Below are 55,852 nucleotides of genomic sequence, written 5' to 3'. Positions count from 1 at the left end.
GCAGGGCAACGACATGCAGCCCCGCCCGGGCGACGCGATCGAGTGTCGCGGCGGCGACGTCGTGCGGTTGCGCGGACAGGCTGCAGCAATGGCCGACGACCACGCGGCGCGAAAAGCCGCTCGCCAGCACCGCCTCGGCGATCGTCGCCAGGCCGTCGGCCCGCACGTCGAGCGTTTCGTCAACATGGAAATCGACGTCGAGACCGTGTTTGCCGGCCTGGTCGAACAGCCGCCCGAGACGCTCGGCGTCCGCCATCGCCGGCGGAACGAACATGCCCAGCACGCCGCCGAGACGCGCAATCTGCGCGCAGCGCTCGGAAAAACCCGGCGCGTCGACCCGTTCCAGCGCCATCAGCGCCACCGCCTGAAGCTCGAGCCGGTCGCGGAATTCCTCGCGCAGGGCAACGAAGACCCGCCAGGCCGGGCTTTCCTGCGGCAAGTCGGGTGTATCGAGATGCGTGCGCAGGGCGACCGTGCCATTGGCGTAAGCGCGCTCCAGGGAGCGGCGCATGCGCGCGCGCAGATCGTCTTCGGTCCGGTTCGGCGCGTCGGCGACCGACAGACGCACGGCGTCGAGCAGGCCGCCTTCGGGCAGGCCGGTGCGATGCACCGTATAGGCCTTGTCGAGGTGGACATGCATGTCGACGAAGCCCGGCAGCACCAACGTGCCGGCCGCGTCGATCGAGACATGTTCTTGCCTCTCCGGCGCTACCGCAAACCTGCCGTCGCGTATATAAAGGTCGGTCGTGGCCAGACCCGAGGCCGGATCGGCATCGCGCAGGGCGAGACCGTCGCAGACCGCGACCGGCACACGCGCGTTCACAAGGGCGAACGCACCGGCTGGCGGGACCGAGGCGGCGCTCACGCCGGACCCGTCATGCGCGGCAAATCGTGACGGGCGACTTCCTCGATCAGGCGCGCATAACGCCCGGCTGCGTGCTCGACGATACGCGCACCGATCTCCGGCGTCGCGGCGGCGGCGTCGCCGGCCGCCCCGTCGGCATGCAGATCCTCGATCGACCAGCCGGCCGAGACCGGCCCCATCAGCCGCAGCACCTCGTTGGAGGCGGCGACCTCGGCCGAGGCGGGCACGAAATGGCGCGCCTTGCTCATATCCACCAGCGCGGGCCGGAAATGGAGCATCGCCGCGGTTTCGACCAGCCCGCCGTGAATGCCTTCCTGGGCCTCGCGCGGCGAGACGACACCCTCGGGAAAGCCCATGCTGACCCAGCCGGCGGCGACGCAGAACAGGCCCAGTTCAACCCGCAGGCGCCGGATGACGATCTGCAGCACCGGCACGTTGCCGCCATGGGCGTTGAGGAACACGATGCGCCTGAGGCCGGCGCGCGCGATGCTGCGGCCGATCTGGGTCAGGACTGCGATCAGCGTTTCGGCGTCGAGACTGACGGTGCCTTCATAACCCAGATGTTCGTCCGACTTGCCGTAGGCGACTACCGGCAGCACCAGCGCCTGCGCGTCGCCGACCCGCGACGCGGTTTCGCGCGCCATCTCCTCGGCCAGAACGGCATCCGTCGACAGCGGCAGGTGAGGGCCGTGCTGCTCGATTGCGCCGACCGGCACGATCGCGACCGCATCGGCAAGCGCCGCGTCGCGAAACGCCGTGTGGTTCAGGTCCGCCCAAAAGTTGAAAGGCATCAAACTCTCGATTATCGAACTTATGTTCGCAAATAGTACAGAACGGACAATGAGCGTCAAGCCAAAAATCATCACCCGGTGACGTCTTCCCCCATTCACCTATGGTACCGACGACGGGCGCCGCGCCCAGCTTGACATCGGGCGTCAGGTCACGATTTATGATATTAGAACATTTGTTCTATTATCGACCAAAACGATCAGGAGTCCGCTATTGATCAGTCCCGTCTTGTTGACTCCCGCAACATTCGCCCCGTTCGGTCGGGTTCTTCAGCCGGGATTGGGGGCGGTAAAGAGGATTCGCGACGGCGCGGTGCGGCTGTCGCAAAATCCCGATTTCCTGGATCGCGACGCCGACGCCGTCGACCTGGCGCTCGACTTTTACGACGTGGCCCCGCACGGCGCGCAGCTCGACGCGGTCCAGGCCGAGCGCCATCCGCATTCTGCCCAGCTTTTCGTGCCGCTCGCCGAGGCGCGCTATCTGGTGGTGGTGTGGCCGATGCATCCTGACGCGCACGCGCGCGCCTTTGTCGGCGGCCCGGGCCAGGCGGTGATCTACAAGCCCGGCATCTGGCATCACGGCATCGTCGCCATCGAACGCCAGACGCCGTTCGCCTCGCTGTTGTGGCGCACCAGGACCGGCAACGACACGGAATTCTTCGCGCTGCCAAAGCCGGTCGTCATCGATCTCGAGGGGCCGGTGCAATGAGCATCCTGACCGCCGATATCGGGGCGCGCTTCGTCGATATCGCGCTGTCGGTCGACGGGACCTTGCATGCCCAAAAACATCCGATCGGCACGCACGAACCGGCCGCAGCCCTGTTGCAGGCGATCGACGCCGTGCTGGCCCAGCGGAACATCGCCGTACGCGATCTTTCGCAGGTACGGATCGGATCGACCGGAGCTGTCAACGCGCTGATGGCGCGTACCGGTCCCCGGATCGGCCTGATCGTCACCCGCGGTTTCGCCGACACTTTGGCGCTCGCGCGCCAGAACCGCGTCGACCTCTACGATCCGGTCGCCCGCTCCGCCGGGCCGACCTTCCTGGTGGCGCGCGACGACATCGTGGAGATCGACGGACGCATCGCCGCCGACGGCGGGGAGGTCGAGGCGCTCGATCCGGACGGTCTGGCGCGGACGGCCGCGCATTTTCGCGAGTGCGGTATCGCCAGCATCGCCGTCTGCCTGCTGTTTGCCCATGTCGCGCCGGGTCACGAACGCCGCTGCCGCGACGTCCTGGCCGCAGAGCTGCCGGCGGCCGACATCGTTTTGTCGCACGAGATCGACCCGCAGCCGCGCGAATATGAGCGCATGGTCTCGACCTGCGTCGAGGCCTGGCTGCGGCCCGGCGAGACGGCGCTGATGACCGGCCTCGCCGACGGTCTTCAGGCACGCGGCTTTGCCGGCGCGATCCGCTTCGCCGATGCCGGCGGCGCCCTCGTGGCTCAGGATCAGGCGCGGCGGCGGGTCTCCTCACTGCTCGGCAACGGTCCGGCAGCGGCGATCCGGCTTGCGGCCGCGACCGCGCGCGGCGAGGGCAAAAATCCGGCGATCGCGCTCGATATCGGGTCCACCAGCACCGATTTCGCCCTGACCGACGCGCAGGGCCCGGCCCTGGTCGACGAGGCGCCGTTTTGCGGCGTGCCGCTGCGCCAGAAAATGGTGGATATGGAAAGCATGACCATGGGCGGCGACAGCCGTTTCGAGACCGGGCAGGGCGCCACGGCCGCCCTCAGCGACGCGGTGGCGGCGTATTTCTTCGCCGCGCGCGCCGACGCCCCCGGTCTGCCGCAGGCCGCCGCCAGGACCGTCATCGACCAGGCCGAAACCGAGATCGCGGCACGTATCATCCGCCATGCCGTGCGCCGCAATGTCGATCCCGCCGGGGCCGCGCTGGTGGCGATGGGCGGGCTCGGCGGCGTCCTGGCCTGCGGCATCGCCGAAAAGCTCGGCATGGCGACGGTGATCGTGCCGGCAGCGCCGGCGGCCGCCGGCGCGCTCGGGCTGCTGTTGAGCGCGCCGGCGCTGTCGGCCGAGACCCGCATCGCCGCGCCGGTGCCAGACCTGTCCGACGCGTCACTGGCAAGAACCGCGCGCGCCCTGGCCGAGACGCTCGCCGCGCAGGATAAGACCGCGCCGAAAGATGCGCCGGCCGCGCTCTATGCGATCCGCGCCGCCGCAAACGGGCACATGCACGGCTTTTCGCTCCGGCTCGGGAACCGGCCGCCCACCGTGGCGGCGATCCGCACCGCGATCGACACGCATTACCGCGCGCGCTACGGCGTCGCCTGTCCCGGCGAGGGATACGTGTTTTCATTGAGCGCCAGGCTCGAACACACCGCCTCGACGACGCTGCCAGCACTGAGCGGCGGCGCGGCGCAGGCGGGCAAGACACGGTCCGGCGTCGTCGCCACGCCCTGCGGCGACATGGTGGTGCGCGACGGCTGGTCCATCGCGCGCGCGTGCGACACGCATTTTCTCCTGACGCGGAGCCCGCACCATGGATGATTCCCGCCTGCCGATCCTGCAGATGCGCCTCGACGGAATCGCCCAGGCGATGCAGGACACGCTGTTTCGCTGCGCCGTGTCGCCGGTGGTGCGCGAGGGCAACGACGCGGCCGCCGCGCTGATGGCCGCCGACGGCGAATTGCTGGCGCTGTCGGATGCTATTCCGCTGCTGCTCGGCGCGCTGCAGGGCTCGGTCGAGGCGATCCTGGCGCACTATCCGGCCACGGCGATGCGGCCGGGCGAGCTCTATGTCATGAACGATCCCTATAGCGGCGGCACCCATTTGCCCGACATCACCGTGGTGATGCCGGTTTTCGCCGGCCCGACGCTGATCGGCCTCGCCGCAACCATCCTGCACCATCAGGACGTGGGCGGCATCCGCGCCGGCTCAGTTCCGCCCGACGCGGTGGAAATCTTCCAGGAAGGCTTGCGCCTACCGCCGATGCGGCTGGGGCAGGGCGGCGCCGTCGACCCGGCGATCAGGCGGCTGATCGAGGCCAATTCGCGCGCGCCGGCAACAGTGCTCGGCGATATCGGCGCGCAGATCGCGGCCGCCAACCGCGCCGCCGAGGCGCTGGGCACGCTGGCAAGCGAACGGGGCACGGACGGTTTTCTGGCCGCAACGGCCGCCTGTCGCGACCGGGCCGAAGCACAAATCAGAGCGGTGATCGACGCCCTGCCGCCGGGGCCGTTTTTCGGCCTCGACGGTCTCGACCCGACGCCGGGCCTGCCGGAGATCGACGTGCGCGCCAGGCTGACATGCGCCGACGGGCATTTCGACGTCGACTTCACCGGCACCACGCCGCAAGTGGCCGCGCCGATCAATTGCGTGCGCTCCGGGCCGCTGGCGGCCGTGTTCTACGCCCTGCTCAGCCTCGCCGGTCCGGCGCTGCTGCGCAATGGCGGCGTGCTGCGCGCCATCCGCCTGACCCTGCCGGAGGGCTGCATCATCAACGCCCGCCCGCCCGCCGCCGTCAACGCGCGCATGGGGGTGGTGCGCGCCACCACCTCAGCCGTGCTGCAGGCCGTCGCCCAGGCCGCACCCGACCGGATGCCGGCGGCCAATTCGGGCATGTCCTACGTGCTCGCCTTTTCCGGCCGCAACGGCGACGGCACACCCTTCCTGGTCACCGAGATCATCGCCGGCGGGGCCGGCGGCGGACCGCACGACGATGGCGCGCCCGGCATCTCGACCGATGTCGGCAACGCCATGAACATGCCCGCCGAGGCGCTGGAGGGTATGATCCCGGTGCGGCTCGTCCGCGCGCAGATCCGCCAGGGCTCGGGCGGCGCCGGCCGATTTCGCGGCGGCGACGGCATTTGCCGCGTCTACGAGGCACTGGCAGACGCGGTCGCCGTGTCGCTGCGCGGCGAGCGCTTCCGCCGCGTGCCCGAGGGCTTGCGGGGCGGCAGCGCGCCGGCGCACGCGCGGGCGCGGATCGTGCGCGCCGACGGAAAGCAGGAAGCGCTCTCGTCGCGCTCGGCGGTGACGCTCGACAAGGGCGACCGGCTGATCGTAGAAAGCTGCGGCGGCGCCGGTTACGGCGCGGCGGAGGGCGCGTGATGGCCGCCGCACGCGGTGGACGCTTTCCGGACCGGTTTGCCTTTGGGCAAAAAAAGCCGATAAGGCGACGGCTGGGATTCGCAATTCCGCGCATTCGCCGCAGGACAGGTCGAGAGGCGCTCGGTGCTGAACGAGAACGACAAGGAAATATCGCTCACCTTCGCCAAGGGCCTGTCGGTGGTGCTGGCCTTCGAGGGCAAGGACCGATCCTTGTCGATGACCGAGATCGCCAAGAAGGTGAACCTCAACCGTGCCGTGACCCGGCGGCTGGTGCGCACGCTCGAACAGCTCGGCTACGTCTCCTACGACCGCGGACGCTACGAACTGACGCCGCGCATCCTGCGGCTCGCGCAAGGCTTCATCGAGGGCCGGGGCATCTCGCAGCTCATCCAGCCGATCTTGCGGCAGGCCTCGCACGATATCGGCGAATCGGTCTCCTTCGCCATGCTCGACGACCAGGACGCGGTCTATGTCGCGCATTCCTTCGTGCCGAGCAAATTCACCTTGAACATGGTGACCGTGGGCAGTCGCGCACCGCTCTTGCCGACCGCCGTCGGCCGGGCGATCCTGGCCTTCCTGGACGACGCCAAGAAGGAGGAGATCATCTCTTCCGAGCAGTTCAAGGCCTATACGGAAAAGACCGAGACCAATCACGACCGGTTTCTGGAACTTTTGACCGCCGTCAAGCAAAGGCGGTTCTCGTTCGCCGAAAGCGAATATGTCGAAGGTGTCAGTTCGCTGGCCGTACCGGTCTTCGGCTCCAATTTCCGCATCATCGGCGCAGTGTCGATCATCTTTCCGAGCGGCACCTATACGGAGGCCGAGATCGAGCCGGACCTGGTCAACAAGCTCAAGCGCTGCGCCGCCGATATCGGCGCCACGTTCTGAGCGCGGCCGCCATGGGGAGCGCTCCTCCGGCGCGGGCGGCCTGACATGTCCGATCGCCGCACACGCCTTTTCAAGGGCCTCGACCTCGCCGCGCGCCTGAACGCGGAAAGCCGGGCGCTGGCCGCCGGCTTGAAGACACCGCCCGTTTGCCTGGTGCTGGCCGACCGCGAAAATGCCGGCGCGCGCGCCTACAGCGACCGGCAGGCGGCCACCGCCGCGCAGGCCGGCATCGCCATGCGCATCGCCGCCTATGCCGGCACGCCCAGTGCCATTCACGCACAGATCGACGCCATCGCCGCCGACCCAGACATCGACGCCGCGGCGATGCTTTTGCCGCTGCCGCCGGGCTGCGATCCGGTCGAGGCCGCGCTGCGGCTGGGACAAGAAAAGGACGTCGACGGCCTGCATCCCCTCAGCGCCGGCCGGCTTGCCGCCGGCCTGCCGGCGCGGCCGCCGGCGACGGCGATGGCGTGCCTTTTGTGCGCGCAGGAGATTTTCGGCGCGCTGCGCGGCCTCGACGTGACGATCGTCGGCGCCTCGCGCATCGTCGGGCGCCCGCTCGCCACGTTGCTTCTCGACGCCGAGGCAACCGTCACGCTGTGCCACGTCGCCACGCGCGACCTCGCCGCCCACACGCGCCAGGCCGATCTGGTGGTGAGCGCGGCCGGCGTACCGGGGCTGATCGGCGCCGGCCATCTCAAAGCGGGCGCGGCCGTGCTTGACGTCGCCGTGACCGCCACGCCGGACGGTCTGCGCGGCGACGTCGATCTCGCCGCCGTCGACGGCCATGCCGGTCTCGTCTCGCACGTGCCGGACGGGGTCGGCCCGGTCACCACCGCCTGCCTGTTCCGCAACGTCGTGGAAGCCGCGCGCGCACGGCACCGGCGGGCGGCACAAGCCACGCGAACGGCTCACTGACGCATCGAAGGCTCTCCATGCAGACAGACCACAACGCCGACATCGCCCTCAAGAAAACGATCCGCCAGACCTGCCTTGCCCGGCGGGACGCGCTGGCGCCAAGCTGGCGCGCCGACATCTCCGCCCGGCTGGGCAGCGCCGACGGTCCGGCGATCGCGCTCGATCCGGGGACCGTGGTCGCCGGCTTTCATCCGATCCGTTCCGAGCTCGACATCCGCCCCCTGTTGGCGCGGCTGGCCGGGCAGGGCGCGCAATTATGCCTGCCAGCAATCGTCGACGCCCACACGATCCTGTTTCGGCGCTGGACGCCGGGCGCGCCCCTGGTGGAGATGGCGCTCGGCACGGTCGGCCCCGGCAACCAGGCCGAAACGCTCGACCCCGACATCATCCTGATGCCGCTGTCGGCCTTCGACCGGTATGGCGGCCGCATCGGTTATGGCGGCGGGTTCTACGACCGGGCGATCGCGGCCCTGCGGACGCGCGGCCTGTCGCCGCGCCTGATCGGCGTCGCTTTCGACTGCCAGCAGGCAGACCGCGTGCCGACCGAGCCGCACGATGTCAGGCTCGACGAAATCCTGACCGAATCGGGTCTGCGCCGCCTGCCATATTGAAGCGGAATGCCGTCGGGACCGGCACCGAAAAAGCCCGCGCCGGCTTTTTGCCATCGGCGCGGGCCCAAGGGCCGGTTCGCTGGAGCCGGTCTACTTTTCACGCAATCGCAGGCCGGCTCCAAATTATCGTTTTGACGCGTTCATCATGACCGGCGCGCGGCCACGGCCTCGATCTCGACGGTGAATTCCTCGCGCGTGAAACCCGAAACGATCATCAGCGTCGAGGCCGGGGCGGGATTGGAAAACAGCCGGTCGCGGACCGCCATATAGGGTTTCATGTGCTCGCGGCCGGTCACGTAGGCATTGATGCGGATGATGTCGGAAAGCTCCATGCCGCCCTCGGCCAGAATCGCGCCGATATTGGCGAAACACAATTCGGCCTGGGCCTGCGTGTCGGCCGGAACCTGCCCGTTCGGCCCGATTCCCAACTGTCCCGAACAGAAGATCAAACGGCTGCCGGCCGCGACCTCGACGCCATGGCTGTAGGCGGCGAACGGCGCGCTGATCGTCTTGGGCAGAAGGAAATTAAGCGAAGAATTTGAATTCATTGCAGGATACCTTTCAGGTTGGAATTCCGCATCTTGGTGTCGCGCCACAGATCGCGAAAAACACCCCGTGAGGCGGCAGACTTGGACTGCCAGCTTGCTTGACAGCCCGATCCAATACTCTTACAAATATGTGGTCGATAAAAGACGAAATGTTCGTTAATCGAACTATCCACATCTTCCTCGCCCGATCCGACCGCCAGACGGCATGCTCGGACAGGGTGCCGGGCTCAAGCTGGACATTGGCCGCATGGACGAAAAGGTAAAGATCGTTTTTCAATCGGTCGACGGCGATCGCAGGATCGAGGTTTCGGCGCCGGCCGGAACCAGCGTGATGGAAGCGGCGATCATGAACAATGTCGGCGGCATCGAGGCCGAATGCGGCGGCGCGTGCGTGTGCGCGACCTGCCACGTCTATTGCGACCTCGTCGCGCCCGACAGTCTGCCCGAACAACAGCTCGACGAGGACGACATGCTCGACATGGCGGCGGCCGAACGTCGTCCGACGAGCCGTCTGTCGTGCCAGATCAAGCTCAGCCGCGAACTCGATGGCGCCGTCTTCATCCTCCCGGAGGCGCAGGTTTGAGCAAAACAGCGATCATTGTCGGCGCCTCGCATGGCGGCGTGCAGGCGGCGGCGGCGTTGCGCCAGGGCGGCTGGGACGGTGCGATCCGTCTGTTTTCGGCCGAGGACGCGCTGCCCTATCACCGCCCGCCGCTGTCCAAGGCGTTTCTGGCCGGCGAAAAGACCGAGGACCAGATCCTGCTGCGCGGCGAAGCCTTTTACCGGGACTCCGACATCGAGCTTCACCGCGGCGAGCCCGTTCTACGCCTCGACGCGACCAAACGCGAGATCGAGACCGGCAATGCGCGTTACGGATACGATACGCTGATCCTGGCGACGGGGTCGCGCGCACGCCGGCTCGGTGTGGACGGGGCGGAACTCGACGGCATCGTCACCCTGCGCTCGCTCGACGACGCGCGCCGTATCCGCCCCGCGCTCGAACAAGCCGGTTCGCTGGCGATCGTCGGCGGCGGTTTCATCGGTCTCGAAATCGCATCCACGGCCGCCAAGGCCGGCAAGAAAACCACCGTCATCGAGGCGCAGGATCGGCTTCTGGCCCGCGCCCTGCCGCCCGTCCTTTCGGATTTCCTGCGCGACTATCATCGCGACAAGGGCGTCGCCTTTCGCTTCGGCGCCGCGGTCGCCGCCTTCAAGGGCGCGCGGGGCAGGGCGCAGGCGGTCATGCTTGCCGACGGCGAGCGCGTCAATGCCGATCTGATCGTGGTCGGCGTCGGCGGCGAGGCGAATGTCGACCTGGCGCGCCAGGCCGGGCTCAAGATCGATGCCGGCGGCCTGCATGTCGACGACGAGGGCCGCACCAGCGATCCCCATATCTACGCCATCGGCGACGTGGCGGCGGCGCACAATCCGCACGCCGGCGCGCGGTTGCGGCTGGAATCGGTCCAGAACGCCGTCGACCAGGCCCGGATGGTAGCGGCCGGCATCTGCGGCGCCGCGGCACCGGCCGCGCCCGTGCCCTGGTTCTGGACCGATCAGTACGACCTCAAGGTCCAGATGGCCGGGCTGAGCCGTCCGGGTACGACGCGGCTGATGCGCGGCAATCCCGGTGACGGCGCCTTCACGCTGCTGGAGCTCGACGGCGACAGGCTCATCGCCGCGCATTCGGTCAACCGGGCCGCCGACCACATGGCCGCCCGCAAACTGATCGCGGCCGGCACGCCGCTTGCCGTCGACCAGGCGCGCGACACCACGACCGCCCTTGCCAAGGCGGTCGCGCGCACCGACGCTTAATCGGATCGACAATTCCCAGGAGGAGACTGCGCCATGATGAGTCAGGAACAAAACGATCTCTTGACCCGGGTCGGACGAGGGACCGGCGCGGGCTCCGTGCTGCGGCTTTATTGGCAGCCGGCCGCGCTTTCCGACGAGTTGATGACAGCGCGCCCGGTGGTACCGGTGCGGCTTCTGGGCGAGGATCTCGTCCTGTTCCGCGACCTCGAGGGCAAGCTCGGCCTGATCGACCGCCACTGCCCGCATCGCGGCGCCGACATGCTTTACGGCCGGCTCGAGGACGGCGGCCTGCGCTGCGCCTTCCACGGCTGGAACTTCGACCGTTCGGGCCAGTGCATCGAACAGCCCGGCGAGCCCGAGGGCAGCCAGATGCACAAGAATATCCGCATCCGCTCCTACCCGGTGGTGGAAAAGAACGGCATCGTGTTCGCCTATATGGGGCCCGGCGATCCGCCGCCGTTCCCGGCGCTGGACTGTTTCGCCGCGCCGGACACCCACGTCTTCGCCTTCAAGGGGCTTTGGGAGTGCAATTGGCTGCAGGCCATGGAAGTCGGCATCGATCCCGCCCACGCCTCCTTCCTGCACCGGTTCCTGCAGGACGAGGATCCAGCCGATTCCTACGGCAAGCAGTTCCGCGACAAGGCCGGCGAGACCGACATTCCCATGACCCGGCTGCTGCGCGAATATCCGCGCCCCGACATCAAGGTCGAGGAAACCGATTACGGCATGCGGCTGATCTCGCTGCGCCACATGGAGGACGGGCGCACCCATGTGCGCGTGACCAACCAGATCTTCCCCGAGGCGATCTGCATTCCCATGTCGAACGAGATGACGATTACCCAGTGGCACGTGCCGGTCGACGACGAGACCTGCTACTGGTATTCGATGTTCACCAGTTTCGGTCGACCCGTCGACAAGACGCTGATGCGCGAACAGCGCCTCAAGGAGCACCGTCTGCCTGACTATGCGCCGAAAAAGAACCGGACCAACAATTACGGCTACAATCCCGACGAGCAGCGCGACGTGACCTATACGGGCATGGGGCTCGACATCAACGTACACGACCAGTGGGCGGTGGAATCGATGGGGCGTATCCAGGACCGCACCGAGGAACATCTCGGCCGCACCGATGTCGGCATCATGAAATACCGGCGCATGCTGCGCGCCGCGATCGACAACGTCAAGAACGGCCAGATCGAGGCGCTGCCGATGCGCGGCGATCCGGCAGGCACCGAGGCCATTCGCGGGCCGATCTCGATCGACGCGATCGCCCAGACCGAGGGCTGGGAGGAGAGCTGGACCCGCAGCGACAGCGCCCGGCGCGCCGGCTGTTCCTGGAACGCGGCTCTGTGAGCCGAAAGGCCCGGCGCGGTCGCGACGCCTTGTCGAGGGGGAAAACGCATGTCGACATCTGATGCCGCCGGTCTGGGCGGCGGTTTCACCGGCCGTCATGGCCTTCTCGGCGACGACGCGCTGCGCCGGGCGAACGAGATCCTCGGCTCGCTGGAGGCGCGCGGGCTGGAAACCGTGCGCTTGGTCTTTGCCGACCAGCACGGCGTGCTGCGCGGCAAGACCGTGGTGGCCTCGGCGCTGAAATCGGCGTTCCGCGAGGGCATGGCGATCACCTCGACCCTGTTGCTGAAGGACACCTCCCACCGCACCGTGTTTTCGGTGTGGGAGAAAGAGGCCGGCCACGGCGTCGGCGCGCTGACGGGGGCGGGCGACGTGATGCTGGTTCCCGATCCGGCGACCTTCCGCGTCCTGCCCTGGTCGCCGCATTCGGGCTGGATCCTGTGCGACGTCTATTTCAAGGACGGCACCGCCTTCCCGTTCGGCTCGCGCACGATATTGCGCAACGCCGTCGACCGGCTCGCCAAAGCCGGCATGGCGATGGTGTGCGGGCTGGAGGTCGAGTTCTACGTCTTCAAGATCGACCAGCCGCGGCTCAACCACGGCGACGGCGGCATGCCGGCGACGCCGCCGGAGACCAGCCTGCTGTCGCACGGCTATCAATATCTGACCGAGGCGCGCTACGACGCGCTCGAGACCGTGATGGACGAGTTGCGCCGCGCCTGCCAGGCGCTCGGCCTGCCGGTGCGCTCGATGGAGGCCGAGTTCGGTCCCAGCCAGTGCGAGTTCACCTTCGAGCCCGCCGGTCCGATGGATCACGCCGACGCCATGATGCTGTTCCGCTCGACGGTCAAGCAGGTCTGCGCGCGCCAGGGACTGCACGCAACCTTCATGTGCCGGCCCAAGGTCGACAACGGCATGGCCAGCGGCTGGCACCTGCATCAGTCCGTGGTCGATACCGGCTCGGGCAAAAATCTGTTCGTGCCGAACCCCGACGGCAGCCTGTCGACGGCCGCCAACGGCTGGATCGCCGGCCTGCTCGACCATGCGGTCGAGAGCTGCCTTTTGACCACGCCGACGGTCAATGGCTACAAGCGCTACCAAGCCTATCAGCTCGCGCCCGACCGCATCCAGTGGGGTCGCGACAACAAGGGCGCGATGATCCGCGCGCTGATGGCGCCGGGAGACCGGGCGAGCCGGGTGGAAAACCGCATCGCCGAGCCGGCCGCCAATCCCTATTTCTACTTCGCCTCGCAGATCCTCGGCGGGCTCGACGGCATCGAGCGCAAGCTCGTGGCGCCGCCGGCGGTCGAAAAACCCTACGACAACACCGCGACCGCGCTGCCCAAAAGCCTGATTGCGGCGATCGAGGCGTTCGAAAAGGCCGGTTTCTACCGCGATGCCATCGGCACCGATTTCGTCGACTATCTCGCCCACATCAAACGGGCCGAGTGGGACCGCTATCTGATGACCGTGTCGGAGTGGGAGCAGCGCGAGTATTTTTCGCTGTTCTGACGCTCGCTATCGCAAAAGGACCGCCCGACCATGCCGCATTTCGTCATCGAACATTCGGCCGATCTCGATCGCGACGACGCGATCGACCGGGCGATCGAGCTGTGCCACGAGGCCGGCGCGCAATCGGGCGTGATGAACCCGAACGACATCAAGGCGAGGGCGCTCTCCTATCGGCGCTTCCGCTTCGCCGGCGGGATAGAGAGTTTCATCCACGTCACCGTGTCGCTGCTGGAAGGACGCACCGACGCGCAAAAGGAGGCGCTTGCCGTGCTGCTGCGCGACAAGCTGTCGGCGCGGTTTGCCGATGTCGAAAGCATCAGCATCGACGTGCGCGACATGAACTCGCTCGCCTATAAAAAACATCTGCGCCAGACCGGATAGGCAGAAACGCCTCAGCGCAGCATCAGCAGCCGGCACGGATCGCCGGCGGCGGCGGCCGGCGCGAACGGTTCGCGCACGATCAGCGCGCCGGCCGCCGCCAGCACCCTGAGCATCGACGAATCCTGAACCGACGCCGCGCTGGCTATCAGCCTGTCGCCGTCCTTGCGGATGTCGGCGCGCAGGAAATCCTGGCGCAGGTCGTTTTTGGGCAATGCCGAACCGAGCACGCCGTCGCGGTAGAGATTTTCGACCGGCCTGCCGGCGAGGCGGGCAATCAGCGGCATCAGGAAGACCAGCGAACAGATCAGGCTTGCAACCGGATTGCCCGGCAGGCCGAGCACGTGCCGGCCGCCAAGCTGGCCGGCCATAAGCGGCTTGCCGGGCCGCATGGCGATTTTCCAGAAATCGATCTTCGCCCCGTGCGTTAGCAGCGATTTCTGCACCAGATCGTGATCGCCGACCGAGGCGCCGCCGATGGTGACGACGATGTCGGCACCGGCCTGGAGCGCGCGCTCGAGCGCCTGGGCGATCGCCGCCTCGCGGTCGGGCGCTATGCCCAGATCGAGCACGTCGGCGCCGCCGGTGCGCGCCAGCGCGGCCACGCCGTAGAGGTTGGAGGCGATGATCTGACCCGGCCCGACCGTGCTGCCGGGCGGCAGCAATTCGTCGCCCGTGGCCAAGATCGCCACCAGCGGCCGCTTGACCACGGCAAGCCTTGCATGGTTGGCCGAGGCGGCCAGCGACAGCGCCGCCGCGTCGAGCAGCCGTCCGTCGTCCAGCAAAGGCGCGCCGGCCTCGAAATCGAGCCCCTTGCGACGAATGTTCTTGCCCGGCGCCACCGGCTCGACCGCTTCCACCTCGCCGTCGGCGGCGGGGCGGGTGTTTTCCTGGATCAGAACGGTGTCGGCGCCGTCGGGCACCACGCCGCCGGTGAAGATGCGCACCGCCTCGCCGGGGCCGAGCGTGCCCGCGAACGGCTCGCCCGCCGGTGCCTGGCCGATCACCCGCAGGCGTGCCGGCGGGTTCGCGACGTCGGCGGCACGAACCGCGTAGCCGTCCATGGCCGAAGCGTCGAAGGGCGGCTGGGTGCGCAGCGCAGCGAGCGGCGCGGCAAGCACGCGACCGGCGCAGTCGGCGATCGGCAACGTTTCGGCCTCGAGCCGCCCGGCTCCGGCAAGCAGCCGGGCCAGCGCGTCATCGACCGGCATCAGAGCCATGGCTCAGCCTTCGCTGCCGGCGCGCCAGGCGCCAGACTTGCCGCCGGTCTTCTCGATGAGGCGGATGCCGGTGATGGTCATGCCGCGATCGATCGCCTTGGCCATGTCGTAGATTGTCAGGCAGGCGACCGACACCGCCGTCAGCGCCTCCATCTCCACACCGGTGCGGCCGGTGAGTTTGGCCGTCGCGCGCACGACGAGACCCGGCAGCCCTTCGTCGGGCTCGATCTCGACCGTCACCTTGGACAGAAGCAGCGCATGGCAGAGCGGGATCAGCTCATGCGCGCGCTTGGCCGCCATGATGCCGGCGATCCGCGCCGTGCCGAGCACGTCGCCCTTCTTGGCATCGCCGGCTCGGATCGTGGCCAGCGTCGAGGCCTGCATGGCGACCCGGCCTTCGGCGACCGCCAGCCGCTCGGTCTCGGCCTTGTCGCCGACATCGACCATATGCGCCTCGCCCGAGGCGCCGATATGGGTGAGGGGACCGGGCGCGCTCATAGCGCCGCGTCTCCCGTCGCCGGAGCAGGCCCTGGCTGCGGCGCGCCGGTCAACAGCGCCCGCGTCGCCGCCGCCACGTCGTCCTGGCGCATCAGGCTTTCCCCGACCAGGAAGGTGCGGATGCCGCAGGCGGCGAGACGCATGCAGTCGGCATGGGAAAAAATACCGCTCTCGCCGACGAGCATGCGGTCGTCCGGCACCAGCCCGGCCAGCCGCTCCGAGGTCTCGAGACTGACGGAAAAACTTCTCAGGTCGCGATTGTTGATGCCGATCAGCGGCGAGGCGAGTTTCAGAGCGCGCTCGGTCTCCGCCTCGTCGTGCACCTCCACCAGCACGTCCATGCCGTGCAACAACGCGGTTTCCTCCAGCGCGGCCGCCTCGTCGTCGCTGACACTGGCCATGATGATCAGGATCGCATCGGCGCCCCAGGCGCGCGCCTCGTGCACCTGGTAGGGTTCGAACAGAAAATCCTTGCGCAGGGCGGGCAGGCCGGTCGCCGCGCGCGCTTGCGTGAGAAAAGCCGGCGCGCCCTGGAAGGAGGGGGTGTCGGTGAGCACCGACAGGCAGGCCGCGCCGCCCTTTTCATAGGCGCGCGCCAGCGCCGGCGGGTCGAAATCCGGCCGGATCAGACCGCGCGAGGGACTTGCCTTCTTGATCTCGGCGATCAGCGCGAAACCGCCCTCGGCGTGCTTGCGCCCCAGCGCGGCGACAAAACCGCGCGGCGGTTCGGCATCGCGCGCCCTGGCGACGATCTCCGCCGGCGGCAAGGCTGCCTTGGCGCGGGCGATCTCCTCGCGCTTATAGGCCTCGATCTTTTTGAGAATGTCGACCATCGCCGTCAGCCGGCCGCGCGGTTCGAGACCGCCACAAGCCGCTCCAATGTCTGCCGCGCCTTGCCGCTGTCGATCGCCTCGGCTGCGCGCGCCACACCGTCACGCAGCGTATCGGCGATGCCGGCCACGACCAGCGCGGCGGCCGCGTTGATAAGCACGATGTCGCGATAGGCCGTCTTTTCGCCGTCGAGCACCAGACGCAACGCCATGGCGTTGTGCTCGGCGTCGCCGCCCTTCAGCTGCTTGAAATCGACCCGCGCCAGTCCGACATCTTCCGGCGCGACAGTGAAGGTCGAGATCGCCCCGTCCTTGAGCGCGGCAACCTTGGTCTCGCCGGCCGTGGTGATTTCGTCGAGACCGTCGCCATGCACCACCCAGGCCGCCTGCGAACCGAGCGCCTTGAGCACCTCGGCCACCGGCTCGACCCATTGCGGCGAGAACACGCCGACCATCTGGCGCTTTACCCCGGCCGGGTTGGACAACGGACCCAGAAGATTGAAGATCGTGCGCGTGCCCAGCTCCACCCGCGCCGGGCCGACATGCTTCATCGCGGCATGGTGTTTCGGCGCGAACATGAAACCAATGCCGGCCTCGCGAATACAGGCAGCGATCTCGGCCGCCCCGATATCGATATCGATTCCGAGCGCGGCCAGCGTGTCGGCCGCGCCCGAACGCGAAGACAGCGCGCGATTGCCGTGCTTGGCGACCGGCACCCCGGCCGCAGCCACCACCAGCGCCGCGCATGTGGAGATGTTATAGGAGCCGGAGGCGTCGCCGCCTGTGCCGACGATGTCGATCGCATCATCCGGCGCCGAAACGGGAAGCATTTTTGCACGCATCGTGGCGACCGCGCCGGAAATTTCCGGAACGGTTTCCCCACGCACCCTCATCGCCATCAAGAAACCGCCCATCTGGGCCGGCGTGGCATCGCCCGACATGACGATGTCGAAAGCCGCGCGCGCCTCCTCGAAGGTCAGGGCCGCCCCGCCGGCGACCTTGGCGATATAGGTCTTGAAGTCACTCATCGCCAGCGCTCAAAAACTTAGAGCCTGTTGGATCGCGGCCTGGTTGACCGTGACCCCGTACTCGTCGCGCAGCTTGGTCACCAACTGGTCGAGCAGGTCGTCGGCAAGGCCGGTGCGGAAGTTCTCGCGGTTTTCCGGCGGCACCGATTCGGCGCTGGCGCCGGCCGGCTCGAAGACTTCCACAACCTTGAAAAGGATCTGCGCATCGCCGGTCGGCGCGGCGACCGTCCCGACCCCGCCGGGGGCGACGCCGTAGACCGCGGCGACACCGGCAGCGCCGAAATCGGCGTCTTCGGCGCCGCGACGCAACCCGCGCTTGGTCTGCTTTTCCAGCGCAAGCTCGCCGGCGATCTCGTCGAGAGAGGCACCGTCCGCGATGCGCTTTTCCAGTTCCTTGGCCCGGGTGGAGAGCCGGTCGTCGCGTTCGGCCGCGCGCCAGTCGGCCACCACCTCGTCGCGCACCTCGTCCAGAGAACGCTCGCGGCGCGGCGTGATCGTGTCGACCTCGTAGAACACGAACCCGCTCGCCCCCAGCGAAAGCGGCGGGTTCTCCACGCCGGCCTCGGTCTCGAACGCCTCGCGCAGCATGTCGCGCGACTGCGGCAGATCGTTGACGACCGTTCCGTCCGGCGTCCGGCCCGTGCGGTCGATGGCCTCGACCGTCACCATTTTCAGGCCAAGCTTTTCGGCCGCTTCGGCCATGGTCGCACCCGAAGCGCGCGCATCCTCGTAGCCGTCGTGAACGTCGAACAAAACGTCTCCGGCTTCGGCGAGCGCCAGTTCCATGCGGATCTTGTCGGCGACCTCCTCGAAGGGCTGGACCTTTTCCTCCTCGATCTCGGTCACCCGCAGGATCACCGGCCCGAACGCGCCTTCGACGATGCCGCTGATTTCGTTTTCGGCAAGTCCGAAAGCCGCCTCCGCGACCGCCGGATCGGCGACACGCGACTTTTCCAGCGTTCCGAGCTGCACGTCGAGCATCGATTTGCCTTCCGCCGCCACCGTCTCCTCGAAGGTGGCGCCGCCGCGAATCCGGTCGAGCGCGATCTGCGCGGCCTCGGTATTGGCGAACACTACCTGCTCGATGGTGCGCCGTTCCGGCGTGGTGTAGGAGGCGATGTTGGTCTCGTAGTCTTGGCGCACCTGGTCGTCGGCGATCGCGCGCGGGTCGGCGATGTCTTCCGGCTCCAGCTTCACATAGGTGAGCTTGCGGTATTCCGGCGCCTCGTAGCGGATCTTGTTGTCCTCGAACCAGGCCGCCAGCACGTCGTCGGACGGATCCTCGATCGGCTCGACCAGGGCCGGGGGCAGCACGATCATGTCGACGGTGCGATCCTCGCCCTGATAGAGCGCCACCGCCTTCAAGAACGTGTCGGGCACGCTCATGCCGTCGGAAACCGCCTCCACGATCTGCTGGCGGATGGCGACCTGCTCGCGATTGCGGATATAATCCTCCGGCCGCATGCCGATCTGCTGCAGCACGAATTCGAACTGGCGTCGGTCAAAAGTCCCGTCGGGACCGCGAAAAGCCGGATCCTCGGCCGTCAGCAGCGCCAGCCGGTCCTGGGAGAGGCCGAGCCCCATCTCGCGCGCCTGTTCGTCGAGCACCGCACCCGCCACGAGCTGGGCCAGCACCTGGGCGTCGACACCGAGCGCGATCGCCTGTTCGCGCGTGATGCGCGAGCCGAAACGCTGCGACAGCACGGAAAGCTGTCGGTCGTAGGCAAGCCGGTAGTCGAGCGCCGACACGGTGGTCTCGCCGGCGGTGACCACCGTGGAGGACGGTCCGCCGGCGATCTGGCCGGAAATGCCCCAGACCGCGAAACTCAGAACGAGCAGCAGAAGCAGGAGCTTCGCAATCCAGGTGCCGGCGGCTTTTCGCAGAGAATCGAGCATGACTTTTCCAGAATTCGTCGCACCGCCGCGGCGGCGCCTTCCTGAGGCGAAGCAAATAACGCCCTTCGCCACCAGTGTCGATTGCTTTATGGCCGCAATTTGCTAGGGAAACCGCTCGTTTGGTGACGTGTGAAGGATAAGCGCCCATGACCGATGGAATCCGCCCGCTCGTGGCAGGCAATTGGAAGATGCACGGCACCGGCGCCGCGCTCGGCGAATTGCGGGCGATCGGCAACGGGTTCCTGCACGGGCTGGACGCCGACGTTGAGGCCCTGGTCTGCGTGCCGGCGACCCTGCTGTCGCGCGCTCACGAAATCGTGTCGCGCACGCCGGTGACTGTCGGCGGCCAGGACTGCCACGCCAAGGCGAGCGGCGCCCACACCGGCGACATCGCCGCCGAAATGCTCAAGGACGCCGGCGCCTCGCATGTCATTGTCGGCCATTCCGAGCGCCGCACCGACCATGGCGAAACCGATTCGCAAGTCGCCGACAAAACCGAAGCCGCCTGGCTCGCCGGCCTGGTCGCGATCGTGTGCATCGGCGAAACCCGAGCCGAGCGCGAGGCGGGTCAGACCCTCGACGTCTTGTCGCGGCAGATCGTCAATTCGGTGCCGGAGGGCGCCAAGCCGTCGAACACGGTCGTGGCCTACGAGCCGGTCTGGGCGATCGGCACCGGGCTGACGCCATCCGTTGCCGACATCGCCGAGGCCCACGCCCATATTCGTCGCCAGCTTGCCGACCATATCGGCGCGGACGCCGCGCGCATGCGCCTTCTTTACGGCGGCTCGGTCAAGCCGGCCAACGCGGCCGAATTGCTGTCGATCGACAATGTCGACGGGGCGCTGGTCGGCGGAGCAAGCCTCAAGGCCTCCGACTTCCTGGCGATCGCGGAAGCCTATCAATCGTTTTGAACGCCCGGCCGGCATTCTGCGGGGCCGATCGTTGAACGCCGCGGCGCCAGGGTCCATATGGCTGACAGAGCCATTAGGCCCGAAAGGCTTGGAATGGCCGCAAAAGGCGTGTAAGGAGCCGCGTCCCCGGGGCGACCTGGCTCAAAACCTGCGGAACTGATTCATGGAAACCGTCCTTATCGTCATTCACCTGATGGTCGTGCTCGCGCTGGTGGGGCTCGTCCTCATGCAGCGCTCGGAGGGCGGCGGTCTGGGAATCGGCGGCGGCTCCGGCTTCATGACCGCGCGCGGGGCGGCGAATGCGCTGACCAGGGCGACCGGCATCCTGGCGGCCGCCTTCTTCGCGACGTCCCTGGCACTGACCGTGCTGGCCCGTTACACAGAACAGCCGATCGACATTCTCGACCGCCTGCCGCCGCAGTCGGGCGAGCAGGATGGCGGCAACGGCAGCGGCGCCGGCGTCCTCGACCAGCTCGGCGGCGATGACGCGCCCGCCCCGCCGGCCGATGCCGGCACGGCCCAACCCGCCGCACCGGCGGTCCCCGACGCCGAATAGGCCCGAGAGACGCCGTGATCGCGGGCGACGCGCGCTAAGCCGCACGACGCCCGCCGGTCCCAGTCGTGAAATCCCGTTGAAAACCCCGCTCGGTGTTCGACAGGCGCGCGCTTGAGCGTCCACCCGGCTTGGCGTTATGATCGAAACATCGGGCGATCCGCATGTCGCGGAGCCGCGCGATGATCGGTACGGATCGCCAACGGGGTCGAATCATGATCGCGAAACGTTTTCTTGTGGCAGCATGCGGCGCGTTGCTGGGTCTTGCCGTTGTCGGCAGCGCCAGTGCGGAATCCAATTTCCGTCCGGAACAGTGGGAGAAGCTGGCAAAGCCGGCGCAACCGGCCAAGCCGCGCCAGCGCGCGGCGTCGACCAGCCAAAAAAATCTCGTCGCCAAGCAGCGCAAGGCCGACAGGAACGACGCCCGGACCGCCTCGGCCTCGGAAGTGGCGAAGACCGGCAACAACGGCGAATTGCGCAGTCACGGCGACGGCAAGGGCAAGCTGTTCGGTTCGCTGTTCGGTGACGACAGCAGCCTGTTGCCGCAGACCCGGGCCCTCGACGCGGTGCTGGAAAAGCAGCAGAACGGCCGCAAATTCAAGGTAAAATCCGATTTCGAGCCGCAAATCGTCGCATATTCCGGTTACAAACGCGGCACAATCGTCATCGATACGTCGAAACGCTATCTCTATCTGGTCGAATCGGGCAGCATCGCGCGCCGCTATGCGATCGCGGTCGGGCGCGAGGGACTGGAATTCAAGGGCAGGGCCACGATCGGCGACAAACAGGAATGGCCGCGCTGGATCCCCACCCAGGCCATGCAGAAACGCGAGCCCAAGAAATACGGCCAATACAAGGACGGCATGCCCGGCGGCCCCAACAACCCGCTCGGCGCGCGCGCGCTTTATCTCTATGACGGCAAGAAGGATACCCATGTGCGCATCCACGGCACCAACCAGCCGCAGACCGTGGGCACCAATTCCTCAAACGGCTGTTTCCGCATGATCAACGACCATGTGATGGATCTGTACCGCCGGGTCGGGATCGGTGCACAGGTCGTCGTTCTTTAAAATCAGAGACTTGATTGGAATTTCCCAAAAGGCTCCGCCGCAGCGGGGCCTTTTGGCGCGAACGGGCTGAGGAAAATCGGGACAAGGCGCTTTTTCCGCTGGCGGAATCGCAATCCGAACGTTAAGCCCTGACTCCCATGGCGCGATATGTATTCATCACTGGCGGCGTGGTTTCTTCCCTCGGAAAAGGCATCGCCGCGGCGGCTCTGGGAGCCCTTCTGCAGGCACGCGGTTACCGCGTGCGCATCCGCAAACTCGATCCCTATCTGAACGTCGATCCCGGCACGATGTCGCCTTACCAGCACGGCGAGGTGTTCGTGACCGATGACGGGGCGGAGACCGATCTCGATCTGGGCCACTACGAACGCTTCACCGGGCGCTCGGCCAACCAGCAGGACAACATCACCACCGGCCGCATCTACAAGAACATCATCGAGAAGGAACGGCGCGGCGACTATCTCGGCGCGACTGTGCAGGTGATCCCGCACGTCACCGACGAGATCAAGAATTTCGTGCTGGAGGGCAACGACGACTACGATTTCGTCATTTGCGAGATCGGCGGCACGGTCGGCGATATCGAGGCGATGCCGTTTCTGGAGGCGATCCGCCAGCTCGGCAACGACCTTCCGCGCGGCGGGGCGATCTATATTCACCTGACGCTGATGCCGTGGATTCCGGCCGCCGGCGAGCTGAAGACCAAACCGACCCAGCACTCGGTCAAGGAGCTGCGCTCGATCGGCATCGCGCCCGATATCCTGCTGGTGCGCGCCGACCGCCAGATCCCGAAGGAAGAGCGCCGCAAGCTGTCGCTGTTTTGCAACGTGCGCGAAACCGCCGTGATCCAGGCGCTCGACGTCAAGCATATTTACGACGTGCCGATGGCCTATCACCACGAAGGACTCGACAGCGAGGTTCTGGCCGCGTTCGGCATCGACCCGGCGCCGAAACCGCGCATGAAGCCGTGGCAGGACGTGTCGGAACTGATCCACAATCCCGAGGGCGAAGTCACAATCGCGATCGTGGGCAAATATACCGGCCTGAAGGACGCCTACAAGTCGCTGACCGAGGCCTTGTCGCATGGCGGCATGGCCAACAAGGTGCGCGTCAAGCTCGACTGGATCGAGAGCGAGGTCTTCGAGCGCGAAGATCCCGCGCCGTTCCTAGAGAAGGTTCACGGCATCCTGGTGCCGGGCGGCTTCGGCGAACGCGGCGCGGAAGGCAAGATCCTTGCGGCGAAATTCGCCCGCGAGCGCAAGGTCCCCTATTTCGGCATTTGCTTCGGCATGCAGATGGCTTGCATCGAGGCCGCGCGCTCGCTCGCCGGCATCGACGAGGCATCGTCGAGCGAATTCGGTCCGACCAGCGAACCGGTGGTCGGGCTGATGACCGAATGGCTGAAGGGCAATCTGCTCGAAAAGCGCCAGTCGGCCGGCGATCTCGGCGGCACGATGCGGCTAGGCGCCTATAAAGCCACGCTTTCGGCCGGAACCCGGATCGCCGGGATCTACGGCGACACCGAGATTTCCGAGCGCCACCGCCATCGCTACGAGGTCAATATCGACTATCGCGAACGGCTGGAGGCGCACGGGCTCGTGTTCTCGGGCATGTCCCCGGACGGCGTCTTGCCCGAAACGGTCGAATATCCCGACCATCCCTGGTTCATCGGCGTGCAGTACCATCCCGAGCTCAAGTCGCGCCCGCTGGAGCCGCATCCGCTGTTTGCCTCCTTCATCGGCGCCGCGGTGGAGCAAAGCCGGCTGGTCTAGCCCGGTCCGGACGCGGCTTCATCCGACATCGTCCGGTTTGCCCCGGCGCGGCATTCGCGGCACAATGCTACGGGGCGAGAAATCGCGGTGTGGGGGAATGAAGCCGTGAGCGACAGCTATCGGGAAGTGACGCGAACCTCGTGGTTCGGGCGTATCGGCAATTCGATCGGCGGTGTCGTCTTCGGCCTGCTGTTGATCCTCGCCATGATCGTCGGCCTGTTCTGGAACGAGGGCAGGGCGGTCCAGACCGCCCGTTCGCTGGCCGAAGGCGCCGGTATCGTCGTATCGGTCGAGGCCGGCACGGTTTCGCCGGCCAACGAGGGCAGGCTGGTTCACGTCACCGGCCGCGTGACGGCCGAGGAGGAACCGGCCGATCTCGCCTTCGGCATCAGCGGAGCCGGCATCCGCCTCGAACGCAGCGTCGAGATGTATCAATGGCGGCAGAACGCCAGTTCGGAGACGAAAAAGAAACTCGGCGGCGGCGAAGAGACCGTCACCACCTACACGTACGAGCGCGGCTGGTCAGCGCAAGCCATCGATTCGGGCGGCTTCAAGAAGCCCGAGGGCCACCAGAATCCGGCCATGCGCTATCGCAGCGAGGATTTTCAGATTGCCGCCGCCAAGCTCGGCGCCTTCGATCTCGACGCCCAGGTCTTGGGCCGCATCGGTGGCGGCCAGGACGTGCCGATCACGCCCGGCCTGATGCCCTCGATCACGCGCGCCTTCACCGGCAGCGAGCCGCTGTCGATCGCCGATGGCCGCCTCTATCTGGGCGAAGACCCCGCCGCACCGCAAATCGGCGACTACCGCGTCGGTTATCGGCTGGTGCCGCTCGGCGCCGTCAGTCTCGTCGCGCGCCAGAGCGGATCGGGCTTTTCGCCATACCAGACCCAGGCCGGCGACCGGCTGTTGATGGTCGAAACCGGCACGGTCGCTCCGGAGCAAATGTTCGCCGACGCCGTCACCGGCAACACGGTCCTGACCTGGGTGCTGCGGATCGGCGGCCTGGTTCTGCTGATGGTCGGCTTTTCCCTGATCATGCGCCCGCTCGGCGTGATCGCGGACGTGATTCCCTTTCTCGGCAATCTGGTGCGCATGGGCACCTCGGCAGTGGCGTTCGTGCTCGCCGTGCTGATCGGCTTCGCGACGATCGCGATCGCCTGGTTCTGGTACCGGCCATTGCTCTCGCTGGTGCTGATCGTGATCGCGGTGGCGCTCGCCTGGGCCTTCGGGCGCGCCGGCAAGAAAAAGGCGGCCGCCGAACAGGCCTCGGCTTAGGCACGTTCCGGGCCAAGCGGCGGCCGGTTCGCCGTTCGCAAACGCGTTGGGACAAAGAAGCCGATCCGAGGTTCCGTGAAAAGCAGTCCGGCTCTGGAGCCAATCCCGATTACGGGCGCGCGATTGCGATGCGGCCCTGGCCGCGCCGCGAGCGTGCTTTCGGCAGATAGGCCTCGATCAACTCGGCCATGTGGGCGTTGCGCGCGCGCGCGGTCTTTTCGCCCATCACCACGGCGACGACACGCCGGCCGTCCCGGTCGACGGATGTCGCCAGGTTAAAGCCCGAGGCGCGCGTATAACCGGTCTTGATGCCGTCGGCGCCGCGCACCGTTTCCAAAACCTTGTTGTGGCCGCGGATGGTCTTGCCGCGATAGGCGAAGCTGGTCAGCGAGAAATAGGGGTAATAGGCGGGGAAACGCCTCCTGAGCGACATGCCGAGCTTGGCCATGTCGCGCGCGGTGGTGCGCTGGCGCGAATCCGGCAGGCCGGACGCGTTGCGGAACACCGTGCCGACCATGCCGAGCTGGCGCGCCTTGGCCGTCATCATCGCAGCGAAACGCTCCTCGGTTCCGCCCAGAAACTCCGCCACCGCGGTGGCGACGTCATTGGCCGATTTGGTCGCCAGCGCCCTTATCGCGATGTCGGCCGGCACCGGCTGACCGGCCTTGAGGCCGAGCTTGGAGGGCGGCCGGCTGGCGGCATAGGCCGACACCGGGATCGGCGTGTCGCGGCTCACGCGGCCCTGTTCCATCGCCTCGAACAAGAGATAAAGCGTCATCATCTTGGTCAGCGAGGCCGGGTAGCGGGCGGAATCGGCATTGCGCGCGAAAAGCACGCGCCCGTCCTGCGCATCGACCACGATCGCGGCATATTTCGGCGACGAGGAGGAGGTCGAGCTCGGCACCGCCGTGCGCAGCGTTTCCGACGTCGAACAGGCCGTAACCAGCAGCACCAGGCACAGGCTGAAAACGCCCCTGCCAAGTGCGGTCAGGATTTTTGCGTCCTTGTACCCACCGCGACCCGGCTGCCACGCCACGGCCTTGCGCCATTCACCCCACGATCCGACCATATACCCACGCCCATCTTCTTCCCCAATCCCGGCGGACCATGCCACGCCAGGCTTTCCCAAGGCTATTCACATCACATGCGATTGCAACCGCGACGCCGGCAAATCTGGAGCCCGTCCATGCGCTGAGGGAACGAATGCGGTCATTGCCGGAGATCGTGCGGACGCAGTCGCCAGACGCGGCAAGCCGGCCGGGACCGACTTGCACCGCGCGCCCAGTTGAGGCAGATGGGCGCTATGTCCGCTCCCTCATCCGCGCTATCGCTCGATCACCTGGTGCTGCCGACGGCCGATCTGGAGACCGCCAGCGCCCGCCTCTGCGCCCTGGGCTTCACCGTCGCGCCGCAAGGCACCCATCCGTTCGGCACGGTGAACCGCTGCGTCTATTTTTCGGATGGTTGTTTTCTGGAGCCGCTCGCCATCGGCGATCGGGACCGGTGCACCGCCGCGATCGCCGACGGCAATGTGTTCGTGGCCCGCGACGAGGCCTTTCGGCGCGCACGCGGCCAGGAGGGATTTTCCGCCATCGTGTTCGCCACGGCGGATGCCGAGGCCGACCACGCGCGCTACGTCTCGGGCGGCATGTCGCCGGGAAAACCGCTTTTCTTCACCCGCCCCTTCCTCGACGCCGACGGCAAGGCGGGCGAGGCGAGTTTCAGGCTCGCCTTCGCCACCATCGCCGGGCTCGCCGAGCCGTTCTTTTTCGCCTGTCAGCGTATCGGCGTCCCGGCCGTCGACCGCACGGCGCTGGAAGCCCATGAAAACGGCGCTCGCGGCCTGGCCGGCGCGGTCGTGGTCGCCGACGACACGGTCTCGGTCCGCGATGCGATCGCCAGGATCGCCAAGGTCGGCAACGGCACGGAGCCTGACGCGGAGGCGGCCGCGCTGGTACTGGCGAACGCCGCGATCGACGTGATGCGGCCGGACGCCTATCGCCGACGCTTCGGCGCGGAGCCCGACTGCGGACGTGCCGGTTTTGCGCTGATACGCGTGGCGGTCGACGCCATCGACGTCGTCCGCGCGCTTCTGACAAGTCGCGGCATCGCCAATCGCCTCGTCGGCGCCGGCCTGTTTGTGCCACGCGCGGCTGGGCAGGGCGCCGACATTCTTTTTGAAGCCGGGCTGCGCGAAGCCGGCTCCACCGAGACCGGAACAGCATCATGACGCCCAATCGAAGAATCACCCTCGACAGCGGCGCCGTCTTCGCCAACGACGCGCCGCTGGCGCTGATTGCCGGTCCCTGCCAGCTCGAAAGCCGGCAACACGCCTTCGACATGGCCGGCGCACTCAAGGAACTGACCGCCGGGCTCGGGCTCGGCTTCGTCTACAAGACCAGCTTCGACAAGGCCAACCGGACCGCGCTGACCAGCACGCGGGGCGCGGGCCTCGACGCCGCCCTGCCGATCTTCGCCGACCTGCGCTCGGAACTCGGCATCGCGGTTCTGACCGATGTCCACACCGCCGAACAGTGCGCGCCGGTGGCCGAGGTGGTGGACGTGCTGCAAATCCCGGCCTTCTTGTGCCGTCAGACCGATCTCCTGGTCGCGGCCGCGCAAACCGGTAAGATCGTCAACGTCAAGAAAGGCCAGTTTCTCGCCCCCTGGGACATGAAGAACGTCGTCTCCAAGGTCACGGGCTCGGGCAATCCCAACGTGCTGGTGACCGAGCGCGGGGCATCCTTCGGCTACAACACGCTGGTCTCCGACATGCGCGCCCTGCCGATCATGGCCGAGACCGGCGCTCCGGTGATTTTCGATGCCACCCATTCGGTCCAGCAGCCGGGCGGGCAGGGCGCCACCTCCGGCGGCGAGCGGCGTTTCGTGGCGACGCTGGCGCGCGCGGCGGTTGCCGTCGGCGTGGCGGGGGTGTTCATCGAGACCCACCAGGACCCCGACAACTCGACCTCGTCGGACGGGCCCAACATGGTGCCGCTGAAGGACATGCCGGCACTGCTGGAGCAGCTGATCGCGCTCGACCGGATCGCCAAGGGCTGACCCTCCCGCGCGCCGGTTTCAAAACGGACCCGTCGCACGAACTCTAAGGTTTTGTCGGCAAAGCCGATTTTGGCGAAACCCGGTTCCGCCACCCTGTCCGATACTCTAGACTCGCCCCGGTTCATTCAAGGAGGCATCCATGTCAGTCGCACGCGTCACCGAAATCACCGCATCGTCCGAAAAGAGCTTCGACGACGCCGTCGAAAAGGGCATCGCGCGCGCGGTCAAGACGCTGAAACACGTCACCGGCGCCTGGATCCAGGAACAAAAAGTCACCGTGGAGGACGGCAAGATCGCCGCCTATCGGGTCAACATGAAAGTGACCTTCATCCTCAAGGACTGAGGCCGCGGCACGCCGGGCGGCCACAAGCCGCCGCCCGGCGTGCGCACTCGCGGACACACACGGGCAGGGCACCGCCGCGCCCGCAACAGGCAAGCGCGGCCGGCGGGATCAGTTCTGCAGGGCCTCGATCTGGCCCGCGAACCAGGCGACGTCGTTCTGCCACACCGACCAGTCCGGGTGTTTTTTCACCAGTTCGGACATGATGCGGTGGCCTTCGCGCAAATGCTCGATCGCCTTGGACGGTTCGCTTTCGGCCCGGTAGATCAGCGAGAATTTCGCGTGGCTGACCGCCACGTCGCGCTGCCAGTCGGGATTGGCCGGGTCTGAATTGGCGAGTTCCTCGATGATGGCCGCGCGGGCCTGATATTCGGCCATGGCGTCGGCATATTTCTCTTGCTCGTAATAGACGTCGCCGATCTTTTCGTGCGCGATCGCAACGTCGCGTTTCCAGGTCACGTTAAGCGGATCGGACGCGGCCAGCTTTTGCCGGATTTCCAGGCTGTCGCGCTGATGGGCCAGCGCCTGATCCATTTTCTTCTGCGCTATCAGCACCTTGCCGATCTTTTCATGCGACAGCGACAGATCCCGCAGCCAGGCCCGGTTCTGCTCGTCCATGGCCACCAGGCGCTCGGCCACCTCCATGCGCTTGCGATAGCTTTCCAGCGACGCGTCGAGATCGCCCAGCGAGAACTGCGCATCGCCGATCTTCTCGTCGGCAATCGCCAAGTCGCGCAGCCAGATGGTGTTTTGCGGATCGGTATCGATCAATCCGACCGTCGTCTTGCGGCTGTCGTTCAGCGTCTCAAGCGCCTCGTCATATTTTCCCTGCTGCAGCATGATGTCGGCGAGCCGGCCGAGCGCCACGGTCACGTCGCGCTGCCAAATCGCGTTGCGGTCGTTCGAGTCGGCCAGCTCCTTGATGATGGCGTGCGCGCGTTCCAGCTTTTCGCGGGCAGGGGAGAGACGCCCGAGATAGATCTCGGCGTCGGCGACGTACCAAAGCCCGGCATAGAGGTCGAAGCGCCAGCCGGCGTTCTGCGGATCCTTTTCGACCAGTTCCTCGCGAATCACCAGGCTCGCCTTGTGCGCCTCCAGCGCGCCCTCGAGATCGCCGGTGGCCGCGCGAATGCGGCCGATCCGCTCATGCGCGGTCGACAGGTCGCGTTTCCAGGTGACGTTGAGCGGGTCCTTTTCGGCGAGCTCGCGCGCCATTTCCGCACGCTGGCTATAGGCATTGAGGGCGCCGGCCAGATTGCCCTGGGCAACCAGCACGTCGCCGATCTTTTCGTGCGACAGCGACCAGTCGCGTTTCCACACAAGATTGTCCGGGTAGGCGCGCGACAGCGAGGAAATGATCTTCTCGGCAGTCGAGAACGCCCGCAGCGCCGCCGCCAGATTGCCCTGCGAGACCCGAATGTCGCCGATCCGGTTGAACACCACCGAATAGTCGCGTCGCCAGACCGCGTTGTCGGGATCGCTGGCGACCATTTCCAGCAGGATGTCGCGCGAGCGCTCCAGCTTTTCGATCGCGCTGGAAAGCCGGCCCATGCTGACCTCGACATCGGCGACGTTCCACAGCGAGCCGTTGACGTCGAAGCGCCAGTTCATGTTGTTCGGATCGCCGGCGGCCAGGTCCTCGCGGATCGACAGCGCCCGGCCGAACGCTTCCAGCGCCTCGACCGAATATCCCTGGGCAAACAGCACCGAGCCGATCCGCGTTGCGGAATAGGCGAGGTCGCTTTGCCACTCGGTGTTGTTGGCGTTGCTCGCCGCCAGCCGGTTGACCGGCTTGGCGCCGGCATTGTAGGCGGCGAGCGCACTGGCCAAATTGCCCTGTTTTTTCAACACGTCGCCGACCTTGCCCCACGCCACGCCCAGATCGCGCTGGAACAGCGTGTTGCCGGGCTCGAGATCGGCGATCTGCACGGCGGCGTCAAGACGCCGTTCAAACGCTTCCAGGGCCCCGCCAAGGTCGCCCATGTTCAACAGAACATTGCCGATCCGTTCATAGGCGACCGAATGGTTGCGGATCGCATGCGGGTCGTCCGGGTTCTTGTCGACATAGTCCTGCGAGATCGCCGCGGCGGCCTTGTAGAAATCGAGCGCCCGGTCGAGGCGGCCCTGCGCCTTGGTGATGTCGCCCTGGCCGAAGGCCGCCCAGATCCGGTTGCTGATCTGGCCGTCGTCGCGTGCCCGCGTGCTGGCTTCGCGGAAGGCGCGCAAGGCCTGCGCCGTCGAGCCGGAATCGCGCGACGTATAGGCGAAGTTCATCCAGGTCTGGATATCTTCGGGCTGGAGCTCGGCCGCCTGGCCGAAATAGCGCGCCGCCTTGCCGACATCCTTGGGCCAGGCCAGCGAGGCGATATGGCGCGCCGCCTCGGCGGCTTCCACCCGCTGTGCGGTTTCGATCTCGGCCGCGGCGCGCGCCTGGGTCGCCTTGGTTTCCAAAACCTCGGTGAACAATTCCTCCGCCGCCGTCTCATTGCCCTCGCGCAACAGGGCGAGCGCACGCTCGGCACGGTTGTCGTTGCGCTCGATCAGCGCCTTGCCGGCCTTGGAAATACCATCGAGGATGCGCTGGCGCTCCTCCTGGGTAAGGTCCTGCTGGCCGTCGAGGCCGGCGCTGCGGACATAGGCCGCGCCGATTTCAGCCAGTTCCTGGTTGCGCGCGTTTTCCTGGCGCAGCTTCTCGACCTCGACGCGCAGCGCCACGGCCTGGGGATCGCTGCTACACGCATCACCGGCCAGGCAGGCTTCTGGCGCCCCACCGCGAATCAGGATTTCCGGAATCTGGGTGAAATTCGCCGCCGTGGTCCGTTCGATCACCCGCTTGGAGACCCGGTCGAGCATCTGGGCGAACGGCGCGGTCGGCTCGTTTTCCATCCAGTGGAACAAAGCTTCGGCAAACGGCGAATGCGCACCGGGCACGCCGTCCTGGGCGAGCTGGCCGGCCCGCGTCGACGTGATCAGCAGGAAGCGCGAGGCGCTGTCGGGCACCGCGAAACTGTCGAAGGAGAGGGGACGCGCGCCGCGATCGACGCATTGCTGTGCTTTGAACGGATCGTTGCGGCAGGCGTCCAGAATGACGATTTTCTGGTCCGCCCCCTCCATTGCTTCCAAGACGTCGTCCAGAAGCACTTCGCGCCGCGCCTTCCAGGTGCCGCAGGACAGTTCCATGTCGGTCGGCGCGAGCACGTTGCCCTCGGCCGTCTGCATGCCGTGGCCGGCATAAAACACCAGCGCCACGGAGGCACCGTCGGCCATATATTCGAAATCCTCGAGCGCATCCTGAAGCGCACCGCGATCGAGATCGAAACAGCCCGGCTTCTGGCCGTCGCAACTCATCACGTCGAAACCGTTGCTCATCAACGTCCCGGCAAGACGCGTGGCGTCGCCCACTGGATTGTTGAGCGCCGTCATGTTCTCATAGGCGTTGTTGCCGATGATCAACGCGACCCGCTCCGCCGCGGTCGCCATCGCGACAGGCAGAAACACAGTTGCGGCCGCGATCATGCCGAGCGCCTTAACGCATCGTCGCATTGCCATTACCACCCATAAAACCCGGCACAGGCCACTATATCATATGGGCAACAAGATGGCCAAAGCGACAAAGCTCCGGGACGCAAGGCATGTCTTGATCTATCGCAAGGTGAAACCGCCACGGTGCCGCATGATGTGAAACAGCAGCGCAAACGGAGACGATACATGTATGATACGATCCTCGTTCCGGTCGACCTCGCCGACAGCGACAAGGCGCCGACCATGATCGCCGCGGCCAGGAAGATGGCCAATGACGGCGCGCGCATCGTGCTGGTGAACGTCGTGGAGGACATTCCCACCTTCGTCGCCGCCGAACTGCCCGGCGGGATTATGGAAAAGACGCGCGAGGAGGCCCGCAAGACCCTTGAGGCGATGGCGGCCGAACAAGGCGAGGGGGTCGAGATCGATGTCAGGGTCGGCCAGCCGGCTTCAGGCATTCTGGCCGTGGCCAAAGAGAAAAAGGCCGACGTGATCGTCATCGCCTCGCACAAGCCCGGCCTGCAGGACTATCTGATCGGCTCGACGGCGGCTCGTGTCGTGCGCCACGCGGCCTGTTCCGTGCACGTCATGCGCTAACGGCGTGTCGGCCCGCGGCTTGCCGCGATGGCCGATTGCGCGCCATACTCGGCGCGATGGTCGACCGAGCCTCCGTTTCCGCAAAGCCGCGCGCCGGCGCTTGCCGGTGTGACGAAGGTGATCTCCGCCGGTCTCGCACCCGGCCGGCGGCCAGTGGCGGCGGAAGCGGAACCGCGCTCAGGCCAAAGCCTCAGCGCAAGACGCAGCGCCCGCGGCTCTTCAAGGTCATCCTCGTCAATGACGATTTCACGCCGCGCGACTTCGTCGTGGCGGTGCTGAAGGCGGTGTTCCGGGTATCGCAGGACCAAGGCCGCCGTATCATGATGACCGCGCACAGGCGTGGCGTGTGCGTGGTTGCCGTCTACACCCGGGACGTGGCCGAAACCAAGGCCACCGAAGGCACGGAGGCGGGCAAGGCGGCCGGTTACCCGTTGATGTTCACCACCGAGCCGGAGGAATGAGGCGGGAGTCGGGGCGAACAGGACTGGCACACCGGCCGGCCACAGGCTCCCTCACCGGCATATCAAAGTCGCATAAGATATATTATGGAACTTTTTATCCGGCCATGTTGCCGTTCGGTGGCGCCGGCGGCTCGACCGCCCGCCTGGCGTCGGCCCAGGCCGCGCGCCGCCAATGCTGGAAGATCGGCATCCACAGCCATGACAAGCCGCGCAGGCCGGCGTGGAAAACCGCAAGCACGAAACGCCGCCATCCCGTCTGCTGGCGCCGGTGATCGTCGATATAATCGAGCCCGGCGTGCTGAAACGCGGCTCCGGTTTGCAGGCCGACAATCGTCTCCTTGTAGCGCTCAATATCCGGCGCCCGGCCATAGAGCCTTGCATAGTCGTGCGTGGCCCGCGCAATGGCGACGCCAAGGTCGTAGCGCGTATGCGCACGCACACCGCGCGAGACCAAAAGCAGATGGGACGAAATCGGGGCGGCCATCGTCAACCCGCCGGCAAGGCCATGGTAGCGCCGCCAGGGACCGGCCACCGGCTCTTGCAGCGGCGTATGCATTGCGGCGCGATAAATCTCGTAGAAGCGAATGATCGTCAGATAGGCGAATTCGGGATCTCGCCGCGTGCCGAGAAACCGCATCCAGCGCTGCGTCGTGCGCAGATAGAGCCCGGCAAACAAGGTGTGGATGCGCCGCGCCGGCAAATCTGGCATGCCGGCGAAGGTCTTCCGGTCGGCCTCGATGGCCTCGACAACTGCCAGGGCCCGGGCGCGCAACCGCCCGACAAGGCTCGCCTCGGCCCGCCTGTCGCGGTCTTCGCTCGGCCGCGGCCGCGCTGCGTTCCCCCCAGACATAGGATAATGATAGCAAAGCCGGACGAGCCGGTCACCCGTCGACGTCAGGCTGCGATGTCGCCGACCGTCGCGCCCGCCGCCGCCAGCAACGCGCCGGGCGCGCAGGAAAACACCGCGTCGTGCGCGCCGGCCGCCGCCCAGACAATGTCGAAATCGCACAAGGCCCGATCGGCGAAGGCCGCAACCGGCTCCAGATGGCCGAGCGGCGCCACGCCGCCAATGGCGAAGCCGGTGCGTTCGCGCACCAGCCGCGGATCGGCGCGCGCCAGTTCCTCGCCGGCCAGCGCGGCCGCCTTGGACTGATCGAGCCGGTTGACGCCGGACACCAGGAACAAAAACAGTTTTTGGCTATGCGCACCCTGGAAAATCAGCGATTTGACGATCTGCGCGACGCCGACGCCGCATTGCGCGGCCGCTTCCTCGGCGGTGCGGGTCGATTCGCCCATACGCCGCACCTCGATCGACAGGCCGGCGGACGCTGCCGCCGCACGCACGCGCTCAATGCTCTTGCTCACCGATTTTTCCTTGAAATTCAATGGTTTTAAATCGAAAATTCAAGTACGAGCCCATCGTGCCCCGGCACGACGTGATCAGGCGTTTCGTTCAATACCGTCTCATAGTCGAGCGGCACATGCATATGGGTCAGCACCGCCTTTTTGGGGGCCAGGCGCCCGATCCAGCCGAGCGCCTCCTCCAGCGACAGATGCGAGGGATGCGGTCGGTACTGCAACGCGTCGATGACCAGCAGATCGAGATCGAACAGCCGGTCGACCGTGTCGGGCGGAAAATCGCTTACGTCCGGGCAATAGGCGACGTCGCCGACGCGAAAGCCGAGCGAGACGATCTCGCCATGGATCTGCGGCAGCGGCGTGAAGGTCAGAGCACCGCCCTCTCCCGTGATCGTCACGGCGTCGTCATGGTCGATCTCGTGCGCGTTCAGGATCGGCGGATAGGAACTGCCGGCCGGCGTCTCGAAACAATAACCGAAGGCTGCGCGCAGCCGCGCCAGCGTCTGGCGGTCGGCATAAATATCCATCAGCCGGCGCTGTTCGAGCACGAAACCGCGCAGATCGTCGACCCCGTGAATGTGGTCGGCATGCGCATGGGTATAAAGCACCGCGTCAAGCCGGCGCACGCTGGCGCGCACCATCTGCTCGCGAAAATCCGGCCCCGTGTCGATCGCCACGCGCGTTGTGGCGCCGTCGGGGCGGATGCGCTCGACCAGCGCGGCGGCGCGCAGGCGCCGGTTGCGCGGATTGCCCGGATCGCACCGGCCCCAGTCCCCGGTGATGCGCGGCGTGCCAGGCGAGGAACCGCAACCGAGGATCGTCAGCCGCAGACGGTCTGGCGCCGCGCTCATGAACGCGGGCCGGGCGGACGCGGGACTTTGGAAAACAAGCGGAAAAAATTCTCCGTCGTCCTGGTGGCGAGGTCGTCGGGCGTCAGGCCGAGCGTGTCGGCCAGCACAGCCGCCGTGTGGGCGACGAAGGCCGGCTCGTTGCGCTTGCCGCGATGCGGCGGCGGCGCCAGATAGGGCGCGTCGGTTTCCACCAAAATCCGGTCGTGCGGCAGATCGGCGGCGATCGCGCGCAAGTCGTCGGATTTGCGAAACGCCACAATGCCGGAAAACGACACGTAGCCGCCGAGCCCGATCCCGGTTTCGGCAAGCTGCCTGCCGGACGAAAAGCAGTGCAAGACGAACGGGAAAGCCCCCTTCCCCGTCTCCTCCTCCAGGATCGCGGCCATATCGGCATCGGCGTCGCGGGCGTGGATGACTAGCGGCAGGCCGGTCCGGCGGGAGGCGGCGATATGCCGGCGCAGGCCGGCGGCCTGCGCCGCGCGCGGCGCCTTGTCGTAAAAATAGTCGAGCCCGGCCTCGCCGATCGCCACCACCTTGGGATGGGATGCCAATTGCACCAATTCTTCGGTGGTGACGTCCGTCTCCTCGCCGGCATTGTGCGGATGCGTGCCGACCGAGCAATAGACGCTGTCATAGGCCTCGGCGATCGCCAGGACCTCGGCGAAACGCCGGACCCGCGTCGAGATGGTGACCATCAGGCCGATGCCCGCCGCATGGGCGCGCGCGACCACCTGGTCGCGTTCGGGCGCGAAATCGGGAAAATCGAGATGGCAGTGACTGTCGACCAGCATGATGTTTCCGTTGTCAGCCGGCCGCCGCGCGGTCCTGTTCGACATAACGCGGAAACACCGGCGCCGGCGGCGGCAGCGGATCGCCCGGCGCCAGCGCCCGCTCGAGATCGGCGAAGCGCCTGTGCGCGGGGTCGACCGCCAGCAGGTCGAGCAGTTTGGTCGCAGCATCCGGCACGAAGGGCTGGCACAAAATCGCCACCCGGCGCACCGTCTCGGCCGTCACGTAAAGCACGGTCTGCATGCGCTCCGGGTCGGTCTTTTTCAGCGCCCAGGGCTCCTGGCCGGCGAAATAGCGGTTGGCCTCCGACACCACGCCGAAGATCGAGGCGAGCGCGCTGTGGATCGCCTGGTCGGCAATCGCCTTGCGGGCGGCAACGAGCGCGCCGTCGCACTGATTAAGGATCGCCTGATCCGCTTCCGTCAGCGCGGCCTTGTCGGGCACCCTGCCCGCGCAATTCTTGGCGATCATCGACAGCGAGCGCTGCGCCAGATTGCCGAGATCGTTGGCCAGGTCGGCATTCGAGCGATTGACGATGGCGTCGTGGCTGTAGCTGCCGTCCTGACCGAACGGCACCTCGCGCAGGAAGAAATAGCGCACCTGGTCGAGGCCGTAATGCTCGATCAGCGCGAACGGATCGACGACATTGCCGACCGATTTGGACATCTTCTCGCCCTTGTTGAACAAGAAGCCGTGCGCATAGACCCGCTTCGGCAATTCGATCCCCGCCGACATCAGGAAGGCCGGCCAGTAGACGGCATGGAAACGCACGATGTCCTTGCCGATAATGTGCACATCGGCCGGCCAGTAGCGCCATTTCGATGCGTTCTCGTCGGGAAAGCCGCAGGCGGTGATGTAGTTGGTCAGCGCGTCGACCCACACATACATGACGTGTTTTTCGTCGCCCGGCACGGGCACCCCCCAGGAGAAGGTCGAGCGCGACACCGACAGGTCGCGCAGGCCCGACTTGACGAAGCTGATCACCTCGTTGCGGCGCTCGGCCGGGCCGATGAAGTCGGGATTGGCCTCGTAATGGGCAAGCAGCCGTTCCTGGTAGGCCGACAGCCGGAAGAAATAGGTTTCCTCCTCGTTCCACTCGACCGGCGAGCCGAGCGGCTCGCGGCGCACGCCGTCCTCGCCGACAGTCGTCTCGCTCTCGTCGAAATAGGCCTCCTGGCGCACCGAATACCAGCCGGTATAGCGGTCGAGATAGATGTCGCCATTGTCGGCCATGCGCCGCCATATCGCCTGGCTGGCCTGTTTGTGGCGTGCTTCTGTGGTGCGGATGAAATCGTCGTTGGAGCCGCCGAGCGCCGCGATCATGGTGCGGAAAATATCCGAGTTTCGGTCGGCCAGCGCCTGCGCCGAAACGCCTTCCTTTTCGGCCGTCTGCTGCATTTTCAGCCCGTGCTCGTCGGTACCGGTCAGGAAAAACACGTCCTTGCCGTCAAGCCGGTGAAAACGCGCCAGCGCGTCGGTGGCGATCACCGTATAGGCGTGGCCGATATGCGGCTTGCCGTTCGGGTAGAAGATCGGCGTTGTCAGGTAGAAATTGTCGTTGGCCATGGAAAAGTCTGTCCGAAGAAAGTGACGGCGGTGGGATAGCGCATTGCGGCTGTCATGGCCATCCTGCAATCGGCCGCGCGACCGCCCGCTGGGCGGATCAGCCGCCGAGTGCGGCGTGCATGGCCCGCATCAGCCCGGCGACATGCTGGCGCTTGTCGAGATTGTAGGTCTCCGCCTCGACAATGGCGCGGTTGGCGTCCTGCCAGAATTGCGACAGCGCATCCGCCCGCGCCAGCGCGCCGGTTCGGGCGGCCTCGACCGCGAGCGCGGCGGCATGGTCGAGAACGTGACGGTTGAAAAGCGAAAAGGCCATCGTCTGGTCGCGCGCGGCGACCGCATCGGCAAGCCGCCACGTCTTGGCCACGTCGAACCTTGCGCCGGTGGCGATCTCCTCGATCGCCGCGGCGATTTCCAATCCGCCATATTGGGTCAGCAGGATCGCCTCGCGCACGCTGCCACCGGCGCGTTCCATGAGCGCCCTGGCCGCGTCCGCGTCCTGCGGCGCGATGCCGAGACCCGTCAGCGCGCGGCCGAAGGCGCTTTCGGCCAGCGGCTGCAACCGCACGATCTGGCACCGCGAGCGGATGGTCGGCAGGAGCCCCCCGGCAGCGTGCGAAATCAGGATGAACTGGGTGCGCGCCGGCGGCTCTTCCAGGTTCTTCAACAGAGCGTTGGCCGCGTTCTGGTTCATATCGTCGGCCGGGTCGATGATCACCACCCGATAGCCGCCGTCGTGGGCGGTGAAGGACAGGAAACGCTGCACCTTGCGGATCTCCTCCACCGTAACCGCGGTGCGGAATGCCTTGGTGCGCTCGTTGACCGGGCGGGTCAGATGCAGGATCGAGGGATGCCCGCCATTGGCGATCAGCTTGAACAGCGTCGTTTCGGGATCCGGCGCGGCCAGGGTGTCGGGCGCATCGGCGGCCTCGGCATAACGCAGCAGATGATAGGCGAGATGAAACGCCAGCGTCGCCTTGCCGATCCCGCGCGGTCCGGCCAGCACCAGCGCGTGGTGCAGCTTGCCGGCCCGATACGCCGCGGCGAAGCGGGCGGCCATGTCCTCGTGACCGAACAGGGCCGGGTTTTCCGCCGGCTCTGGAATGTCGTCGAGCGTGTCGTGCTGGAGCACGGCGCTGCGTTCGAAGCTCATTTTTCGGCTGCCACCATCTCGTGTCGTTCGAGCAGATCGGCGACGTGACCGGCAATGGTCGCGGCGACCTCCTCCTCGCTTGCGGACGCGTCGACCACCCTGCAGCGCTCGGGATCGTTGCGGGCGATGTCGCGAAATGCATCGCGCCGCCGCCGGTGAATGTCCAGCGTTTCCTTTTCGTAGCGGTCGGCCTCCCCTTCCCCGCGGCGCGCATTGGCCCGATCGAGCCCCTCGACCGGATCGATGTCGAGAATCAGCGTCAGGTCGGGAATCGTCTCGTTGACGGTGACGCGTTCCAGCGCGGCCATGAAACCGGGATCGAGTTCGCCGGTGACGCCTTGGTAGACGCGCGAGGAATCCATGAACCGGTCGCACAACACCATCGTGCCGCGCTCGAGCGCTGGGCGGATCACCTGCTCGACATGATCCGACCGCGCGGCGGCGAACAGGATCGCCTCCATGGCCGGTCCGAACGGCTCCGCCCCTCCCGACAAAAGCACGTGGCGGATCGCCTCGGCCCCCGGCGAGCCGCCGGGTTCGCGCGTGACGAGCACGTCGTAGCCCTGTGCGCGCAGCGTATCGGCCAGGATGCGGATCTGGCTCGATTTGCCGGCGCCCTCGCCGCCCTCGAAGGTGATGAACAATCCGCGCTGCACGGCCGATCCGCCCTTTCTTCGGCTGTCGGCCGCCTTCTTACTGCCACGCGCCGGCAAAATCCATGCATGCGCGTCGATCGCCGCCCGAGCGGAGCGGACCCAATATTGTCCGCCCGGGGCGGCTGTGTCATAGCGGCCCCGTGAGACGATCTGGAAGGGTGGATTGCCGTTGAACACCCCGGGCGCCGAACCGGACCGCTCCCGGCCCCAGCATGACCGGCTGGCGCCACCCGCGGACTGCACCCCGCTTTCGGGCGCGCTGCTGGCGATGTCGGGATGGGCGCTGGTGTGGCTGGCGATCGCGGCGGCGAGCGCCGCGCGCTGGCCGCTGATCGTTCAGGACGATGCCCGCCATTTCGTGATCTGGCTGCGCCAGCAGGCCGACCCGTCATTGTTTGCCGGCGACGCGATCGCCGATCAGTTCAGGACGCTGACGCCGTGGGCCTATGAAGCGCTCTACCGACCGTTCACCCTGCTGGGCGCCGACGCGCTGCTTGTCCATCTGCTGGTCATGATGGCCGCGCTCGGGGCGCTGTTTTCGCTTTCGGTCTATCTGCTGACCTACGAATTGTGGCCCTCGCGGCGCGGCGCGGCCCTGGTCGGCGCCATCGCCCCGCTCGTGCTCGGCGGCCCGACCGCGGCGGTGGGGCTGCCGAAAACCTTCGGCGTGATCATCATCGCGCTGTCGCTGCTGACCTTTCTGCGCCGCCGTCCGGTCTTGACCGCCGCGGCGCTGTTCGTCGGAACCGGCCTCTATCCCGCCACCGTGGCCGTCAGCGGCCTGGCGATGGCGTTGCTTTGCCTGAAACCGGGTTTTCCCTTCGTTGCGACCGATCGCAGGACGCTGGTCACGCTTGCGGCCGGTGGCATCGCCGCCCTTGCGGGCGGGCTGGTGTTCATGCGCGAACTGGCAACCCTCGGCCCGACCTTTTCGCTCGAGCAAGCCCGGCAGGCCGCGATCTTCTCGCCCGGCGGGCGGCTCGCCTTTTTCGAGGCGGACGGCGCGCTCGGCCTGTGGTGCAATCGCAACGGTTACGCCACCTTCTGCTTTCGCACGCTGGCCCCGCCCTGGCGGGGCCTCGTCGCCGGCCTACTGCTCGCGCTTTTTTTCGGCCTCGCCTGGGCGATCGCCAACGGCCGCGCGGCGCGGCCGATGCGCCGGCTCGGCCTGCCGGAGCCGCCGCCGCGCTTGGCCGGCGTCGCGCTGGCCGTTCTCGCCGCCGGCCTCATCCTGCACAGTCTCGCCCTGCTGCTGTTGTTCAGGCTGCACGAGCCGAGCCGTTACGGCCACAACGCCGTCAAGACCGCCTTCGTGCTCGTCGTCCTGCCTTTCGCGGCCGCCGCCGTCATCGGCGGCGCACGGCGGCTCCGGCGTCATGGCTGGTCGAAGGCGGCGCGGGCGCTCGTGTTCACGCCGGGCCTGATCGTGGCGGTGGCGATGGTGGCAACCAGTGCGATGTTTTTTTCCAAGGCGCCCGCCATCCATGCCTATCTGCGCCAGACGCCAAAGGACACGCTGGTGGGCGGATTTTCGCGCGAGCTCGATCTCGTGCCGGCCTTTTCCTCGCGCGGCGTCTACGCCGCGTACGAATTGATGATCCCCTACAAAAAAACCTATCACGACCTGCTTTATCGGCGCATTACCCAGACCGTGCTTGCCCTTTATCAAGTCACGCCCGACGCCTTCACAGCCTTCGCGCGCGACAGCGGCATCGACTATGTGCTCGTCGACCGGGGCGAAAGGCACCAGCGCGACCGGCTGCGCCGCTGGCAGGAGAGCGTGCCGGCGGTGGCGCCGGCGCTGCGGTTTCTGGAGGCGGGCAAGACGCCGTTCTTCAAGCCGCTTGAGACGCGCTGCACGGTCGCGCGGAGCCCGCGCCAGTTGCTGTTGGACGCCGCCTGCCTCTCCGCGCGGTAAAGCCGGTGCGCCGGCCGCCTATCCGCATTCGTAGCCGATCCTGCCTTTGGGGCTGTTTTTGAACGGATCGATCAGCGCATCGGTATAGGCACCCGCCAGAAGCCGCTTGCGCGGCAGAAGATGGGTGCGGAAAAACCGGCTGGCCGCGGCCAGCCTCTTGCCATGGGCGGTCAGCTTCACGCATCCGCCCTCGATCACCACGGTGCCGGATTCGAGCTGCTCGGTCAGGCGCACGTCGACCAGCCGGTATTCCGGCAGATATTCCTCGGTAAAAACCTGCCCGATCGCGTCGCGGCGAATACCGCCGCCGCGCTGCTCGAGCTTTTCCAGGATGTAGAAGGACAGCGACCGGTCGAGCACGGTCGGCACCGAGATCGCGAACGCGTAACCGCCCAAAAACCACACAACCACGAGAAGCAGGGCCTCAAAGCCGGTGAAGGGCAAAAAACGCCGCAGCGCCACGACCAGCGCAACCAGCACCGCCAGCGCGGCGAGCGCGTCCTGCACGGCGCTGTAAAGCACCACATCGACGGGCAGGAAACGGACATGGACGGCGTAAAAGCCAAGCAGCAGAACCACATAGACGAGGCTCAGCAGGACCGCATAGGCGAGTTTCATCGCACGAACACCAGAAAACGGTTGCCGGCATAGCTGAGGCTGACCTGCATCGCGGTCGCGATCACGAAACCGATGCGGAAATCGTGACCGAGAAAGTCGGTCCACACCAGAAGCACGAGGCCGTGCAGCAGCGCGATCGCACCATAGAGCCCGCCAAATTTGACCATCTGGCGCAGAATGGGCTCCTCGGTCTTGCGGAACACGAAATAGCGGCTGCCGAGGAAAGAGGCGGTGATGCCGACGATGGCGGCGAGAAAATTGGCGAGCCCCGCCGAAGGGATGTCCAGCACGGCCAGGTTGAAGCTTAGCGCACCGTAATGCACGAGCGTCGCCGCGAGCCCGTTGACGACGTAACGCAGCACTTCGCGAAAACGCGCGCTCACGGCGTTTCGACCTTTTGACCGGTTTCGAAGATCTCGTCGACAAAGGCCAGATAGGCGATCGAACTGGCGATGGTGCCGCCGCGCACGACGCCGGTCAGCATCAGCGTCATCAGCGCCAGCGCGCCGGTCTGCAGGAAGATCAGTACCAGGATGCCGAGCGCGACCGAAAACCAGCCCGGCGTGGAAAAGCCGGCGAGCTTGAGCCCCACCGCCACGATGGCGCCAACGACAGACAGCGCCGCCGTCAGCGTGCAGGCGATGCCGACGCGCACCAGCACGTCCTCGGCAAACACCATCAGCCCCTTGAAACCATGCAGCGTCAGGCCGACGAAATTCATCTTTGAATGCCCGGCATAACGCGGCCCGCGCGGCAGCGCGCACAAGCCCGTGCGCAGCTTGGACGCGAGCACCGTGCCGGCGACATGGACCGACAATTCCTGCATGGAAACCAGGCGACGGACAGCATGCGCCTTCAGCGCCATAAAATTGCCGAACGAGATCGCGCGGCCCGTCATCAGGCCGAAAAACCGCTTGTAGATGGCGTAAAACGCCTTGAACCAGATCGTTTCGACCCGCTTTTCGCGTTGCGCGACCACGACGTCGACGTCGCCACCACGCAGCCGGTCGAGCAGGCGCGGGATGGTCTCGGGCATGTCCTCGCCGTCGGAATCCATCACCACCACCTCGTGCTGGGGGCCGATATGATCGGCCGCGTAGCCGAGCCCGATCGCGATTGCCTGCTGGTGGCCGACATTGCGCCGCAGCCTGAGAACCACCCCGTCGAGCCCGGCCGCGCGCAGGCTTTCGACGTCGAGCGGCTGGCGGACCGAGCCGTCGTCGACGGCGATCACGAACAGCGCCGCACCGAAGCGGGCCGAGAGTTCGCCGAACAGGCGCGCCGCGGCGTCGCGGTCTTCGTAGACCGGCGTGACGATGACGAGCTGTTTGTGCGACAGGTTCATCTCATCTTCGACCGTTTGACGCCACCGGATGGCGGCGCGGATCGGCGGGACCGCGCCCCGGCATCGTTCCGGTTTGCCCGAAAAGCCGCCAAGATGAAAGCGGCCGCGGCGATTTCGATGCCACGGGCCGGCGCCGGCGACCGGCGCGTCAGCGCAGCCAGCCGATCAGCAATTCCTCGATCGCGTCGAGCGCGCGCCGGTGCAGAGGCCCGACATCGACATCCTCGGCGGCGAAAAGCGGCGTTTCCTGGCTGAGCGTCTCGCCGACCCACACTTTCAGCGCGCCGACTGGCGTGCCCGCCGACACCGGCGCGGTGACCGGCCCCTCGTAGACGATGCGCGCGATCAGGCGGTCGCGATTGGTGATCGGGATGAAGATCGAGACCGGCCCGTCGGCCTTGAGCGCCACCCCGGTCTTGGCGCCGCCGAACAGCTTTGCCTCGCCGACCACCTCGCCGGCGCCGAAAATCTCGCGCTTTTCGAACGCCCGCATGCCCCAGTCCAGCACCTTGCGCGCCTCCTCGGCGCGCACGCTGGCGCTCGACATGCCGCTAAGCGCGACGAACAGGCGCCGATTGCCGCGCTTGGCCGAGCCGACGATGCCGTAGCCCGATTCCTCGGTGTAGCCGGTCTTCAGCCCGTCGGCGCCGATATCCATCTTCAACAGCGGATTGCGGTTCGACTGCTTGATGTTGTTCCAGGTGAAGTCGGGCTGCGCGTAATAGCGATAAAACTGCGGATATTCGCGCCAGATATGCAGCGCCAGCCGGGCCAGTTCGCGCACGGTGACCACCTGGCCGTCGGCCGGCAGGCCGGTCGAGTTCTTGAACACCGATTTCTCCAGCCCGATCGCGCGCGCCCGCTCGGTCATCAGCTGGGCGAAATTCTCCTCCGAGCCGGCCATGCCCTCGGCGATGATGATGCAGCCATCGTTCGCCGACTGGACGATGACGCCCTGGATCAGATCTTCCAGCCGGATCGAGGATTTGAGCTCGGCGAACATGGTCGAGGTGCCCGACGGCGCGCCACCCGTCCTCCAGGCGTTTTCGGAGACCAGGAATTCGTCGTCGAGCGACAGCCGCCCCGATTTGACGGCATTGAACACCACCTCCATGGTCATCAGCTTGGCGAGCGAGGCCGGCGGGATCAGCGCATCGGGGTCCTTGGACAACAAAATCGTGCCGGTCTCGGCGTCGATCATGAAGGCGGACTGGGCGCGGGTTTCGAAAAGCTGTGCCCAGGCGGGCGGCGACAACGCCATCGCCACGGCGAAAACGCCGATCAAGGCGGTCACGACCGCCCGGAATTTCGCATATGTCACGCCAACACCCCGTGTCCTCGCGGCGCCGCGCCCCGTACCGCGTCAAGCGCGCGCGGGCACCGTCCGAAAGCCCCGGGCGAACCTAGAACCGTTCATCGCCAAATGGAAGCGGCCGGGTGGAATGGAGTTTTGGTTGGCGCCGGCAAGCGCCCCGCGACCGCAAGCCCCCCAATCGGGGCGCCGCCGGCCGGAAGGGCCGATCGGCAAACGGACGAACGTCAGTCGCGCACCGTTAGCGCCTGCTCCGCGCCCGCCGCCCAGGCCAGGCGCAGCATGGCGTCGAGCCCGGCGCGGCCGTCTGGGCGCAGATTGACCGTGTACCAGGGCGCGCCCTGGCTGCGGTCCTCGATGAGTTCGGGCCGGCCATGGGCGGCGAGCGCGGCGATCACGCTCTGCGCCTCATTGCGACTGGCGAACGTGCCGACCGCGATATAGGCGCCGCCGGCCTGCGGGCGCTCCAGCCGGTCGGCCTTGCCGCTGCGCGCGGCGGGCGCGACCGGCGCGGACCCCTGTCCGGCCAGCAGCGTGTCGAACGCGCCGGCGGCACGCGCCACGCGCCGGTCGGCATAAGACAGGGCCGCGACCGCCACCGGGGCGGCGAGCCCGCCGGGCAAGGGGCGCTCCGGCACGGACGGACCGAGCGCGGGCAGCAGCGGATCGCCGTCGACGACCGTGGCGCGCAACGGGCCGGCCCGCGTCGCCGCATCGAGGGCAGAGACCGGCGCCGACGGCGTCGGACCGTTCATGGCGATCATCACGCCGGGCGAGATTTCCTGCGGACCGCCGTCCTGGCCGCCAGGACGGTAGGAGGCCATCAAATATTGATCGTCCTGGCCGTGCAGGGGCGCGCGGCCGACATATTCGACCTTGACCTTGGCCACGCCCGAATGGGTGTAGTCGAGCATCTCGGCCGCCCGTTTCGACAGATCGATGACCCGGCCGCGCGCGAACGGGCCGCGATCGTTGACGCGCACGACGACGGAACTGCCGTTCTTCAAATTGGTGACGCGGGCATAGCTCGGCAGCGGCATGGTCGGGTGCGCGGCCGTGAGATGGGTCATGTCGTAGACTTCGCCATTGGCGGTGAGCCGGCCGTGGAAGGCCGAGCCGTACCAGGAGGCCGCGCCGACCTTGACGTAGTCGGGATCTTCCTTGGGATAATACCACTTGCCCTTGACCTTGTAGGGCTTGCCGGTCTGGTCGCGGCCGCCGCCGCGCTTCAGCCCCGAGCGCTTGGTCGACACTTTCGGGCTGGCCTTCACACCGTATTCGGCTTCGGAAAAATATTCCTTCGACCCGGCGCTGGCGACCGAGGCCTTCGGCGTGGGATCGCCGGCGCACGAGGCCACGAACGCGGCCGCACCGATCAGGGCGATGGACGCCGGCAGACGCCGGCGCAAGTGCAATGACATGGAAAAACCGTCCCCAGAAACCGTCATTCGAAACCGCGGCAACACCCTTGCGGTACGTGATCGACACCGATCGGACAACCCTCTCGCGCCCGACAGCGCCACCAGTACCAAAAAACTGCTTAGCGTGCTCTTAATCCCTTGTGGCGAGAACGGGGCGATTTTGTGACCGCGCCGACCCATTTTTCGACATATGGGCGGGCGCTGTTCGCCGCCTCCGGTCGCGCCAACCGGTTTGGCGGCGCACCGCCCGTCCGCCCTGTCCGCGCGCGCCGCCGCACGGACGGCGCCGAAACCGCCAATCTTGCAAACCAGGCCGGCATCGCGCATTAACGGGCCGAGGCCGGAGGGATGGCCGAGCGGTTTAAGGCACCGGTCTTGAAAACCGGCGTGGCAGCGATGTCACCGTGGGTTCGAATCCCACTCCCTCCGCCAAACACCGCCGATCGCCCTCTATGGCGCGATATTGCCGCCGATCACCGCTTTCCATCCGGTGAGATAGTAAGCCGCCGATTCTACGCTACAGCCCGATAAATCTGACGATGCGCGGCCGGTCTGATCCGGCCGCGCAATTTCGCCCGCTACATTGCCGGGCGCATTTCCGAGTATGTCCCTCCGGTTCGGAGAGTAACAGTCACATCGGCATCCGTGCGATTTCGCCAGAACCAACCATGATTGCCTGTGAAGGCTGCTTCGAGTTCGCCTTCCTGCTCCGGCACGCCGCGCCCCTGCTCGTAGGAAACCGACTGACCGCCGCCATCGCCATGCGTATCGTAATTCACGACCGCTCCGTTGGCTGTCCAATGGAAACGGGCACGTTCGCCCTCGTTCATCACCAGCTTGATTTCCGTTCCTTGGCCGGGCGTCAGGACGAAGGACACCTCGTCTCTCCATTCGGACGCTGGGGCGACTGATTGTTGCTGTGGGGCAGGAAGCGCCGCCTGTTCCTGCGCGGGCTGTCCTTCGATCAACCCGGCAAGCGGATCGGCGGCTGGCATTGATGCGGGAGCGCTTGTCGCCAAGCCCTGAAGCGTTGCCTCGATCCGGTCGAGCCGGGCGATCAGTTCTGCGTTGGCACTGGCAGCCATATTCGCCGCGTCCTGCGCGGCTTCCTCGGCGAGCTGCATCTTGATCTGGCCCATCTGCGTCAGGCCGAGAACGCCGCCGACGCCGGTGGGATCGACGCCGTATTCGGACGGCAGCACGACAAAGGCAAGGATGGCCGCAGCCGTGACGCTCGCGATCCAGGTGGAGCGCTTGAGTTGCGCCGAGGTCGGCAGTTCCGCCCGGCGGGGAAGGTCGGTGTTATACATGGGTCAGTCCTTTCAGGCGGCCGGAGCGAAGAAGAAGCCGGCGATCTGGTAGCCGGTGAGCATGAAGCCGGCGACCATCATCGCGACGTTCATCGTGTAGGCGTTCTTCCAGAAGCTCGGTTTCCAGCGCCAGTAGCTGATGACGATCAGGATGGCGGACAGCGCGAGAAGCTGGCCGATCTCGACGCCGACGTTGAAGGCGAGCAGGTTCGGCACCAGTCCGTCCGGCGAAATCTCGTATTCGATGATCTTGGTCGAGAGCCCGAAGCCGTGGAAGAAGCCGAAGATCAGCGTCGCGGCCTTGGTATTGGGCTGGAAGCCGAACCAGCGCTGGTAGGCCCCCATGTTGTCGAGCGCCTTGTAGACGACCGACAGGCCGATGATGGCGTCGATGATGTAGCTGTTGATGCCGATGTTGAAATAGACACCCGCCAGCATCGTCACGGAGTGGCCGATGGCGAACAGGCTGACATAGGTGGCGATGTGCTTCGGCCGGTAGAGGAAGAAGATCACGCCGAGCAGGAACAGGATGTGGTCGTATCCCGTGACCATGTGCTTGGCCCCGAGATAGATGAAGGGGATCAGGTGAACCCCGGTGATTTCCTGAATGTAGCCCTTGTCGCCCTCGGCGACGGCATGCGCCAAGGCAGGGCTGGCAAACGCTGCCGACCCAAAAAGGACGGCGAGCATGGTGAGGGCGATCCGTCCACGCGCAAAGCGTGGCGGACCCTCGTGGGAAGGTCGTTGCATGGAAACTCCAATCGTCGTCGGTGAACTGGCCGCGCGTGCGGCCGCGATCAGGCGATGACGATCGGTCTCGGCGGACGTTCGAGCCGGTAGCTCGCGCCGAGATGCGCCGCGTCGGGCGACGTTGGCACGATAGCCTGCACAAGCGTTGGCACGTCCGGCGAGCTGCCCGGCGGCGTTGTCGGCGTCTCGTGCGAATGGTCGGCCGGGTTATGGCCGTGCGAATGGCCCGCCACCTGCTCGTGGTCCTCGCCGTCGTCATGGCTATGGCCGTGCTCGGCGATTTCCGCTTCGAGCTGGGCGTGCCGTTCCGCCTCGACCGCAGCGAGGGCGACGGGATCGTGCGACGGGGAGTGTGAAGCATGGGGCAACAGCGAGCCGAACGCCATCGCGACAGCGAGGACGAGGCACAGCACCGCTCTGTTGACCCGGTTCGACATGATTAACGGTTTCTCACCAAAATCTTAAGAATTCTTTGTCGCGGCAAGGAGGCGAGAGTGAGAAAGGCTTGGCATATCCCCTGCGGGGAGATAGCATAGTTGCATGGATCAGGCACCTCACCTTCACGAAACTCACCCGCAGATCGTCAAGCGTCTGAAGCGCGCCGATGGTCATCTGCGCAGCGTCATCGAGATGATCGAGGCCGGCCGCTCCTGCCTCGATATCGCCCAGCAACTCCACGCCGTTGAGAAGGCCATCGCGCAGGCCAAGAAGACGCTGATCCAGGACCACCTCGACCATTGCCTTGAGGAAGTGGTGGGGCCGCTGGCTCGCGACCGGCGGCGGTCCATCGACGAGTTCAAGGAAATAGCGAAGTATCTGTGATGTTGGCGATCCTCAAGAACCGCACCTATCGCCACCTCTTTCTCGCGCAGGTCATCGCGCTGGTCGGGACGGGCCTTACAACCGTGGCGCTCGGCCTGCTCGCCTTCGAACTGGCGGGCGAGAACGCGGGAGCGGTGCTCGGGACGGCGCTCGCCATCAAGATGATCGCCTATGTGACAGTCGCGCCCATTGCGTCGGCCTTCGCCGAACGGGTGCCGCGCCGCGCCATGCTGGTCGCGCTCGACCTTATCCGCGCGGCCGTGGCGGTCCTGCTGCCCTTCGTCACCGAAATCTGGCAGGTCTATGTGCTGATCTTCGTGCTGCAATCGGCCTCGGCCGCCTTCACGCCGACCTTTCAGGCGACGATCCCCGATATTCTGCCCGACGAGAAGGAATACACACGCGCCCTCTCGCTCTCCCGGCTCGCCTACGATCTGGAAAGCGTCGTCAGTCCGATGCTGGCGGCAGCACTGCTCGCTTTCATCTCTTTCCACAATCTGTTCGCCGGCACGGTGGTCGGCTTCCTGATATCGGCGGCGCTGGTCGTGTCGGTCGTGCTGCCCAGCCCGAAGCCGTCGAAGCCGCGAGGCATCTACGACCGCACGACACGCGGCATCCGCATCTATCTGGCGACGCCGCGCCTGCGCGGGCTGCTCGCCATCAACCTTGCCGTCGCGTCGGCGGGCGCGCTGGTGATCGTCAATACCGTGGTCTACGTGCAGGCGGCCTTCGGGCTGGACAATCAGGCGACGGCGCTTGCGCTCGCGGCTTTCGGCGGCGGCTCGATGATCGCCGCGCTGGCCTTGCCGAAGCTGCTGGAATCGGTGCCCGACCGCACCGCCATGCTGGCGGGGGCGTCGCTTCTGGCGGTAGGGACGCTGGCGGCTGCCGTGCTGCCCGGATATGGCTGGCTGCTGCCGCTTTGGTTCGTGCTCGGTCTCGGCTATTCGACCGCGCAGACGCCATCCGGCCGGCTGCTGCGACGGTCGGCCAATCCCGAGGACCGCCCGGCGCTATTCGCTGCGCAGTTTGCGCTTTCCCATGCCTGCTGGCTGATCGCCTATCCGCTCGCCGGCTGGGCCGGCGCGGCGCTCGGCCTACCGCTCACGGCGATCATACTCGCCGCCGTTGCCGCCGTCGCGATTGGCATCGGCTATGCTGTCTGGCCGGCGGACGATCCCGAGGTCATGGAGCATAGCCATGACGATCTCCCGGCCAACCATCCGCATCTTGCGGAGGCTGGGCACGGGCGTCGCCACGCTCATGCCTATGTGATCGACGATACGCACCTCGCATGGCCGCGCGAGCGCTGACCGGAAACGTGGAAGACCTGATCTCGCTCGCCGGGTTGTTCGCGGTCGCCTTCGTCGCCGCCACAATCCTTCCGGCTCAATCCGAAGCTGCTCTGGTCGGGTTGCTCGTCATCGGCAAGCAATCGCCCGCCCTGCTGGTCATCGTCGCGACCATCGGCAACGTACTCGGCTCCGTCACCAACTGGCTGCTCGGCCGCTGGGTCGAGCGTTACCGTCATCGGCGCTGGTTCCCGGTCAGCGAACAGGCCCTCGACCGTGCAACCGGCTGGTATAGGCGATGGGGCCGCTGGAGCCTGCTCCTGAGCTGGGCTCCGATCGGCGGCGATGCGCTCACCGTGGCCGCCGGGGTGCTGCGCGAGCCGTTCTGGAGCTTCCTGCTGCTCGTGACGATCGCGAAGGCCGGACGCTATCTCGTGCTGACGGCGATCACGTTGGGGCTGCTGTGATGTGGCAGTTCTACCAGCAACTCGTCGCGCTCCAGCGTGAAATATACCTCGCCTTCGCGGACAGGATCGGATCGTTCGCTTCGACCGGCGACTGGTCGGAGTTGGCCGTCTACCTGCCTATGGGCATCCTGTTCGGTGCAGCGCATGCCCTGACGCCCGGTCATAGCAAGGCGGTGCTTGCCACCTACCTTGCCGGGTCCACCACTTCCATCCGGCGTGCGCTTGCAACCTCGCTGGCGCTCTCCTTCACACATGTCACGATGTCGGTCTTGATCGTGCTCCTATCTTTGCCGCTGATCCGGTTCGGGTTCGGAGCCGAAGCGGGCCGCGCGCCGGTGCTTGAGCAGATCAGTCGCATTCTTCTGATAGTGGTCGGCATCTGGATGATCGTCACGGCCATTCGGCCAAAGCGTCAACAGGAGCACCACGCCAGTCCGGCCTTCGGTGCAATGGCCGGTTTGATCCCGTGCCCACTGACCCTGTTCGTCATGACCTTCGCGGTGTCCCGCAACGTGCCAGAGGCAGGCATTGCATTCGCCGTTGTTATGATGGCGGGCGTAGCCCTCACGTTATCGTCGGTAGCGATTGCAGCACTGGTCTTCAAAGGGAGTCTTCTCAGCCTGCTGACCGAAAGACCACACCTGATGGAGCGTGCTAGTCGGAGCGTGCTGGCAGTCAGCGGTGTCGCCCTGACGGTGCTGGCGGCGGCCGACATAATGCCGTAGAGCCGATGAGGCGTACGCGGTTTGGCTGACGGCACCCAATTTCACGTCGGCTTTCGCCGGGTTCGGACCAAAAGCTGCTCGTCAGCTTCGCGCCTCCTGTGGCCATTCTCGTCTCAATTTATAGGGCTATAGCGTAGGTGTAGTTCTCCGTTTCTTCGTCTTCGGCCCGCCAAACGCAGCCTGGTCCGCCCCGCAGACATGCTCCCCAGACCTTGAACGCGCGCGGCATTTTTATTAGTTAGTGAGCAGTCACTCATTAGGGGCCTCAAAATGGTCCGAAAGACTGCCGCCGCCCGCAAGGCCGAGATTGTCGCCACCATGCTGCGCCTGGCCGACGAGCTGGGGCCCGACCGGTTGACGACGCAGGCCGTCGCCGATGCCGTCGGGCTGACGCAGCCCGGGGTGTTCCGGCATTTCGCGACCAAACAGGCATTGTGGCAGGCCGTCGCCGAAGCGATCGACGCGACGATGAGCCGGGCATGGCGGGCCGCGCTTGCCGAGAGCGCCGCGCCGCTGGACCGGCTTGCCCTGTTGGTGCGGACCCAATTGCGGCAGATCGAGAGCCATCCTGCGATCCCGGCCATTTTGCACTCGCGCGAGCTGCAGAGCGAAAACGCCGCGCTGCGCGACCGTTTCCGCTCGCTGATGATGCGCTTTCAGGCCCTGCTTAGGGCCGAGCTGACCGCGGCGCGCGAGGCGGGCCTGATCCGCGGCGACGTGGACCCCAATGACGGGGCGATCCTGCTGATCTCGCTGGTGCAGGGACTGGCGATCCGCTGGGCGCTCGGCAATCGCCTGTTCGCGCTGGAAACCGAAGGGGCGCGGCTGCTCGATGCCCAGCTGACATTGTTTCGCCTCACGGCATCGCAGGAGCCCGCACCATGACACGAGGTGGATTTTTCTGGTTGCTGGCCCTGGCTGGGGCCGCCGCGATCGGTGCCGCCGGATATCTGTTTCTCACCGAACGTCCCCTCGCCGTTCCCGTCGCCGCAGTCGAGCGCGACGTGGCGGTGCGGGTCTATGGCCTCGGCTCGGTCGAGGCGCGCATCGTCTCGCGGATCGGATTCGAGGTCGGCGCGGCCCTGACCGAGCTTGCCGTCGACAGCGGCGACGCGGTCGGCCGGGGACAGATCCTGGCCCGGCTGCACACCGCCGAGCAGCAGGCGCGCGTCGTGCGCGCCGAGGCCGCGGTGGAGGCCGCCGGCGCCACATCGAGCAAGGCGGCGGCGAATGTGGTGCGGGCGCGGGCCGTGCTGGCGCAGCGCAGATCCACCAACGATCGCCGACAGGCGCTGGCCGAACGCAGCGCGATCTCGGCGCAGTCCGCCGAAGAGGCACAGCGCGACGTCGATGTGGCCGCCGCCGATCTGGCCGTCGCCGAAAGCGAGGTAAAGGTCGCGCAGGCGCAGCGTGCCGACGCCGAGGCCGCGCTGCTTTATGAACGGACGCTGCTTGATCATCACGTGCTGCGCGCGCCGTTCGATGCGGTCGTCGTCACGCGGCATGCCGAGGCGGGCACGGTGGTGCGCGCCGGCGAACCGATCTTCACGCTGATGGACCCCGGCACCGTCTGGACGCTGGCCTATATCGACGAGGCGCGCGCCGGTTCGATCGCCGTCGGCCAGCCGGCGGAGGTGCGCTTGCGGTCGCTGCCGCACGAGGTCTTCACCGGCACGGTCGCGCGGATCGGCATCGAAAGCGACCGCGTGAACGAGGAACGGCGCGTGTGGATCGCCTGCGGCCGCTGCCCGGCCGAAATTTTTCTGGGCGAGCAGGCCGAGGTCGCGATCACCGTCGCGACCCTGCCCGAGGCGTTGCTGGTGCCCGAGGTCGCCATCAGCGGTTTCGACGGCCATCGAGGCCGCGTGTGGATCGTGCAGGACGGACGGCTGGCGGAGACCGAAATGATCTTCGGTCACCGGACCGAGAACGCAAAAGCTGAAATCGTCTCAGGCCTGCCGGAGGGCGCCAAGGTCGTCGCGGCTCCTTTTAAGGGTTTGTCGGAGGGGCGGATGGCCCGCGTCACGGGGGACGCGCCATGAACCTCGCCTACCGGGATGTGCGCCACAATCTGTTTCGTTTCCTGCTGACCTGCCTCGGCCTCAGCCTGCTGATGGCGGTCGTGCTGGCGATGATCGGCATCTACAACGGGCTGGTGGCCGACGCGCTGAACATCGTGAAGGCGCCGCAGGCCGATCTGTGGGTCGTCGAAGCCGGAACACAGGGGCCGTTCGCGGAAGCCTCGAAAATCCCCGGCAGCACCCGCGACGCGGTCGCCCGCCTGCACGGCGTCGCCGAGGCGGGCAGCATCACCTACCAGACGGTCGAGGCCGACCATGCCGGCGAGACGCTGCGCCTCTACGTCATCGGCTTCGAGCCCGGCCACCCCGGCGGGCCGCAGACGATCACGCACGGGCGCGGCATCACCCGGACCCATTTTGAACTGGTTGCCGACCGCAAGACCGGCCTTAATATCGGTGATCGGATCCGCCTCGGGCGGGATAGTTTTGCGGTGGTCGGCCTGGTCGAGGATGTGATGAACTCCGCCGGCGATCCGGCAGCCTTCATCACCCTGTCCGACGCACAGACCCTGCAGTCGCAACTGGCCCCGCCGGCCCAGCGGGTTCAGACCGCGCGCGGCGCAGGGCTGCTGGAAAGCACCGATACCGTGGCGGCGGTGATCGCCCGGATCGAGCCGACCGCCGATCCGCAAGACGTGGCACAGACAGTGAGACAGTGGAAACATCTGGGCGCCCTAACGCAGGCACAACAGGAACAGATCCTGATCGGTTCGGTCGTGGATCGGGCCAAGCGGCAGATCGGCCTGTTCCTCGGCATCCTGCTGACGGTCTCGGCGGTGGTGATCGCCCTGATCATCTACACGATGACGATGGAAAAACTGAAGCAGATCGCCACGCTGAAGCTGATCGGCGCCCCGGATCGCACCATTATCGGCCTGATCGTGCAGCAATCCCTGGCGCTCGGGATGATCGGGTGGAGCTTCGGCCTGATCCTGATCCTGCTCATCAAGGATTATTTCCCCCGCCGCGTGGTGCTGGAGCCGGTGAACGCGGCAGCGCTGGCAGGCATCATCGTCGTGGTCTGCATCGCGGCCAGCGGTCTTGGCGTGCGGGCGGCGCTGAAGGTCGATCCCGCAACGGCGATCGGTGGCTGAGCCATGGACCCGCTTCGCGAGCCCCTGGTCGAGATCGCCGGCGTCTCCAAACATTTCGGCGCGGGCGCGACGCGCGTCGATGCGCTGCGCAACATCGACCTGACCGTGCGTCGGGGCGAGGTGGTGGCGTTGCTCGGCCCCTCGGGGTCGGGCAAGACGACGCTGCTGAACGTTATCGGCTGCATCATCGCCCCCACCGAAGGCCGGGTGACGCTGGATGGAGAGGTGGTGTTCGACAACCACTGGCTGCGCGGCGACCTGCGCCGGCTGCGGCTCGACAAGATCGGCTTCATCTTCCAGTTCCACAATCTGCTGCCGTTCCTCAACGCGCGCGACAACGTCGCCCTGGTGTTGACACTCGCAGGAAAACCGGCGGCCGTGGCACAGGCACGTGCTGCCGAACTGCTCGACTATCTGGAGGTCGGCCACCGCGCCGCGGCCATGCCGGCGCTTCTGTCGGGCGGCGAAGCCCAGCGCGTGGCCATCGCCCGCGCCCTCGCCAACAGGCCGCGCATCATCCTGGCGGACGAGCCGACCGCCGCGCTCGATAGCAAACGTGCGGGGATCGTCATGGACCTGTTGCGCAAGCTGGCCGCCGAACACGACGCCTGCATCGTCGCCGTTACCCACGACGAGAAAATCTATGACCGGTTCGACCGGCTGTTCCATCTGCGCGACGGCATCCTGCAATCCCAAAAGGAAAAAGAGACGTGAAGGCGCAGTCGTCGGGAAAATGGCCGATCAGGACCGCGGCGGGCGTTGCGGTGGCGTTCGGCGCGCTGACGATCGTTTCGGGCGGTTGGGTGCTGTTCGGCGGCACGGCCGCACAGGAAGCTGCGGGCAACGTGGTGCCGTTCGTGCTGTGGTTCAATTTTCTGTCGGGTTTCGCCTATGTCCTTGCCGGTGTCGGCATCGCCATGAAACGACGATGGGCGCCCCTGCTGGCCGTGGCCCTGGCTGCAGCTATCGGCATAGTGTTCGCGCTGTTCGGCCTGTATGTGTTTCAGGGCGGTGCGTTCGAGACCCGGACGATCGGCGCAATGAGCCTGCGTCTGGTCGTCTGGAGCCTGATCGCGGCCGTTGCTATGCGGCATGTTCCCACCAAGCATTCGGCTGGTGGCTGAGCGCAATGCCTCACAACGCGCGCTCGCAAGGGAGCGGCCGCGACCGCGCCTGGCCCCTTTCTCGCTGCGCCGAACCTGCAATGCCGGCCAAAGCTGCTATGAAGGGCGCCTGCTGATTCCCTGACTTGAAGACCATGACCGCCGACGCCCTTTCGATCCTCAAATCCGTCTACGGTTACGACGCCTTCCGAGGCCTGCAGGCGCGCATCGTCGAGCATGTCATCGCCGGCGGAAACGCCTTCGTGCTGATGCCGACAGGCGGCGGAAAGTCGCTGTGCTACCAGATCCCGGCCATCGCGCGGCCTGGCATGGGCCTTATCGTGTCGCCACTGCTGGCGCTGATGGCCGACCAGGTCGCCGCGCTACGGCAGGCCGGCGTGCGCGCGGCGGCGCTCAATTCGGACCTGCCGGCCGACGCGCGCAGCGC

55 protein-coding genes, 1 tRNA gene and 2 pseudogenes (2 of these 58 only partly in view) are annotated in these 55,852 nt (G+C 66.6%); 33 read left to right on the top strand and 25 right to left on the bottom strand.

What is annotated here, in order from left to right:
* Together C7T96_RS01395 and C7T96_RS01390 are read right to left on the bottom strand one after the other, a co-directional pair.
* Positions 1-865, bottom strand: partial view of a cytosine deaminase gene (locus C7T96_RS01395; RefSeq protein ID WP_106569380.1) — the 5' portion only. It extends 440 nt beyond the left edge of the window; the window shows 865 of its 1,305 coding nt (coding positions 1-865); it begins with the start codon at positions 863-865; the stop codon falls past the left edge of the window.
* Positions 862-1,656 (bottom strand): creatininase family protein, encoded by a 795-nt coding sequence (locus tag C7T96_RS01390; RefSeq protein WP_106569379.1) that lies wholly within the window; start codon positions 1,654-1,656, stop codon positions 862-864. Before C7T96_RS01390 ends, C7T96_RS01395 begins: the two co-directional genes overlap by 4 nt.
* Before the next feature lie 211 nt (positions 1,657-1,867).
* Here C7T96_RS01390 and C7T96_RS01385 point away from each other — a divergent pair, with 211 nt between their 5' ends.
* The 6 genes from C7T96_RS01385 (at position 1,868) to C7T96_RS01360 (ending at position 8,142) form a co-directional block, all read left to right on the top strand.
* Positions 1,868-2,362: an ureidoglycolate lyase gene (locus C7T96_RS01385; RefSeq protein ID WP_106569378.1), complete on the top strand. Its 495-nt coding sequence runs from the start codon at positions 1,868-1,870 to the stop codon at positions 2,360-2,362.
* A complete protein-coding gene (locus C7T96_RS01380) occupies positions 2,359-4,161 on the top strand; it encodes a hydantoinase/oxoprolinase N-terminal domain-containing protein (RefSeq protein ID WP_106569377.1) in 1,803 nt (600 codons plus the stop codon). Before C7T96_RS01385 ends, C7T96_RS01380 begins: the two co-directional genes overlap by 4 nt.
* Positions 4,154-5,725, top strand: coding sequence for a hydantoinase B/oxoprolinase family protein (locus C7T96_RS01375; protein WP_106569376.1), 1,572 nt, complete (start codon positions 4,154-4,156; stop codon positions 5,723-5,725). The genes C7T96_RS01380 and C7T96_RS01375 overlap by 8 nt, the downstream gene beginning before the upstream one ends.
* A 123-nt stretch (positions 5,726-5,848) precedes the next feature.
* Positions 5,849-6,613, top strand: a complete 765-nt coding sequence (locus tag C7T96_RS01370) for an IclR family transcriptional regulator C-terminal domain-containing protein (protein ID WP_106569375.1) — start codon at positions 5,849-5,851, stop codon at positions 6,611-6,613.
* A gap of 45 nt (positions 6,614-6,658) precedes the next feature.
* Positions 6,659-7,531 (top strand): bifunctional 5,10-methylenetetrahydrofolate dehydrogenase/5,10-methenyltetrahydrofolate cyclohydrolase, encoded by an 873-nt coding sequence (locus C7T96_RS01365; protein WP_106569374.1) that lies wholly within the window; start codon positions 6,659-6,661, stop codon positions 7,529-7,531.
* A gap of 17 nt (positions 7,532-7,548) precedes the next feature.
* Entirely contained in the window at positions 7,549-8,142 is a 594-nt protein-coding gene (locus C7T96_RS01360; protein ID WP_106569373.1) for a 5-formyltetrahydrofolate cyclo-ligase, read from the top strand.
* 143 nt (positions 8,143-8,285) lie between these two features.
* On the opposite strand, the gene C7T96_RS01355 is transcribed toward C7T96_RS01360, so the two are convergent.
* Entirely contained in the window at positions 8,286-8,690 is a 405-nt protein-coding gene (locus C7T96_RS01355; protein WP_106569372.1) for a RidA family protein, read from the bottom strand.
* Between the two features lie 247 nt (positions 8,691-8,937).
* Between C7T96_RS01355 and C7T96_RS01350 the strand changes: the two genes are divergently transcribed.
* Genes C7T96_RS01350 through C7T96_RS01330 form a run of 5 tightly spaced genes read left to right on the top strand, consistent with a single transcriptional unit; the run spans position 8,938 to position 13,748 of the window.
* Positions 8,938-9,273 carry a 2Fe-2S iron-sulfur cluster-binding protein gene (locus C7T96_RS01350; protein ID WP_106569940.1) on the top strand — a complete coding sequence of 112 codons (336 nt, stop codon included), beginning with the start codon at positions 8,938-8,940 and terminating at the stop codon, positions 9,271-9,273.
* Entirely contained in the window at positions 9,270-10,502 is a 1,233-nt protein-coding gene (locus C7T96_RS01345; RefSeq protein ID WP_158264280.1) for an FAD-dependent oxidoreductase, read from the top strand. The genes C7T96_RS01350 and C7T96_RS01345 overlap by 4 nt, the downstream gene beginning before the upstream one ends.
* A gap of 33 nt (positions 10,503-10,535) precedes the next feature.
* Complete coding sequence (locus C7T96_RS01340) at positions 10,536-11,855, top strand: aromatic ring-hydroxylating dioxygenase subunit alpha (protein ID WP_106569370.1); 1,320 nt, start codon at positions 10,536-10,538, stop codon at positions 11,853-11,855.
* Between the two features lie 48 nt (positions 11,856-11,903).
* Positions 11,904-13,367 (top strand): glutamine synthetase family protein, encoded by a 1,464-nt coding sequence (locus C7T96_RS01335; RefSeq protein ID WP_106569369.1) that lies wholly within the window; start codon positions 11,904-11,906, stop codon positions 13,365-13,367.
* A gap of 30 nt (positions 13,368-13,397) precedes the next feature.
* Positions 13,398-13,748, top strand: a complete 351-nt coding sequence (locus tag C7T96_RS01330) for a 5-carboxymethyl-2-hydroxymuconate isomerase (RefSeq protein WP_106569368.1) — start codon at positions 13,398-13,400, stop codon at positions 13,746-13,748.
* Positions 13,749-13,759: 11 nt separating this feature from the next.
* Here C7T96_RS01330 and glp read toward each other — a convergent pair whose 3' ends face one another.
* Genes glp through C7T96_RS01305 form a run of 5 tightly spaced genes read right to left on the bottom strand, consistent with a single transcriptional unit; the run spans position 13,760 to position 19,217 of the window.
* Positions 13,760-14,965: a gephyrin-like molybdotransferase Glp gene (gene glp / locus C7T96_RS01325; protein ID WP_106569367.1), complete on the bottom strand. Its 1,206-nt coding sequence runs from the start codon at positions 14,963-14,965 to the stop codon at positions 13,760-13,762.
* 3 nt (positions 14,966-14,968) lie between these two features.
* Positions 14,969-15,463 (bottom strand): cyclic pyranopterin monophosphate synthase MoaC, encoded by a 495-nt coding sequence (gene moaC / locus C7T96_RS01320; protein WP_106569366.1) that lies wholly within the window; start codon positions 15,461-15,463, stop codon positions 14,969-14,971.
* The gene (gene trpC, locus C7T96_RS01315) at positions 15,460-16,296 is read right to left on the bottom strand and encodes an indole-3-glycerol phosphate synthase TrpC (protein WP_106569365.1); all 837 of its coding nucleotides are present in this window, start codon (positions 16,294-16,296) and stop codon (positions 15,460-15,462) included. The genes moaC and trpC overlap by 4 nt, the downstream gene beginning before the upstream one ends.
* A gap of 5 nt (positions 16,297-16,301) precedes the next feature.
* On the bottom strand, positions 16,302-17,321 hold the full coding sequence (trpD, locus tag C7T96_RS01310; protein WP_106569364.1) for an anthranilate phosphoribosyltransferase: 1,020 nt from the start codon (positions 17,319-17,321) through the stop codon (positions 16,302-16,304).
* A gap of 9 nt (positions 17,322-17,330) precedes the next feature.
* Positions 17,331-19,217 (bottom strand): SurA N-terminal domain-containing protein, encoded by a 1,887-nt coding sequence (locus C7T96_RS01305; RefSeq protein WP_106569363.1) that lies wholly within the window; start codon positions 19,215-19,217, stop codon positions 17,331-17,333.
* A gap of 146 nt (positions 19,218-19,363) precedes the next feature.
* Between C7T96_RS01305 and tpiA the strand changes: the two genes are divergently transcribed.
* From tpiA to C7T96_RS01280, 5 genes are all read left to right on the top strand, one after another.
* Positions 19,364-20,128: a triose-phosphate isomerase gene (gene tpiA / locus C7T96_RS01300; protein WP_106569362.1), complete on the top strand. Its 765-nt coding sequence runs from the start codon at positions 19,364-19,366 to the stop codon at positions 20,126-20,128.
* 163 nt (positions 20,129-20,291) lie between these two features.
* Entirely contained in the window at positions 20,292-20,684 is a 393-nt protein-coding gene (gene secG / locus C7T96_RS01295) for a preprotein translocase subunit SecG (protein WP_106569361.1), read from the top strand.
* A 212-nt stretch (positions 20,685-20,896) separates the two neighbouring features.
* The gene (locus C7T96_RS01290) at positions 20,897-21,751 is read left to right on the top strand and encodes a L,D-transpeptidase (protein ID WP_348627216.1); all 855 of its coding nucleotides are present in this window, start codon (positions 20,897-20,899) and stop codon (positions 21,749-21,751) included.
* Between the two features lie 137 nt (positions 21,752-21,888).
* Complete coding sequence (locus tag C7T96_RS01285) at positions 21,889-23,517, top strand: CTP synthase (RefSeq protein ID WP_106569359.1); 1,629 nt, start codon at positions 21,889-21,891, stop codon at positions 23,515-23,517.
* 105 nt (positions 23,518-23,622) lie between these two features.
* Entirely contained in the window at positions 23,623-24,795 is a 1,173-nt protein-coding gene (locus C7T96_RS01280) for a TMEM43 family protein (protein WP_245414034.1), read from the top strand.
* A 154-nt stretch (positions 24,796-24,949) separates the two neighbouring features.
* On the opposite strand, the pseudogene C7T96_RS01275 reads toward C7T96_RS01280, so the two are convergent.
* A pseudogene (locus C7T96_RS01275) lies at positions 24,950-25,711 on the bottom strand (D-alanyl-D-alanine carboxypeptidase family protein); the annotation flags it as partial.
* A 387-nt stretch (positions 25,712-26,098) separates the two neighbouring features.
* On the opposite strand from C7T96_RS01275, the gene C7T96_RS01270 reads away from it, so the two are divergent.
* The 3 genes from C7T96_RS01270 (at position 26,099) to C7T96_RS01260 (ending at position 28,198) form a co-directional block, all read left to right on the top strand.
* Positions 26,099-27,025, top strand: a complete 927-nt coding sequence (locus C7T96_RS01270; RefSeq protein ID WP_158264279.1) for a VOC family protein — start codon at positions 26,099-26,101, stop codon at positions 27,023-27,025.
* On the top strand, positions 27,022-27,855 hold the full coding sequence (kdsA, locus tag C7T96_RS01265) for a 3-deoxy-8-phosphooctulonate synthase (protein WP_106569356.1): 834 nt from the start codon (positions 27,022-27,024) through the stop codon (positions 27,853-27,855). The genes C7T96_RS01270 and kdsA overlap by 4 nt, the downstream gene beginning before the upstream one ends.
* A 139-nt stretch (positions 27,856-27,994) precedes the next feature.
* Positions 27,995-28,198, top strand: a complete 204-nt coding sequence (locus tag C7T96_RS01260) for a dodecin family protein (protein WP_106569355.1) — start codon at positions 27,995-27,997, stop codon at positions 28,196-28,198.
* 108 nt (positions 28,199-28,306) lie between these two features.
* Here the strand turns inward: C7T96_RS01260 and C7T96_RS01255 are convergent, their stop codons facing one another.
* On the bottom strand, positions 28,307-31,738 hold the full coding sequence (locus C7T96_RS01255) for a caspase family protein (protein WP_158264278.1): 3,432 nt from the start codon (positions 31,736-31,738) through the stop codon (positions 28,307-28,309).
* A gap of 165 nt (positions 31,739-31,903) precedes the next feature.
* On the opposite strand from C7T96_RS01255, the gene C7T96_RS01250 reads away from it, so the two are divergent.
* Positions 31,904-32,314 carry a universal stress protein gene (locus C7T96_RS01250; protein ID WP_106569353.1) on the top strand — a complete coding sequence of 137 codons (411 nt, stop codon included), beginning with the start codon at positions 31,904-31,906 and terminating at the stop codon, positions 32,312-32,314.
* 179 nt (positions 32,315-32,493) lie between these two features.
* A pseudogene (gene clpS, locus C7T96_RS01245) lies at positions 32,494-32,775 on the top strand (ATP-dependent Clp protease adapter ClpS); the annotation flags it as partial.
* A 94-nt stretch (positions 32,776-32,869) separates the two neighbouring features.
* Here the strand turns inward: clpS and C7T96_RS01240 are convergent.
* The 7 genes from C7T96_RS01240 to tmk all read right to left on the bottom strand — a co-directional run bounded on the left by C7T96_RS01240 (position 32,870) and on the right by tmk (position 39,146).
* Entirely contained in the window at positions 32,870-33,484 is a 615-nt protein-coding gene (locus C7T96_RS01240; RefSeq protein ID WP_146149124.1) for a DUF5995 family protein, read from the bottom strand.
* 185 nt (positions 33,485-33,669) lie between these two features.
* Positions 33,670-34,140 carry a YbaK/EbsC family protein gene (locus C7T96_RS01235; RefSeq protein WP_106569937.1) on the bottom strand — a complete coding sequence of 157 codons (471 nt, stop codon included), beginning with the start codon at positions 34,138-34,140 and terminating at the stop codon, positions 33,670-33,672.
* A 26-nt stretch (positions 34,141-34,166) separates the two neighbouring features.
* Positions 34,167-34,985 carry an MBL fold metallo-hydrolase gene (locus tag C7T96_RS01230; protein WP_106569351.1) on the bottom strand — a complete coding sequence of 273 codons (819 nt, stop codon included), beginning with the start codon at positions 34,983-34,985 and terminating at the stop codon, positions 34,167-34,169.
* A complete protein-coding gene (locus tag C7T96_RS01225) occupies positions 34,982-35,776 on the bottom strand; it encodes a TatD family hydrolase (protein WP_106569936.1) in 795 nt (264 codons plus the stop codon). The genes C7T96_RS01230 and C7T96_RS01225 overlap by 4 nt, the downstream gene beginning before the upstream one ends.
* A 13-nt stretch (positions 35,777-35,789) precedes the next feature.
* A complete protein-coding gene (gene metG / locus C7T96_RS01220) occupies positions 35,790-37,340 on the bottom strand; it encodes a methionine--tRNA ligase (RefSeq protein WP_106569350.1) in 1,551 nt (516 codons plus the stop codon).
* A 97-nt stretch (positions 37,341-37,437) separates the two neighbouring features.
* Positions 37,438-38,490, bottom strand: a complete 1,053-nt coding sequence (locus tag C7T96_RS01215; RefSeq protein WP_106569349.1) for a DNA polymerase III subunit delta' — start codon at positions 38,488-38,490, stop codon at positions 37,438-37,440.
* Positions 38,487-39,146 (bottom strand): dTMP kinase, encoded by a 660-nt coding sequence (tmk, locus tag C7T96_RS01210; RefSeq protein ID WP_106569348.1) that lies wholly within the window; start codon positions 39,144-39,146, stop codon positions 38,487-38,489. The genes C7T96_RS01215 and tmk overlap by 4 nt, the downstream gene beginning before the upstream one ends.
* 163 nt (positions 39,147-39,309) lie before the next feature.
* Here tmk and C7T96_RS01205 point away from each other — a divergent pair, with 163 nt between their 5' ends.
* A complete protein-coding gene (locus C7T96_RS01205) occupies positions 39,310-41,064 on the top strand; it encodes a hypothetical protein (RefSeq protein ID WP_146149123.1) in 1,755 nt (584 codons plus the stop codon).
* 18 nt (positions 41,065-41,082) lie between these two features.
* On the opposite strand, the gene C7T96_RS01200 is transcribed toward C7T96_RS01205, so the two are convergent.
* The 5 genes from C7T96_RS01200 to C7T96_RS01180 all read right to left on the bottom strand — a co-directional run bounded on the left by C7T96_RS01200 (position 41,083) and on the right by C7T96_RS01180 (position 45,760).
* Positions 41,083-41,682: a hypothetical protein gene (locus C7T96_RS01200; RefSeq protein ID WP_106569346.1), complete on the bottom strand. Its 600-nt coding sequence runs from the start codon at positions 41,680-41,682 to the stop codon at positions 41,083-41,085.
* On the bottom strand, positions 41,679-42,065 hold the full coding sequence (locus C7T96_RS01195; protein ID WP_106569345.1) for a GtrA family protein: 387 nt from the start codon (positions 42,063-42,065) through the stop codon (positions 41,679-41,681). Before C7T96_RS01195 ends, C7T96_RS01200 begins: the two co-directional genes overlap by 4 nt.
* Positions 42,062-43,027 (bottom strand): glycosyltransferase, encoded by a 966-nt coding sequence (locus C7T96_RS01190; protein WP_106569344.1) that lies wholly within the window; start codon positions 43,025-43,027, stop codon positions 42,062-42,064. Before C7T96_RS01190 ends, C7T96_RS01195 begins: the two co-directional genes overlap by 4 nt.
* 148 nt (positions 43,028-43,175) lie before the next feature.
* On the bottom strand, positions 43,176-44,288 hold the full coding sequence (locus tag C7T96_RS01185; RefSeq protein ID WP_106569935.1) for a D-alanyl-D-alanine carboxypeptidase family protein: 1,113 nt from the start codon (positions 44,286-44,288) through the stop codon (positions 43,176-43,178).
* A 278-nt stretch (positions 44,289-44,566) separates the two neighbouring features.
* Positions 44,567-45,760, bottom strand: a complete 1,194-nt coding sequence (locus C7T96_RS01180; RefSeq protein WP_106569934.1) for a septal ring lytic transglycosylase RlpA family protein — start codon at positions 45,758-45,760, stop codon at positions 44,567-44,569.
* Positions 45,761-46,102: 342 nt separating this feature from the next.
* Here C7T96_RS01180 and C7T96_RS01175 point away from each other — a divergent pair.
* A tRNA-Ser gene (locus tag C7T96_RS01175) sits at positions 46,103-46,192 on the top strand.
* A 146-nt stretch (positions 46,193-46,338) separates the two neighbouring features.
* Here C7T96_RS01175 and C7T96_RS01170 read toward each other — a convergent pair.
* The 3 genes from C7T96_RS01170 to C7T96_RS01160 are packed head-to-tail and all read right to left on the bottom strand — an operon-like array spanning position 46,339 to position 48,257.
* On the bottom strand, positions 46,339-47,070 hold the full coding sequence (locus tag C7T96_RS01170) for a hypothetical protein (protein WP_106569343.1): 732 nt from the start codon (positions 47,068-47,070) through the stop codon (positions 46,339-46,341).
* 12 nt (positions 47,071-47,082) lie between these two features.
* Entirely contained in the window at positions 47,083-47,820 is a 738-nt protein-coding gene (locus tag C7T96_RS01165; RefSeq protein ID WP_106569342.1) for a HupE/UreJ family protein, read from the bottom strand.
* A 47-nt stretch (positions 47,821-47,867) separates the two neighbouring features.
* Positions 47,868-48,257: a hypothetical protein gene (locus C7T96_RS01160; RefSeq protein ID WP_106569341.1), complete on the bottom strand. Its 390-nt coding sequence runs from the start codon at positions 48,255-48,257 to the stop codon at positions 47,868-47,870.
* Positions 48,258-48,360: 103 nt separating this feature from the next.
* On the opposite strand from C7T96_RS01160, the gene C7T96_RS01155 reads away from it, so the two are divergent.
* The 10 genes from C7T96_RS01155 to recQ form a co-directional block, all read left to right on the top strand.
* Positions 48,361-48,642: a metal-sensing transcriptional repressor gene (locus tag C7T96_RS01155; protein WP_106569340.1), complete on the top strand. Its 282-nt coding sequence runs from the start codon at positions 48,361-48,363 to the stop codon at positions 48,640-48,642.
* Positions 48,642-49,955 carry an MFS transporter gene (locus C7T96_RS01150; protein WP_106569339.1) on the top strand — a complete coding sequence of 438 codons (1,314 nt, stop codon included), beginning with the start codon at positions 48,642-48,644 and terminating at the stop codon, positions 49,953-49,955. The genes C7T96_RS01155 and C7T96_RS01150 overlap by 1 nt, the downstream gene beginning before the upstream one ends.
* Entirely contained in the window at positions 49,937-50,401 is a 465-nt protein-coding gene (locus C7T96_RS01145) for a YqaA family protein (RefSeq protein ID WP_106569338.1), read from the top strand. The genes C7T96_RS01150 and C7T96_RS01145 overlap by 19 nt, the downstream gene beginning before the upstream one ends.
* A complete protein-coding gene (locus C7T96_RS01140; protein WP_106569337.1) occupies positions 50,401-51,126 on the top strand; it encodes an ABC transporter permease in 726 nt (241 codons plus the stop codon). The genes C7T96_RS01145 and C7T96_RS01140 overlap by 1 nt, the downstream gene beginning before the upstream one ends.
* 318 nt (positions 51,127-51,444) lie before the next feature.
* Entirely contained in the window at positions 51,445-52,011 is a 567-nt protein-coding gene (locus tag C7T96_RS01135; RefSeq protein WP_245414033.1) for a TetR family transcriptional regulator, read from the top strand.
* Entirely contained in the window at positions 52,008-53,168 is a 1,161-nt protein-coding gene (locus C7T96_RS01130; protein ID WP_106569335.1) for an efflux RND transporter periplasmic adaptor subunit, read from the top strand. Before C7T96_RS01135 ends, C7T96_RS01130 begins: the two co-directional genes overlap by 4 nt.
* Positions 53,165-54,301 carry an ABC transporter permease gene (locus C7T96_RS01125; RefSeq protein ID WP_106569334.1) on the top strand — a complete coding sequence of 379 codons (1,137 nt, stop codon included), beginning with the start codon at positions 53,165-53,167 and terminating at the stop codon, positions 54,299-54,301. Before C7T96_RS01130 ends, C7T96_RS01125 begins: the two co-directional genes overlap by 4 nt.
* A 3-nt stretch (positions 54,302-54,304) precedes the next feature.
* Complete coding sequence (locus C7T96_RS01120) at positions 54,305-55,015, top strand: ABC transporter ATP-binding protein (protein ID WP_106569333.1); 711 nt, start codon at positions 54,305-54,307, stop codon at positions 55,013-55,015.
* Positions 55,012-55,425 (top strand): hypothetical protein, encoded by a 414-nt coding sequence (locus tag C7T96_RS01115; protein ID WP_106569332.1) that lies wholly within the window; start codon positions 55,012-55,014, stop codon positions 55,423-55,425. The genes C7T96_RS01120 and C7T96_RS01115 overlap by 4 nt, the downstream gene beginning before the upstream one ends.
* 134 nt (positions 55,426-55,559) lie before the next feature.
* A protein-coding gene (gene recQ, locus C7T96_RS01110; RefSeq protein WP_106569331.1) for a DNA helicase RecQ crosses the window boundary here: on the top strand, positions 55,560-55,852 show its start. Its footprint extends 1,507 nt past the window's final position; the window shows 293 of its 1,800 coding nt (coding positions 1-293); it begins with the start codon at positions 55,560-55,562; its stop codon lies beyond the right edge, outside the window.

The organism is Nitratireductor sp. StC3 (assembly GCF_003015025.1).
GTDB lineage: Bacteria > Pseudomonadota > Alphaproteobacteria > Rhizobiales > Rhizobiaceae > Mangrovimarina > Mangrovimarina alexandrii.
Note: the sequence above shows the minus strand (reverse complement) of the source record. Positions and strands in the feature narration are given on the sequence as shown.

Coding starts and splice junctions, on each gene's coding strand:
- trpC (WP_106569365.1), bottom strand. CDS start 16,296: ATGGTCGACATTCTCAAAAAGATCGAGGCCTATAAGCGCGAGGAGATC.
- C7T96_RS01350 (WP_106569940.1), top strand. CDS start 8,938: ATGGACGAAAAGGTAAAGATCGTTTTTCAATCGGTCGACGGCGATCGC.
- C7T96_RS01120 (WP_106569333.1), top strand. CDS start 54,305: ATGGACCCGCTTCGCGAGCCCCTGGTCGAGATCGCCGGCGTCTCCAAA.
- C7T96_RS01190 (WP_106569344.1), bottom strand. CDS start 43,027: ATGAACCTGTCGCACAAACAGCTCGTCATCGTCACGCCGGTCTACGAA.
- C7T96_RS01130 (WP_106569335.1), top strand. CDS start 52,008: ATGACACGAGGTGGATTTTTCTGGTTGCTGGCCCTGGCTGGGGCCGCC.
- C7T96_RS01185 (WP_106569935.1), bottom strand. CDS start 44,288: ATGGCGTTGTCGCCGCCCGCCTGGGCACAGCTTTTCGAAACCCGCGCC.
- C7T96_RS01240 (WP_146149124.1), bottom strand. CDS start 33,484: ATGCCAGATTTGCCGGCGCGGCGCATCCACACCTTGTTTGCCGGGCTC.
- C7T96_RS01150 (WP_106569339.1), top strand. CDS start 48,642: ATGTTGGCGATCCTCAAGAACCGCACCTATCGCCACCTCTTTCTCGCG.
- C7T96_RS01200 (WP_106569346.1), bottom strand. CDS start 41,682: ATGAAACTCGCCTATGCGGTCCTGCTGAGCCTCGTCTATGTGGTTCTG.
- C7T96_RS01305 (WP_106569363.1), bottom strand. CDS start 19,217: ATGCTCGATTCTCTGCGAAAAGCCGCCGGCACCTGGATTGCGAAGCTC.
- C7T96_RS01290 (WP_348627216.1), top strand. CDS start 20,897: ATGATCGCGAAACGTTTTCTTGTGGCAGCATGCGGCGCGTTGCTGGGT.
- C7T96_RS01375 (WP_106569376.1), top strand. CDS start 4,154: ATGGATGATTCCCGCCTGCCGATCCTGCAGATGCGCCTCGACGGAATC.
- C7T96_RS01140 (WP_106569337.1), top strand. CDS start 50,401: ATGTGGCAGTTCTACCAGCAACTCGTCGCGCTCCAGCGTGAAATATAC.
- C7T96_RS01270 (WP_158264279.1), top strand. CDS start 26,099: ATGTCCGCTCCCTCATCCGCGCTATCGCTCGATCACCTGGTGCTGCCG.
- C7T96_RS01285 (WP_106569359.1), top strand. CDS start 21,889: ATGGCGCGATATGTATTCATCACTGGCGGCGTGGTTTCTTCCCTCGGA.
- C7T96_RS01340 (WP_106569370.1), top strand. CDS start 10,536: ATGATGAGTCAGGAACAAAACGATCTCTTGACCCGGGTCGGACGAGGG.
- C7T96_RS01155 (WP_106569340.1), top strand. CDS start 48,361: ATGGATCAGGCACCTCACCTTCACGAAACTCACCCGCAGATCGTCAAG.
- C7T96_RS01230 (WP_106569351.1), bottom strand. CDS start 34,985: ATGAGCGCGGCGCCAGACCGTCTGCGGCTGACGATCCTCGGTTGCGGT.
- C7T96_RS01165 (WP_106569342.1), bottom strand. CDS start 47,820: ATGCAACGACCTTCCCACGAGGGTCCGCCACGCTTTGCGCGTGGACGG.
- C7T96_RS01170 (WP_106569343.1), bottom strand. CDS start 47,070: ATGTATAACACCGACCTTCCCCGCCGGGCGGAACTGCCGACCTCGGCG.
- C7T96_RS01390 (WP_106569379.1), bottom strand. CDS start 1,656: ATGCCTTTCAACTTTTGGGCGGACCTGAACCACACGGCGTTTCGCGAC.
- kdsA (WP_106569356.1), top strand. CDS start 27,022: ATGACGCCCAATCGAAGAATCACCCTCGACAGCGGCGCCGTCTTCGCC.
- C7T96_RS01180 (WP_106569934.1), bottom strand. CDS start 45,760: ATGTCATTGCACTTGCGCCGGCGTCTGCCGGCGTCCATCGCCCTGATC.
- trpD (WP_106569364.1), bottom strand. CDS start 17,321: ATGAGTGACTTCAAGACCTATATCGCCAAGGTCGCCGGCGGGGCGGCC.
- glp (WP_106569367.1), bottom strand. CDS start 14,965: ATGGCTCTGATGCCGGTCGATGACGCGCTGGCCCGGCTGCTTGCCGGA.
- C7T96_RS01125 (WP_106569334.1), top strand. CDS start 53,165: ATGAACCTCGCCTACCGGGATGTGCGCCACAATCTGTTTCGTTTCCTG.
- C7T96_RS01225 (WP_106569936.1), bottom strand. CDS start 35,776: ATGCTGGTCGACAGTCACTGCCATCTCGATTTTCCCGATTTCGCGCCC.
- C7T96_RS01330 (WP_106569368.1), top strand. CDS start 13,398: ATGCCGCATTTCGTCATCGAACATTCGGCCGATCTCGATCGCGACGAC.
- moaC (WP_106569366.1), bottom strand. CDS start 15,463: ATGAGCGCGCCCGGTCCCCTCACCCATATCGGCGCCTCGGGCGAGGCG.
- C7T96_RS01335 (WP_106569369.1), top strand. CDS start 11,904: ATGTCGACATCTGATGCCGCCGGTCTGGGCGGCGGTTTCACCGGCCGT.
- C7T96_RS01135 (WP_245414033.1), top strand. CDS start 51,445: ATGCTGCGCCTGGCCGACGAGCTGGGGCCCGACCGGTTGACGACGCAG.
- tpiA (WP_106569362.1), top strand. CDS start 19,364: ATGACCGATGGAATCCGCCCGCTCGTGGCAGGCAATTGGAAGATGCAC.
- C7T96_RS01250 (WP_106569353.1), top strand. CDS start 31,904: ATGTATGATACGATCCTCGTTCCGGTCGACCTCGCCGACAGCGACAAG.
- metG (WP_106569350.1), bottom strand. CDS start 37,340: ATGGCCAACGACAATTTCTACCTGACAACGCCGATCTTCTACCCGAAC.
- C7T96_RS01255 (WP_158264278.1), bottom strand. CDS start 31,738: ATGCGACGATGCGTTAAGGCGCTCGGCATGATCGCGGCCGCAACTGTG.
- C7T96_RS01145 (WP_106569338.1), top strand. CDS start 49,937: ATGGCCGCGCGAGCGCTGACCGGAAACGTGGAAGACCTGATCTCGCTC.
- C7T96_RS01365 (WP_106569374.1), top strand. CDS start 6,659: ATGTCCGATCGCCGCACACGCCTTTTCAAGGGCCTCGACCTCGCCGCG.
- C7T96_RS01160 (WP_106569341.1), bottom strand. CDS start 48,257: ATGTCGAACCGGGTCAACAGAGCGGTGCTGTGCCTCGTCCTCGCTGTC.
- secG (WP_106569361.1), top strand. CDS start 20,292: ATGGAAACCGTCCTTATCGTCATTCACCTGATGGTCGTGCTCGCGCTG.
- C7T96_RS01215 (WP_106569349.1), bottom strand. CDS start 38,490: ATGAGCTTCGAACGCAGCGCCGTGCTCCAGCACGACACGCTCGACGAC.
- C7T96_RS01380 (WP_106569377.1), top strand. CDS start 2,359: ATGAGCATCCTGACCGCCGATATCGGGGCGCGCTTCGTCGATATCGCG.
- C7T96_RS01260 (WP_106569355.1), top strand. CDS start 27,995: ATGTCAGTCGCACGCGTCACCGAAATCACCGCATCGTCCGAAAAGAGC.
- C7T96_RS01355 (WP_106569372.1), bottom strand. CDS start 8,690: ATGAATTCAAATTCTTCGCTTAATTTCCTTCTGCCCAAGACGATCAGC.
- C7T96_RS01360 (WP_106569373.1), top strand. CDS start 7,549: ATGCAGACAGACCACAACGCCGACATCGCCCTCAAGAAAACGATCCGC.